We start from the raw sequence: 57,404 nt of genomic DNA, 5'->3' as shown, positions 1-57,404 counted from the left end.
AGCGATTAAAGAGGACGCGTCCTGTAATTACGGAAGAGTGTCTGATCCACGGTGACTGCACGGTCGACAACGTCATGGTGAATGACGGCCAGCTGACCGGTATCATCGACTGGAGCGGAGGCGCATCGGGGGACCCGGATTACGACATCGCGCTGGCCGTCCGACCGAAGCCGGGTATCTTCAGTTGGCCGGGAGACCGAGATCTCTTTTTCGAAATTTACGGAAAAAGCATTTCACCTGAAACGTACCAGTATTATGCAGAAGGGCTATACGAATTCTACTAATGGGGGAAGAGTATGGGGATCACGTTTTGGCTGAAGCTGTTCGGCAGCGCGATGGTCGTTGTCGGCATCATCGCCGGGATTGGAACAGCTGATGCAGGTGCGGGGCCTGAGGGCGGGCTGATGAATCTAATGGTCGCCTTGAGTGTGCTCGTGATTATCGTCTCGATTGGTATTCTGATGCACGGCATTGCTGCGGTACTGGAGCGTTTGGACGAAAAGGGGGCTTCGCATGAACATCCGGCAGGCGACACAGAATGATGCCCGGGTGACCGGGGAGTTGCCCCTGCTTTTTTGGCCGGACCATACGGCAGAAGAACTTGAAGGGGAGTTTTCGGCACTGATCGGGGACCCGGAAGCGGCTGTTTTTCTCGCGTTTGACGAAGAGGAACCGGTCGGATTCTCGCAAGTCCAGCTCCGGCATGATTATGTCGAGGGCACATCGACCAGCCCGATCGGCTATCTGGAAGGGCTGTTTGTTAAAGAGGCCTACAGACAGGAAGGTTTCGCCCGTGAGCTCGTAGTGCGGGCGGAACGGTGGGCGCAAGATCAGGGGTGCAGCGAGTTCGCGAGCGACTGTGAGCTGGATAATGAAATCAGCCTGCAAGTCCATCTCGCCCTCGGCTTTACCGAGGCCAATCGGATCATTTGTTTTACGAAGCCGATCGGAGAAGCCTGATGAAGTAAGTTTTCTATGCATGGCAATGGAGAGGGCACTCCAATATTAATTGCGAAGAAGTGCATATACAGCGGACCTAGCTGGAGGAATGACGAATTTCGGCTTCCTCCTTTTTACTTTTGGAAGAAAATCGCCCGGAAAACGGGTATACTTGGTTAAGTGTTCAAAGCAATTATTTGAGGTGATTCGGTGTATAAATTATTGTCCCACAACGACCTGGACGGCATCGGCTGCGGCATCGTGGCGAAGCTGGCGTTCGGGGACGATGTGAACGTGCGATACAATTCCGTCCAGATGCTGGACCGTGAAGTGGAGCGGTTCCTGGGTGAAGGAAATACCGGCACGGAACTGATCATCACCGACTTGTCGGTGGATGAGGAAAACGAAACCCGGATCGAGGAATTCATCAAAAAAGGCGGCAAAGTGACGCTAATTGATCATCACAAAACGGCGCTCCATCTGAACGAGTATGAATGGGGCAATGTCACAGTCGAGCAGGAAGACGGCAAGCTGACGTCGGCCACGTCGCTCCTTTATGCCTGGCTGATCGACAAGGGCTTTTTGGAGCCCACGCGCGCCGCGGACGAGTTCGTTGAGCTTGTCCGGCAGTACGATACATGGGAATGGGAGAAAAACGGCAACGACAAGGCCCGCCGCCTGAATGCGCTGTTCTTCATGGTATCGTTTGACGAGTTCGAGTCGAAGATGCTCGAGCGTCTGCAGGCTGACGCCCCGTTCCAGTTCGATCCGTTCGAGAAGCAGCTGCTCGACATGGAAGACGACAAGATGTCGCGCTATATCCGTAAGAAACGCCGCGAAATGGTGCAGCTCGAGCATGACGGCCTATTCGCAGGTGTCGTGCATGCCGAGTCGTATCACTCGGAGCTCGGCAACGAACTCGGCAAGGAAAATCCGCATCTCGACTACATCGTCATCCTGAACATGGGCGGCCGAAAAGTCTCGTTCCGGACCGTGCATGACGATGTCGATGTGTCGGAAGTGGCCGGCACGTTCGGAGGCGGCGGACATGCCAAGGCGAGCGGTGCCTCGATGTCGAAAGAAGCGTTTGCTTCCTACGTGGAAGCTGCATTCCAGAAAGAGCCGCTCCGCGAAGATGCGCGCCATACCCGCTACAACCTGAAAGAATCGCCGTTCGGCACGATCTACCGCGCACCGGAAGGCGACCTTTACTTCGTCCATCCGAAAGAAGACGGCCGCTGGGGAGTCGAACGCAACGGCCGCATTCAGGAAGAGACGTATGCATCATTCTCCGACGCTGAGAAGGCCCTGAAGCGCGAGAGGAACGTCTGGCTGCTGAATGACGACCAGTTCGTCAAGTTCCTGATGAACCGGCTTGAGAAGGCGGAGAAGGGCGAATAAGATAGCACGGAAGGCGACAGGTACCCCAAAAAGGACCCGTCGCCTTTTTTGCCGAATACGCATTGAAAAAGGAGGGACCTTGATGCGGGAACTGGTAGGCACATGCGAATCATGCGGCAAGGACGTCTTTTGCCTGGACGGTTTTCTGAACGGTGTGTCGGAAGCGGGACGGCTCGAATGTTTTCAATGTGCGGACGTGGAAGAGGGGTCCGTTCATCCACAGGATCAGGGAAATTCTGAATAAGTCTGTGGACAGGAACGAAATTGAAGAGTTATCAACAAGTGGATAATGCAGAACGTATAGAAACCCGCCGGTAGTGGCGGGTTTTGTGCATAACTATTGGTGGTTTGGGTTGAGGATACCGTATAGCAGAAGGTCCTCGTACCGGCCTTCTTTATAGAAATGCTCTTTCTGCGTGCCTTCATAAGTCATCCCGCATTTTTCCATGACCTTTCCCGAAGCGGGGTTGGACGCGAAGAACCTGGCATAGACCCGGTGAATGTCTTTTTCACGGAAGGCAAAGTCCAGCACGGCTTTGACGGCTTCTGTAGCGTAACCTCGCCCCCAGTACTCTTCACCGATCCAGTAGCCGATTTCGCCGTGCTTATGCGCCTGCTGGTGGGAAAGCCCGACTGCGCCGTAAATGTGGCCGGTCACTCTGTCCGTGATTGCAAACTCATACAGCTGTCCGCCGGCAAAGCTTTCTTCATGTGTGGCGATCCACTCCAGCGCGCTCTCCAGCGGGTAGGGGTGCGGCAGGTTCAGCGTGCTTTTGTACATGTTGTAGTTGTCGCAAAGGCGGCTGACCTCCGGCGCATCGGCTGCGGTAAAGCGGCGGAGCAACAGGCGCTCCGTCGTGATTTGTGGACGTGTGGCAGACTGAATCATCGGATTCCTTCCTTTCCGTGCAGGCAGTTGATTGATACTTATTGGACGTCATCTGCGATTATTCCTGCCGGTACCGCCCGGATATCGGAAAAAGGTGATCAGGGCTCACATCGCCAATAGTATGTTAGGGGGGATCCGGTTGAAAAAGCTCAGAAAGTCATCGAAAGACCGCGCAATTGTTGGGGTATGCGGGGGAATAGCGGAATTCTTCGGGATTTCATCGTTTGTCGTCAGGCTGATTTTTCTCATGACGATCTCGGTCTCCCTTTGGGTGTATCTCGTGCTGTCATGGGCATTGGAAGATTCCTATCTGCTCAGGCAGAAATAAAAAACCCGCCGGTTTGGCGGGTTTTTCTTATGCGAACGGGTCGTCAAAGTCGTCAAGTGCCCCCCAGGCGGGAGCGGGCTCCTTTGGCGGTTCCGGTTCGGGTTCCGGTTCCACTATTGGCATTGCCTTGCGCACAGGCGCCGGCGGGGCGGCCTCCGGGATGAAAAGATCCCGGTCTTCCGCGCCGGCGAGTTCGAAGTTGATTTTTCTCGGCATGACTTCAGCGACATCGACGAAGCCCGTCTTCCGGTACAGCTGCTGGGCAGCGTACAGGAAAAAGTTCGAAAGGTCGGACTGGGTGTTGATCCAGTCGATGAACTCCGGCGTGAGATCGCGGCTCAGGTAAATATTGATCCGTTCCCCCTGCTGATAGGTTTTACTTCGATTCCGCGCCACTTGCGACCACACCTAATTCCTTTTCTTTCTGCTGCTCATAGCGAGGCGAGCAGGTGTAGACGAGGAGGCCGCGCGCATTGACGAACATCGGGTCCTGCAGGAACGTGACGTTGGTCGTGCGCTCCTTCGCGTTGAGGATCTGCTGGAGGTAGTCTTTCAGGATGGCCGCTCCGCCGCCGTAGATGAAGACGTACGGGTCATCCTTCAGGTCGTCGATCTTGTTGATGATCGGACGGCTGATGCGCTGTGCAAGCTGCATAATGCCGGTCTGGGACTCTGCCTTGAGCTCGTTGTGGCGCGGGTGCTCGGGATCAAAGTAGATTTCGTTGAATTCTGCCATGGAATCGATCGACTTGACCGGGTGGTTGCGGTTCCAGCGCTTAAGGATCTCGCTGATCGCCGATTTCACGCCGAAGTTCAGGCCTTCCGACAGTTTCGGGTTGAATCTGACACCTTCTGTCACGACAATCTCCGTCGTGCCGGAACCGATATCAAAGTGGAGAAGCGTCTTGTCGCTGAAGTCGACCTTGAGGATCTTATCGCCTACTTCGACTTTCCGTTCGGACAGCTTTCCTCCCTCATCGAATACGACGCCCCAAGCGGCTGCTGCCCCTTCAGGAAGGCACTTGCAGTATTCGATCTTGATCGTCACGGTCACGTTGCGTCCGGACGGGTGGTGGAAGATCACTTCATGTGTCCCCATGTAGCGGGCAGCATTGTTTTTTGCCGCTTCTTGCGTGATCATGCCGACAGGCAGCGCCACGGACAGATCATAAGTGACAGTAATCTTGTTTTTCTTGTACTCGCGGCGCATCGCATCGATCGCAAGGCCTGCAAGTGTTACAAGAACAGGAATCTCGTCAGCGGACTTGTCCGAACGTTTCTCGAGCTCGATGCCCGGAAGGTTGTCGTTCAGCACTTTCTCACCGATCACATACCGCTGCCCGTTAAAGGAAAGCGCCTTGGAATTGATCGTGACATCGATGTTCTCAAGAAGAGCGTCTTTCGGGATATCTTCCATATCCATCAGTTCTGTCGTCTCGCCCATATACATTGAGTAGACGGTCGGAATCAGAATTGGTTCATGATCTTTCACCCATAATTTCAGTGCATTATTCCCGGCATCGGCACCGGCTTTGAGTACTGCCATTTCCAATCACTCCCTATATGTTTCTAGGAATGATTATACCGCGTCCTCCTCATGATAGAAATAGAGAATATGTAGGATATGCGCACAAAATTCCTACAGAAATCGCCGAAAACCGCCTTTTAGGAGGATAATATATTTCTACTGTGCGCACAATGTATGTATGAAATTGTGAGTATTACGTGAGTACTTTGTGCGCACAATAGAAACATAATGTGTGAGAGTTAATAAAAGTAAATTATGGTACTTGAGCGAATGAAAAACATCTTGTAATACTTCCCCTGCCTCTTATTTTCGACATTAATTACATAAGTATTTTCAATAGCAAATTTTGTCGGTGCCGGGCCGTTTTTTTTCTTCCCTTCCTCACTCTTTCACTACATATATTTGGGCTGCCCTTTTCCCGTCTTTCTGATTTACGTTGAATCCGGCAATCTGTTTCTCCTTCATTCTGTGTAAAAATTAGGGTCACGAACAAATCCACAGAGTCGGCGGAAACTCTGTGGATAAAATACATACAATCGCAATATACATAAATTCTATTTCTAATGTGTGGATAATATGTGTATAAACGATTTTAGGAGAGAAAGTTATGCACATCCGGTCTACTTCAGCATTTCCTTTAATTTCTCCAACACTTCACCAAATGGCTGATTTTCTCTGGCTTTCTCCATCAGTCTGAATGGATCGCCTTTTGAGCGCAGCCGCTCGGTAACCGTGCGGATCGTGAACATTTCAGGGCGAAGGTCCTCAGTCAGTTCGTGCCATTCCAAAGGAGTAGCGACAGGTGCATGGCCAGAGCCGCGTGTGGAGTAAGGGGCGATGATGGTCTTTCCCCTGGCGTGCTGGACGTAATCGACATATAGCCGGCCACCACGTTTCTTCTTCATCCGCTCCGTTGTGAAATGCTCCGGTGCCTGCTCACAAAGGTAATCTGCGGCAAAGGAAGTGAATTGCCGGGTGTCTTCATAGCTGAAAGTTTCGGGAGGGATCGGCAGATATAACTGCATTCCCTTTCCGCCGGAAGTTTTTACAAACGATGTCAGGCCGAATCCGTCGAATACTTTTTTGAGCCTCAGCGCAGCATCCACGGCAAGCCGGAATTTCGTGGCGTCCGGCGGATCCAGATCAAAGACAATTTCATCCGGATACAGAGTCTCTTCTCCCTCCCTTAACCGGCCGAAAGGAACGTGCAGCTCGAGTGCGGCCTGGTTGCCGAGCCAGAGTAGTGTCTCCAAACTGTCGCATAACAGAAGTTCTCCTTCTTCCCCGGCAGCAGTTTGGACAAATGAAGGTAAGGAATCCGGGGCATGCTTCTGATAAAACCGTTCGGCATCATCCGTGCCGTGAGGGTACCGGATGACGGTGAGGGGACGGTTTTCAAGCCAAGGCAGCAGGTGGGGCGCCACATTCTGCAGGTATAGCAGGTAGCTGTCCTTGTCGATTCCGGCTTCAGGAAAAAGTGGCTTGTCCGGATTGGTTACGGTGACCCCGGGCGGAATCGGCTCAAGCGCACGGCGGTAGCGTTGCACGGTGACCGTCTCCGGGTCTTCATCCAAGAGAAACTGTGAAAACCGGGGCTCCCGCAATTTGCCGCCCGACTCGCCGATTGTCAGCACTTCGGCAACGACGGCCGGGGCGAGCGTATAGATACCGGTCGGTCCTTCTGTTCCGTTTGCTTTAAATAATGCAATGAGTGTTTTCGACTCTTCTTCGGAGAATCCGTGACGCAACGTTACAACTTCTCGCCAGTTCCCCTCGTCAAGGATGCGGCCGGAAAAGTTGCTGTTTTCCGCTTCGAAAGCCGTAAGGACAACCGGAACGGTTCGCCAGTTTTTTATTTTGACCCAGTCGGTGGATCGGATGCCTTCCTGCCAGCGGCTGCCGCTCCGCTTGGCGACGAGTCCTTCGCCGTTTCCTGCGATCAGCCGGTTCATGAGCGTCTCCGGATTGGCATGGGCTGCCACTCCCTGAACCGATGAGGGGGCGAGGTAGTGTATGTCCAATGGAAAGTCGAGCGCCCGCAGCAGCTCGCCAAGCGCTTGTTTCCGCTTTTCGACAGTCATGGCCCGAAGGTCTTCACCGCCCTTCTCAAGCAAGTCGAAAGCGGCAAATCGGCAAGGAAACATGCGGCTCTGTTCCTCGATCGCTGATTGTGTGCGGAGCCTGGAACGGCGTGCTACGACGGGAAAATCACTTCTAACGTCGTTTATAAGAAAGACGAGCTCGCCGTCTAAAAGGAGGGGCAAGTAAGGGCGCGCCGCGTCACTCGCCTCCGTGATTGCCGCGATGATTTCAGGAAACCGGTCCGCCAGGTCATTTCCGTTCCGGCTAAGCAGGCGGATTCCTTCCTTCCGCCAGTCCAGAAGGCAACGGAAACCGTCGTATTTAACTTCATACAGCCAGCCGGAGCCCTCCGGCAGCGTTTCCGCAGGTGTGAGCTTCATCGGTTTCATGGTTTGCCTCCTTGGCATGGCGGTACTTTTCGCGAGATGATTGAGTGCCCACCCACAGTAGCCCGCTCTATTCCATTCCAGTGTGCGCCTTGAAGAAAACTTCATACATAGCACGGGCCGGACAGGACATGCTAGGGGAAAAAGCAGGTGATGGAATGCATACGGTTTGGAAGGGCAGCATCAGCTTTGGTCTCGTCAATATCCCGGTGAAGCTTCACGCGGCGACGGAGGATCGTGACGTCAAGCTCCGGCAGCTGCACAAGGAGTGCAATGCGCCGATTTCGTATAAAAAGGTATGTACGTCGTGCAATGCGGAAGTGAAGCCGGAGGATATCGTGAAGGCCTATGAGTACACCAAAGGCAAGTTCGTCGTGCTCGATGAGGAGGACCTGAAAGCACTCAAGAAAGAAAACGAGGACAAGGCGGTCGAGATCGTCGACTTCGTGAAGCTGGAGGAGATTGACCCGATCTACTTTGAACGTACGTATTTCCTTGCGCCGGATAAGGGCGGGGCAAAGGCATATGCGCTCCTCAGGGCGGCGCTCGGAGATTCGGACAAGATCGGTATCGCGAAAATCATTATCCGGCAAAAGGAGCAGCTCGCAGCAGTGCGGGTCTACAAAAATGCGCTCATGCTGGAGACGATCCATTACCCCGACGAGGTCCGGAAAGTCGAAGATGTGCCGAATGTGCCGGAGGCCGAGAACGTGGTGAAAAAGGAGCTGGATGTCGCGCTTATGCTGATCAATCAGCTGACGACGCCGTTTGAACCGGAAAAGTATAAGGACGATTATCGTGAAGCGCTCATGGAGCTGATCGAGGCGAAAAAAGCAGGCAAGGACACCGTCACTGCGACCGAACCTGCCGCACCTGCCGCGACCAATGCGACCGATCTTATGGCTGCGCTTCAGGCATCCCTCGAGAAATCCACGAAGAAAAAGCCGGCTCCGAAAAAACGGGCAGCAACAAAGAAAAAACAGGCATGATAAAGACCCGGGCGGGTTGCCCGGGTCTTTGTGCATTCGGAGCGAATCTATTACATAACCAATTATTTGAATAAAACTTGTATAAAAAACATATTGAATCTTCCGTCCTTCTTTATTAATATAGAACACATGCTTTACTGTGTTAAAGGGGGAAAGTAAGATGGCGAATGCCACTCAAACGAAAAAGCGGGGGATTTTCAACCGGTTCCTCGACTTTATCGAGAAATACGGAAACAAGTTGCCGGACCCGATCATGCTGTTTGTCTATATCACTGCCGCCATTCTGGTCGCTTCCGCGATTTTCGGCTTTATGGGCACAACCGCAACGCATCCGGGAACCGGCGAGAAAATCACGGTCGTCAACCTTCTGAATGCGGGCGGTCTTGTCCGGATCCTGACGGAAATGGTCACAAACTTCACGAGCTTCCCGCCGCTTGGCCTTGTACTCGTCGTTATGCTGGGTGTGGGACTTGCAGAGTCGACAGGATTGATCACTGCCCTCTTGAAGGCATCGATCCTGAAGGCGCCGCAGAAAATCATCCTGCCGGTCATCGTAATTGTTTCCATTTGCGGTAACGCGGCGGCTGATGCTGCGATGGTCGTCCTGCCTCCAATTGTCGCGATGATCTTTATCGCGCTCGGACGCCACCCGATTGCGGGTATGGCAGCTGCCTACGCATCGTGTGCGGGCGGGTTTGCGGCAAACCTGATTTTGTCGTTGTCCGACCCGCTGGTTTACGGCTTCACGGAACCTGCAGCCCATATGATCGACCCGAACTATGTCGGTAACCCGATGATCAACTACTACTTCCTCGTCGTGTCCGCACTTGTCCTCGTCCCAGTGGCGACGTTTGTCACCAACCGGATCGTCGAGCCTCGCCTCGGCAAATATGAAGGGGCTGCCGAAGGCGTCGGGGAGCAAGTCACGGCGGAAGAAAAGAAGGGCCTCCTCTGGGCAGGCGTTTCGCTTCTCATCACCGGAGCGATCATCGCATTGCTGGCACTTCCGGAAAATGCCATTCTGCGGAATCCGGAAGATGGCGGGCTGATCGTGTCGCCGTTCATGGATTCACTGATTCCGATCATGATGATCCTCTTCCTCGTTCCGGCTTTGGCCTACGGAAAAGCCTCCGGCACACTGAAGGACTCCAAGGATCTTGGAGACCAGCTCAGCAAAGCCATGGGCGGCATGGGTACATACATCGTCATCGCCTTTATCGCCGGGCAGATGATCGCATACTTCAACTGGAGCAACCTTGGCCCGGTCATCGCGATCAAAGGCGCGGCCGCACTCGATTCAATCGGTCTTACCGGCCTGCCGCTCTTTATCGGCTTTATGATTGTAGCGACACTGATCAACTTGCTGGTTGCCAGCCAGTCCGCAAAATGGGCGATTCTGGCACCTGTGTTCATTCCGATGTTCATGCTGCTCGGTTATGATCCGGCAGTTACCCAGGTCGCCTATAGGATCGGGGACTCCATCACGAACCCGATCACACCGATGCTCGCCTATTTTGCAATCGTCCTTACGTTCGCGAAAAAGTACGATCCGAAAATGGGGATCGGGACATTCATGTCCTCCCTTCTCCCGTACACGATCGCATTCGCCATCATGTGGACCATCCTTTTCAGCGTGTGGTACCTGCTCGGCCTTCCGCTTGGACCTGGCGGCGGGATCTATCTCGACAAATAAAAATAGGAACCGCCCGTTTGCAGAATTTTGGTGCAAACGGGCGGTATTTATTTGTGGTGAAAATCGATGAGGCTATTGTAATGGTCTGTTCGTACCATAAAATTCAAACAATTCCTTAACATCGGATTAACTCTGTGTAAACATTCTTCCGATAAAGTTGCAAGTGTTCAAGAAACTTAGGTTAGAGGAGTGGGTAGCATGCTGAAGAAAGTCGGAATTGCCGCATTGGGGGCAGGTCTCATTTTATCGGGAATGGGAGGCATTACGGCGGCAGATGCAGCCAAACCAGAATGGGCAGGACAAGGAAAGCCGGAGTGGGCAGGAAAACCCGGTAAAGGAAATGATAAGGGCAAAAGCAAGGTTGAAAATGTCATTTATATGATTCCGGACGGATTCAGCGCTGATTACGCTTCGAACTACCGCATCTATAAAGGCGAAGACGCGGTGTGGGATGCCCACCTGAAAGGGATGTTCACTACTTATTCGGCAAACTCGGCCATCACCGATTCTGCAGCTGCGGGTACGGCCATGGCGACTGGCGTCAAGACGAACAACGGCGTAGTCGGCCTGGATGCAAAAGGAAATGAATTGGAGTCGATTCTCGAGGCATCGGAAAAAGCAGGCAAATCCACAGGCCTGGTCGCCACTTCGACGATCACGCACGCAACACCTGCTTCGTTTGTCGCCAATGTGGACAGCCGGAACAATGAAACGGAAATCGCCCGCCAGATGGCAGACAGCGGTGTCGATGTCATCTTGGGCGGAGGGAAAAACAACTTCCTGCCGGCAACAGAAGGCGGCAACCAGGATGAACGGAACCTGATCCAAGAAGTACAGGAAAAGGGCGCTACATACGTTGAAACACGTGATCAGCTGCTGGACGCCGATGACCTGGACGTTGACAAAGGCGATCGCCTGGTCGGACTTTTTGCCGATGACGCACTTGCTCCTGAGCTCCACCGCGGCGAAACGGAACAGCCGAGCATTGCAGAAATGACAGAAGCCGCAATCGATGCACTTGAAGAGGACAAGGACGGGTTCTTCCTCGTCGTGGAAGGCAGCCAGATCGACTGGGCGGGCCATGACAATGACGCGGCATGGGCGATGTCGGATGTTGCAGCATTTGAAGAAGCAGTCGAAGAAGCAATCGAATTTGCCGAGGAAGACGGGAACACACTCGTCGTTGTTGCCGGGGACCACGATACAGGCGGCATGACGACCGGCTCAAACGGTTCCATGGCACTGAACGCAGGCATTCTGCAAAACGTGACTGCAACAGGGGACCACATGGCGGCACAGCTGAACGAAGACCGTTCGAATGTGGCGGAAGTCGTCAAGGAATACACTGGCTTCGAACTGAAGGAAAACGAAATCCGGGTGATCAGTGAAGCCGGCAACGCCAGCCTGGCCATCAACAAAGTGATCAGCGACCGCGCGAACATCGGATGGACGAGCACCAACCATACCGGCGCAGACATCCCGCTTTATGTGTTCGGACCGGAAGCAGAAAGCTTTGTCGGCTTCCATGACAATACAGACCTTCCGAAACTGATTGCTGAATCACTGAAACTCGGCAAGTAAAGCGAAATCTTATACAAATAAGAAAGGAGATTGGACAGCCAATCTCCTTTTTTATGTAATAAAATCAAGTGAATAAAACTTAATATACTACATAGATAAAATCAGAATGTCAACATTAAATTTGTGTTGTTGTCATAAAAATGTTACAATAGTCGTACAATTGTTTTTGGACTCGTATTCCGAAATTCTGCTGTGCTTTTTCCGCAGAGAGAATGAAGAATGCGTTTTTTTATATTCTTTTTTTACCGATGAAAAAACAGTTGTTTTTATCCTTACAAGGGAGGAAAAGAATAATGAATTTACTCAATAAGAAAGTGACGCATGAACGTTTTGGTACGGGCAAAGTCGTTAATCTCAATGATTCCAGAATAGAAGTGGATTTTGGCACGGAAAGCAAGAAATTTATCTTCCCTGACGTCTTTGGAAAACACCTCGTTCTCCATGATGAGAGCACTGCTCAATCACTCAAAGAAATGATCGAAGAAAAGGAAAGTGAACGCAAGGAGGAAGAACTCCAGAAAGAAGAGGAAAAAGAACTGCACCGGAAAAAGCAGGAACTTCGCATGGAGCATGAAAAGCTGATGAAAAATCATAAGCTGCACCCGCAATCCCAAATGGTTATCTGGCTTGAGCCGGAAGACCAATATCATGCTTTTTCTAAGTGGAAAGTTTTCTCCGGTGAAATAAAAAGCGGAAAAAACAAAGGGAAGCCGAACAAACCCATCCGTCTGCACCAAAACAGTGCAGTCCTGCTGACAGCAAGAGATTCCGACAAGCCTGAAGAAGACCGGCAGATTCTGGGCGTCTATATGGTGGATGAAGAGTTTATCGGCAGGCAGTGCGAAGATGGCATTGTTCCTGCACATTCCGTCTATCGGATCCGGCTGACTGAACAGGAATCGTCCGAGATGCCATTCTGGAAATACTACTCTAACGACAAAAACCCCGACAAGATGACTTGGAACACAGGGATCTACCGTTACTTTGATAATTCATCGGTGGCTCAAATTTTGCGGGATATCATTGCTTTGAAAAGTGACCCGGAAGAACAAGAGCTCGCACAACAATTCTTTGATCATTTTTGTAAAATGAATCAGATCATGGAGCAGGAGCTGCCGCAGCCGGACGGGCCATTAATGCGCAAATAACTTCCGGTACCGGGCGGATTTAGTCATTCGGCCAGCATCTTAATGGCAGAAAGGATAGGGAAATGTCACAGGAAAAAGATGAGATTGTCTTAAGAGGGCTTAAGGAAAACAACCTGAAAAACATTGACCTGAATCTCCCGAAAGAAAAAATCATCGTCTTCACCGGCCTTTCAGGATCGGGAAAGAGTTCAGTTGTTTTTGATACGCTGGCAACCGAGAGCAGAAGGCAGATGACATTGAACTATCCTGCATATGTCAGGTATCAGATGCCGAGGTACGAAAGGCCGCAGGCCGACCTGATGCAAAACTTGAGTCCGGTCATCGTGGTGGAGCAAAGGCCGGCAGGAGGAAATTCCCGCTCTACTGTAGGCACCTATATGGACATCGATCCGCTGATCAGGCTGCTGTTTTCAAGGATCGGGCAGCCCGCGATCGGGACCGCCAATGATTTCTCGAGCCAGAGTTCATTCGGCAGATGTCCGGAATGTGGCGGATTTGGAGAAGTAATCACACCGGACGTAGATAAGCTGGTTGATTTCGACAAGTCACTCAGGGAATATGCCGTACAGTTCAAGCCGCTATCCCCTTCCGGCTGGCAGGGCAATTGGATGATGACCTGCGGACTGTTCGATCCGGATAAACCCATCAGGGACTATTCGGAAGAAGACCGCCGGCTGCTGCTGTATGGTCCCCGGGAAGGTGAACGGGCTTATGCGCCGTTTCACACGAAAAACGGGCCGCAAAATGCAGAGTGGGACGGATTATTGCCCAGATTTACGCGCGTTTATATTAATCGCGACATATCGAAACTCAAGCAAGTTTCCCAGGAGGATGTATTGGCAGTATCGACACATTCCCTGTGTCCGACCTGTCTTGGTTCGGGCCTGAATCCGCAGGTATTGGAGTGCAAAATCAATGGCCTGAATATCGCGGAGTATGATCATTTGGAACTCCCGGAAATCCTGGAAGAACTCGAGAAGGTCAAAGATCCCATGGGAGAATCCATAGCAAGACAGGCGATCCCTTACGTAAAGCAATTAATCGGCATGGGACTGGGCTATTTGAGCCTTTCAAGGAAAATGGGTACCCTTTCCGGCGGAGAAGCCCAAAGGGTGAAAATCGCCCGTCAGCTGGGGAACAGCTTAAATAACCTGACCTACATTTTCGACGAACCCAGTGCGGGGCTCCATCCGGAGGAAGTCACTATGCTGATCCGGATGCTGAAAAGGATCAAAGCCCAGCATAATACCGTCATCGTCATCGAACACAATCTGTCGGTCGTAAAAGCAGCGGATGAAATAATAGAGATGGGGCCTGGCGCGGGTGCAGGCGGCGGACACGTGGTCTACCAAGGTGACTTGGCGGGATTAAAAAAATCACCGACTGCAAATGCTTTGGGGCATCCATTAAAAATAAACAAAAACCCAAGGGACAAAAGGGATTATTTTAAGATAAGAAAAGCCAAAAACAACAACCTGAAAAATGTGGATGCCGATATACCCAAAAATGTTCTGGTCGCTGTGTGCGGGGTATCCGGATCGGGCAAAAGCTCTTTGATCCTCGAGGCGTTCAGGGAAAAGTATCCGGAGTCCATCACAGTGGGGCAGAGCGGGATCGGAATCTACAGCCGCTCGACCATGGCTACATATATGGGGATCATGGATGACATCCGTGCAGCCTTTGCAAAAGAGACAGGCCAGCCGGCGGGCTTGTTCAGTTTCAACTCTCTGGGAGCCTGTCCGGTCTGTAAAGGAAAGGGCGTCCTGACACCGGAAGTGGCATTTGCAGATCCGGTCACCATCCCGTGCGAAGCATGCGGCGGGACAAGATACTCAGGCGAAGCCCTGTCGTACCGGTATCAGGGCAAAAACATCATCGAGATTCTGGAATTGACCATTGATGAGGCTGCTGATTACTTTAAACAGCAAAAGATCCTGAAACGGGTATTTACGCTAAGGGACGTCGGTCTCGGGTATCTGACTTTGGGGCAGACGACCAGTTCGTTGAGCGGCGGGGAAATCCAGCGTCTGAAGCTCGCCAGCCAATTGCAGAAACAAGGCCAGATCTATCTGCTGGACGAGCCGTCCCTCGGATTGCATGCGGAAGACGATGAAAAGCTTCTGGATGTCTTTCAGAGCCTGGTGGACCGGGGGAACTCAGCCATCATCATCGAGCACAACCTGGACTTTATTGCAGCGAGCGACTGGGTGATAGAAATGGGCCCGGGAGGCGGGAAGCAGGGCGGACAGATCCTGTTCGAGGGAACGCCGGAAGACATGCTGAATGCAGAGACTGTGACCGCGGACTGGCTGAGGGACGGGACCAGCAGGATCCTAAATCAATAACATAAGTTCTTTAAGCCGCATTCCCTGTGGGAGTGCGGTATTTTTGCATCTGCTCTGCCCAATCAGACATTTCTGTGAATAAACAGAAAATTCCTTTACAATGAGAGAAAATCGGACACGGAAGGCGGAATGGGAATGGAATACGATGTAATCACGGTCGGGCACGGGCTTGCAGGGCTTGTGGCGGCCTCGGAACTGGCTGATGCAGGGAAGAAGGTTCTTCTCCTCGACCAGGAGCCGGCGTCGAACATCGGGGGCCAGGCATGGTGGTCGTTCGGCGGGCTGTTTCTCGTGGATTCGCCGGAACAGCGCCGGATGGGCATCAAAGACTCCCATGAACTGGCCTGGCAGGATTGGCTCGGGACGGCCGGATTCGACCGGATGAGTGACGAAGATGAGTGGGGTTATCAGTGGGCGAAGGCGTACGTCGAATTTGCCGCGGGCGAGAAGCGCGATTGGCTCAGGTCGCTCGGCGTCCGGTTTTTCCCGGTTGTCGGCTGGGCGGAGCGCGGCGGCAGCCTTGCGGACGGTCACGGCAACTCCGTCCCGCGCTTTCATATCGTCTGGGGAACGGGACCCGGAATCGTCAAGCCGTTTGCTGAAAAGGTTCGGCAGGGCATCACGGACGGTCTGATCCATTATCTGCCGCGGCACCGCGTGACGGATTTCGTTATGGAAAACGGAATGGTGACGGGTGTGCGCGGGGAAAAGCTCGTGCCGGATGACCGTGAACGCGGGGAGAAGACATCCCGCGAAGTGGAGCGGCTGTTTGAAGTGCACGCGGGTGCCGTGCTCATGACGAGCGGCGGCATCGGCGGCAATCATGAACTGGTCCGGAAAAACTGGCCGGAGCGGCTCGGCAGGCCGCCTGCGCGCATGCTGTCAGGCGTCCCCGCCTATGTGGACGGGCACCTGCTCGGAGCGGCTGAAAAGGCCGGAGGGCGGCTCGTCAACCGCGACCGCATGTGGCACTACACTGAAGGCATCAAGAACTATGAGCCGGTCTGGCCCAATCACGGCATCCGAATCCTGCCGGGACCGTCGCCGCTCTGGTTTGATGCGGAAGGACAGCGCTTCGGCGCGCCGAACTTCCCGGGCTTTGACACGCTCTCGACGCTCGGGGCAATCGGGAAAAGCGGCTACGACTATTCCTGGTTCGTCCTGACGAAGAAGATGATCGAGAAGGAGTTCGCTCTGTCCGGGTCCGAGCAGAATCCGGACCTTACCGGCAAAAGCATCCGGATGATTATGTCGCGCGTGCTGCCGGGAGCGCCGGAGCCCGTTGAGAAGTTCATGAAGTGGGGAGAGGATTTTGTCGTTGCACGGACGCTTCCGGAGCTGGTCGACGGCATGAACGATCTGGTCGGCGAGGAACGCATTTTCCTTGAAGAGGTGGAGCGTCAGATCAGGGCGCGGGACCGTGAGATCGACAACAAGTTCGCAAAGGACCTCCAGGTGATGGCGATCCGGAGCGCGCGTGCGTCCATGGGCGACAAGCTCGTCCGGGTCGCGCCGCCGCACCGCATCCTCGATCCCGCGGCTGGTCCGCTGATCGCGGTCCGCCTGAACATCGTCAGCCGGAAGACGCTCGGTGGCCTGCAGACGAACCTTTCGGGACAGGTGATGGGCGCGGATGGCGAACCGGTGCCTGGCCTCTATGCGGCGGGCGAGGCGGCCGGCTTCGGCGGAGGAGGCGTCCACGGCTACCGCTCGCTTGAAGGCACTTTCCTCGGCGGCTGCCTGTTCTCCGGACGGCAGGCAGGCAGGGCGCTTGGGTGGAAATAAGGAAGGAATAAGGAACTTCATGGCCTGATGGGCCGTAGAAACTATATAGGTTGCGGGACGGGAGGGAAGGTTGCGGCCGGATGGTGCGCAGCCGACTGCATGAAGAGATGGATAGTGGGACTTATTGCAGCCAGTGTTCTTGGACTGGGGGCATGCAGCGGGGAAGAAGCTTCTCCCGAACCGGAAAAGGAGGAGCCGGCGGAAACATCCGGGGAAAAAGGCGAAGAAGCCTCTGGAGATGAAAAGAACCCTGCAAGTGCCGATTCCGGTGAGCTCATCGACCCTGCCTTTATGGTGGAAGAGGGAGATGTTGCAGGATGGATGAAAACCGGCCCGGGTCCCTATGGCGGCGACCAATACGACGAGGAAGCAGCCCGGGCGGAGATTGATAAGTGGCCGGAAGGGCTGGAGGCGGAAGAGTATTTCCGGGCAATTGTATCACTGACTTCCAACGACTATCGTCCGTATCAGGAGATATTGGAGACGACTGAAATTGACTACGCTGACCTGACCGGCACGCCGGACGGGGAAACGGGAAGTGAAATACCGGCAGATGCCCCGCCGCTGAACGTCCAGATTTTGCTGGATGCGAGCGGCAGCATGGCCGGGCAGATGGAAGGCCGTTCGAAGATGGACCTCGCCAAGGAATCCATCACCGAATTTGTCGGGAATCTGCCGGAAAATGCAAATGTCTCTCTCAGGATATACGGGCATGCGGGCTCCAATCAGTTGGACGGAAAGGAGCTCTCCTGCTCCACGACTGAAGAAGTGTACGCCATGGGAGGGTATGACGCGGGAGCATTCAAGAAGGCGATAGACGCGGTTTCGCCGACGGGCTACACGCCGATCGGCCTGGCGATGGAAGAGGCGTCTGCCGATCTGAAGGAGCGTGGTGACGGTGCACAGAACGTTGTGTATGTCGTAAGTGACGGCAAGGAAACGTGCGGCGGCGATGCGGTCGCTGCGGCGAAAAGCATGCAGCAGGACGGGATACAAGCTGTCGTCAATATCATCGGTTTTGATATTGCGGAAGAAGAACGGCAATCGCTTGAGGCCATCGCGGAAGCGGGAGGCGGGGAATATCTCCGGGCCGACACCGCGGAAGAGCTGAAAAACACGTTCAGCGAGGAGCGCACGGCGCTGATCAATGATTGGTATGACTGGGTCAACGAGAACTTGAACACCAACTACGATCAGAGCACGAAATACTTGAATGATGCCTACGACTATCAGACAGAAGCTCTGAATCATCTGTATGACGAACAAACCCGCCAGGAACTCCTCGCCTATTATCTCAAGGAGCAAATGGAAGAGGTTGATGATTCCGCCATTCGCAAAATGATAAGAGCCCGCACGAAACCTATGCGGGAACATGTTCGTGAAGGCTTCCAGGCAATCCGTGAAGAAGCCCGGGAGGAAGGCCGTGAAATCCGGGAAGGTGTCAGGGAAAAGGGCAGGGAAGAGCGGGAGAAGCTAAGGGAAAATGATGGTGACTGATCCGCTTTAAAAGAGATTGCAGTTTTTATTTAAATAACTCTAACGGGGGATGAGGGCGATTCAGTTAACAGAGAAAGCCTCTGGGATTGATAGAATCAGTTGGGCAGCCTTAATCATCATGGCCGCTGTCTCCTTTTCTTTTCTGATCGGATGGAAAGTGGCCGGACTGTCAGTGGTGTTAGGGATTGCCTGTTTCGTTTTAAATCAGAATCGTTATGCTGACCGGAGTCTCAGTGTGAGGGAGGCGGGCCGACAGCTGAAAAGTGGCATCATCTGGCTCTGGCTCCTGTTGCCCCTTGTGATGAACGGCTTTTCCATGGCTGCATCTGCTTACGTCATGCCGGCATTCAATGAGCATCTCCACGAACGGATTGCGCTCATGGTGGCCGAAGTGCCGCTGGCTGTCCTGGTTTTGCAGATTGCGCTGATGGCGCTCGGTGAGGAGATTGCCTGGAGAGGATTTTTCCAGAAGCAGCTGGGGCGGGTGATGGCCATCTGGCCTGCCATCGGGATCACATCGATAGTGTTTGCATTCGGTCATGCGGCGTCCGGAGATTTCACGCTGGTTGCCTATGATCTGGTCTTCATCATGATCGACAGCGTGATTTACGGTTTCATTTATCATAAAACCGGCAATCTGTGGCTGAGCACGGCAGCCCATTTCATCGCCAATCTGGCGGTAATTCTCGCGCTGGTACAAATTTAATACTTGAAATCTTCCGACCCTTTGACTGAAGATAGAAGAGGTCTACATAAGGGGAGGAGATAGCTGTGAAGGTACTGACACTGGTCGGCAGCCTGCGGAAGGAATCATTCAACCGTCGGCTTGCAGAGACGATGCAGGAACGTTATCAGGATAAATTCGAGATGGAAATCGCCGATATCGGCGCGCTGCCCCATTTCGATCAGGATGTGGAGCTGGATCCGCCTGCTGTAGTGAAAGAGTTTAAGCAGAAAGTGCTGGATGCAGACGCGATCATCATCGTGACGCCGGAGTATAACTGGTCTGTCCCGGGCGTTTTGAAAAACGCGCTGGACTGGACGTCCAGGGGCGAGAAGGTCATGGTCGGCAAGCCCGTCTTCCCGCTCGGGGCATCGATGGGCATGGCGGGCACGCTTCGCGCGCAGATCCATCTTCGCCAGATCCTGGTCGCGCCCGGCGTCTCCGCCAAGGTGCTGCCTCCGGGCGGCAACGAAGTGCTCGTCAACTTCGCCCAGCAGAAATTCGAAGGCGAGTCAGGCGGACTGATCGACGGGCCTACGCTGGAATTCCTCGATCAGAAAGTGGATGCGTTTATCGGGTTTGTGAAAGAGGGCTGATGTGCAGCCGGAGGCGGACTCCGGCTGTTTTTTCATGGGAATCCGGCGAGTTTGAAGAATGTGGGCGCGAGTTTGAAGAATAAGCTTCTGAGTTTGAAGATTAGGTGCGCGAGTTTGAAGAATACGGCGAGGAGGCTTAACATTAGCTCTCCCGTGAGTGCAAACCGGCACCTTAAATCAGCCTAATATTAACTGGCCCACCTAAAACCGCTGTTTCAACAGTTCATTTCCCGGGAAACTTATGCATCAGGAGGGGATTCCCGATGAAACTGCATGAACCGATGCCGGAGCTGTCCGGCGCAACCGATTGGCTGAACGGCGAGACAACCAAGGCTGAGCTGGTCGGCGATAAACCGACGCTCATCCACTTCTGGGCCGTCAGCTGCAACATCTGCAAGGAAACGATGCCCGAAGTGAACGAACTGCGGGACAAGTACAAAGAAGATCTGAATGTCGTGGCGGTCCACATGCCGCTCACCGGTGCGGACAACGACATGGACAAGATCAGGGAAGCGGCGGACCAGTACGGCCTCACACAGCCGGTGTTCGTCGACAGTGAGTATAAGCTCACCGACGCCTTTGAAAACGAGCTGGCCCCGGCCTATTATGTGTTCGACAAGGAAGGCCAGCTTCGCCACTATCAGGCGGGCAGGACCGGCCTCGACATGGTGGAGGACCGGATCGAGCGTGTGATCGAACAATAAGGAGAGCCCGGCACATCAGGCGCCGGGTTTTCTTGTGCATAGTTGCCGGGCGGCAAGGCATATGTTAATCTGTTCACAACTTAAATCGAAAGGGATGACGAATGGGACGATGGACAAGTGACGGAGCGCTTTAGACGAATCGGATGCTTTTTTTCGAACGTCGGCGGGATCCGTCTGCCCATTTTCCCATCGTCATCCAGATACGCAGCCGCATAAATGCGGCTTGTTTGGCGACGTGTAAATGAGCATTTTTCGGATCCCTCCGGCCATTATGGCCGGGGGGTTTTTCATGCCCTCCGGGAAACAGGGAGGAATATTTATGTTGCTTGGAAGACTGGAGGAACTCTCCGTGATATACGGTGATGTCACGATTTTTGAGAAGGTATCGGCCGATATCCCGGAAGGGGAGGTCATCGCGCTTGTCGGGCCGAACGGAGCGGGCAAGTCAACACTGATGGACAGGATTGGGGGCAGCCGGGATCCATCTTCAGGGATTGTCCGATGGATCGGGAATCGGCCGTCCGTCACGTATTTCCGGCAGGAAGAGGCGTCACCAGACCTCAATATGGCTTCTGGAGAAGTGCAGACCGAACGGAAAAAATGGCGCTTACCAGAAGAGGTTGCATACAATACCGCGAGTGGGGGCGAGCGGATGAAGCTTCGCCTCTCCGCCGCCCTCGCGGAACAAAGCCGACTCGTGCTGCTTGATGAGCCGACCAACCATCTCGACCGTGAAGCGCTGGAGCGGCTGATCGGACAGATTAGGGAAAGCCGGTCGACGTTCATCGTTGTGTCCCACGACCGGCATTTCATCGACCAAGTCGCCGATCGCGTATGGGAGCTGGATCACCGCACCCTCACCGAATATGACGGCAACTACACCGATTACCGGAACAAGAAGGAAGCGGCAAGGGCCGCACAGCAGAAGCATTACGAACAGCAGCAGAAAAAAGTCGCGAGGGTCGAGGAACAGCTTACGCAGCTGTCGGACTGGTCGGACAAGGCGCACCGGGAGTCGACGAAAAAGGGCGGCTACAAGGAATACTACCGGGTCAAGGCCAAGAAAAAGGACCTCCAGATCCGTTCCAAGCGCAAACGGCTTGAAGCCGAGCTGGAAAAGGACGGCGCAGAGAAGCCTGAAGAGGAGGCGTCCGTGACGTTCGACGTGAAAGGCGGACGCCGCAAGGGGACGCGAGTTTTCGAACTCCGTGACGTCTCGAAGTCTTATAGAAACCGTACGCTTTTCAATGATGTGCGATTCACCGTCCTGTCCGGGGAGCGCCTCGCCCTTCTCGGACCTAACGGATCGGGCAAGACGACGCTGTTCCGTATGCTGCTCGGTGAAGAACCGCATGAAGGAGAGATCTGGCGGACGGATGGGATGACGGTCGGCGTGCTCAGCCAGTCGGTGCTCGACCTGCCCCTTGAGAAGACGATGGAGGACTACTTTTCCGCCGCCACTTTCGAACAGCAGGGAAAGCTCCGCACCGATCTTGCGAATCTAGGATTTACTGCAGAGCACTGGACTCTCCCGCTATCCAGCCTGAGCATGGGCGAGCGGCTCAAGGTGAAGCTCATGCGGTTCATCCTGGAAAACACCGACGTGCTGCTCCTTGACGAGCCGACGAACCACCTTGACCTGCCGTCCCGGGAGGAGCTGGAGCGGACGCTCGGCACATTTCGCGGGACGCTCCTATTCGCATCACACGACCGGTACTTCACCGAGAAGCTGGCGGATGGCATCCTCGTCTTCGGGGAAGGCACCGTCCGGAAACTGCCGATCACGCCCTCCGAGTGGGAAGAAAAACGGGGAGAAACCGAAAGAGGCAGCGACGGGAAAGCGCGTGAAGAGGAGCGCTTGCGTCTCGAGACCGAACGCCAGGCCGTACTTGGCAAACTCAGCATGCTATCGCCGGATGACGCGGAATATAAAGACCTGGACCGCCGGTTCCTTGAGCTGACCCGTGATATCAGGGAACTTGGGAAACACTGACCCCATTGATAAGCAGCCGTGATTCTGCTATTCTTTCCTTAATTTAATTTGAATTTTCTTTAAATTAAGGGGGCAGTGAAAATGAATGAAAGAATGATCGGCAATCCGGCACCCCGCTTTGAAATGAAGGCCGTCCTGCCGAACCGGGAATTCGGCACGGTCAGCCTGGAGGAAAACATAAGGAAGGGCAGATGGACGGTCCTGATCTTTTATCCGTTGGACTTTGCGCTTTCAAGCCCGGCCGAACTCACGGCGTTTTCTGACCGTCATGTCGAGTTCGCGGAACTGAATGCCTCAATGATCGGTGTCTCAACGGATACCATCCATACCCATCTTGCCTGGGTAGGGCTATCCCGCAGCAACAACGGTCCCGGCGGCCTGAGCTTCCCGCTCGCCTCGGACCGGAAGCTTTCTGTTTCCCGGGAGTACGGCATGCTCATCGAGGAAGAGGGTATCACGCTCCGCGGCCTCTTCATCATCAGCCCGGATGGCCGGCTCCGCTACCAGGCCGCTTTCCGGGAAGATATCGGCCGCGATGTCGATGAAACGCTCCGTATGCTTCAGGGTCTTCAGGCAGGCGGCCGCCTCGCCGCGAACTGACCGAGGGATGTAGATCTTTCATACAGGAGGAGATCTGATGAAACTGCGCACACCGATGCCAGAACTCGGCGGCGCAACCGAATGGTTGAACGGTGTGAGAACAAAGGCGGACCTTGTCGGCGAACGGCCGACGCTCATCCATTTCTGGTCCGTCAGCTGCGGACTCTGCAAGGACATGATGCCCCATATCGGCGCGATCCGAGACAAGTACGGGGATCGGCTGAATGTCGTCGCTGTCCATATGCCCCGCTCCGGAGATGATGCAGATATGGGGAAGATCAGGCAGGCCGCCGCTGCCCACGGCATCACACAGCCGGTCTTTGTTGACGGGGCGAAGGAACTGACCGGGGCATTTGGCAACCGGTACGTGCCTGCCTATTACGTGTTCGATAAAACCGGCCGCCTCCGCCACTACCAGGCGGGCGAAGGGGGCATGCTGATGCTGGAAAAGCGCATCAGCCGACTGCTGTGATACGTATAAACAGAACCCGGCCAATCCCTGAGGAGGGGTTGGCCGGGTTTTGGGCATGCCGTCATCTTATTGGACTTTATTCGAGGACATGGGATCCGGATGCTTCACTGCCGGTTTCTTTGTGCTCCAGCTTCACCTTCGTCACCGCAAGAGAGGCAATCAGAATAAGCTCAAACAGGTTCGTTGCGGCTTCGCTCGGGATATCCGGATTAAACATGCTTCCGATGGTCATGGCGATTGTGCCGGCGAGCATCCACCATGAACCGGCCTTCCATGCAAGGAATAGCCCGGCGACCAAAAGCGCCGCGAGAACGATCAGGATCATGGCAGGCGGCCCGGATGCTTCTTCGGCAGACGAATAGCTCAGCACGCCATAGCTTTCGTCCTTCTCCAGCTTCAGATCGCTGAGCACGGTGACGAATTCAATGACGACCGCGGCGATGGCGGCCGCCCAGAACAGCAGTGCCGCCCATCCCTTCTGTGCCCATCCGATCCCCGCCTGCCGCATCGCACCAAGCGAGAACAGAATGAGCGTAGGTGTCACAAGGGCGTGCAGCCAGAAGCGGGCAAGGCTGAGCCCTTCCAAAAGTGCACCTTCGCCGATCAGGATTCCGACTGCCAGAATGCCATTGTCATAGACGAGGGCCAGCGCGACGGCGGCAATGACGCTCATCAGAGTCCAGAAACGCTGCTTCTTCAGCACCCAGACCAGCAGCCCGAGGTAAGCAAGGGCAAATGCCCCGAAGATATAGGGATCCATTCCATCACTCCCGCGTCCGGTTTTTCGGACAGTTTCTTTCACTCTTCCCTAAAGTAGGACGCCTAAAAACCTCTTGGTTGTTATATAGCAGAAACGGACAGCACCTCAGTGGGCGCTGTCCGTTTTGGCTTTTCTAGGCCAGATAAAGTACGAGAGCGAGAGGACGACGTCGATGGCGGCCACGAGTGTCCATACTTTCAGGATTTGAAGGAGGGTTTCGGTCTGCTCCGGGTTACCTGCCAGGTGGATCAGCAGGAACAGGTAACCTCCGCCCAGTACCCAGGCGAGCACGTGAAGAAGGCTGCCTGACAGTTCATACCGGGCATGCTCGAACCCATAACGTTTTACCGGCTTCGGCCCCTTTTTCATGATGTGGTAACGGAAGCGCTCATCCGCCCACCGGATCATCCGCTTTCCGAACGTGAGCGAGACGCCAAGATAAATGGCGGCGATGCCATGGGCTGCCGTGGCAGTCGCATCATTGGCGAGGATGTCATAAGTTGTCGCAATGAGCAGCGTCAGGTCTAGCACCGGTGTCATGGCGAGCAGCAGCAATCCGAGACGTTTTCTTCCGAGCAGATAGCGTGTGACCAGGCCGGCAGCGATAAACACCCAGAATCCGATTTCCACGGCAATGATCAGGTAGGCGATGAAGCTCATGTTTTCGCTCCTTTTTAATACATATGTGTTATTTAGATTTTAGCATAGGGTATTTATTTAATACAAGTGTTTTATTTAAAAGCCAATGATATACTAGGGGTATGCCAAAAATCGTGAATCATGAAGAGCGGCGCGAGCAGATTGCGGAAGCCATGTGGCGGGTCATCCTGGAAAAGGGCATGGAAGGAGCGACGGTTCGGAACATTGCCGGAGAAGCGGGGCTGTCAACAGGTGCCCTGCGGCATTATTTCAAAGACCAGGATGAACTGCTGGTGTACGCGATGCGTCTTGTCAATGAGCGGGTTGAAAAACGGGCGATGGTCATTCTGCAGGAGGAGCTTCCGCCCAAAGAGAAAGTGATCCGGGTACTCCTGGAAATTGTGCCAGTCGATGAAGAGCGGCGTGCGGAGATGGATGTATGGTTCACTTTCCAGGCACATATCCGCCACCGGAAAGATCTGGAGGGCGCACCCGGCCATGCGCTGGGTGCTGCCGTCAGCAAGCTGTTCGACTTTCTGGCCTATGAAGGAGAATTGAAGGAAGAATTGGATATCGAACTCGAGGCCGAACGGCTTTATTCGATCGCCGACGGGCTTGCGCTCCATGCATTTCTTGAACCGAATCGGCTCCGGGCGGACACAGTTGAAACGCTCATCCGGGATTCGGTCGGCAGGATCTGCAAGTAAAGAACCTGCTTGCAAAATATTCCGACCGTGATATAGTGATGGTGAAAACCGAACATGAACTGCCACTGGGGGAGCCTTTCGAAAGGCTGAGACGCGCATGGGCTGCGCGGACCCTTGGAACCTGATCCGGATCATACCGGCGTAGGGAAGTGGGGCCGCGCAGCTTTTGCTTTATCCGAATGCTGATTCAGGCCGCCTTCCGCGTTGATCCGGAAGGCGGCTTTTTCATGTTCTCCAATAAGGAAAGGGGACGGAGAAGATGGGATTTTGTGAACGGGTACGGCGGGAGTGCGATGGGATCTGGGAGGCAAGTTTCCGACATCCTTTCGTAGAGGCGCTTGCGGACGGAACGCTCGATGAGGACGTCTTCCGATTTTATGTGTTGCAGGACGCGTATTACCTGTCGCATTTCGCAAAAGTCCAGGCGCTCGGCGCGGTGAAGGCGAAAGACCTGCTGACGACACAAAGCTTTGCCAAGCATGCGGAAGCGACATGCTCAGCGGAACTGGCACTTCATGAGGAATTCTTCACGATGCTCGGTGTGACGCCGGAAGAGCATGCGGCATTCCGGCCGGCGCCGACTGCTTATGCGTACACGTCACATATGTACAGGGCGGCCGTCGAGGGTGATCTTGCAGATGTGCTTGCGGCACTGCTTCCGTGCTATTGGCTGTATTGGGAGATCGGCGAGCGGCTGAAGGGCGCTGAGCCGGGTCACCCGATCTATGATAAGTGGATCGCAACCTATGGCTCCGAATGGTTCGGCGAACTCGTGAACGAGCAGATCGACAGGATGAACCGGCTGGCGGAGGAACTGCCCGAGGAGCGCATCCTGGAACTTGGGGAGAGGTTCCGCAAAAGCAGCATCTATGAGCTGAACTTCTGGGAAATGGCATGGACACGAGAACAGTGGGAAACCCCGGAAATGGAGGGGGTCCGATGAGCAAACTGTTGTCGGAACTCCGTGAAAGGCGGCCGCTTGTCCACTGCATGACGAACATCGTCGTTGCGAACTTCCAGGCAAACGGGCTGCTTGCACTCGGTGCTTCCCCCGTCATGGCGGACGCGCCGGAAGAAGCCGGAGAAATGGCAGCAGCCGCGTCGTGCACGGTGCTGAACATCGGTACGCTCCACCGGGAGTCGCTGGAGGCGATGGAAATGGCGGGCAAGGCGGCGAACGGGGCAGGGAATCCCGTCGTGCTGGATCCGGTCGGTGCCGGCGCGACGCAATTCCGCCGGGACGCCGTCAGCCGGCTGCTCGGGGCGGTGGATGTCACGCTGATCCGGTGCAACGCAGGTGAACTTGCCGCGATTGCGGGCGTGGACTGGCAGGCTTCGGGGGTGGATGCCGGTGATGGTGACATGGACACGGAGACAGTTGCCGCGGAGGTGGCACGGCAGTACGGATGCGTTGTGGCGGTGACTGGGGAAACGGACGCGCTGACGGACGGTCAGCGGATCGTGCGCATCAGCGGTGGACATCCGGTCATGAGCCGGATCACCGGCGCCGGCTGTTTGCTGAGCGCGGTGTGCGGAGCGTTTCTCTCAGTGGGCAAAGACGACCCGTTCCGTTCAGTGGCCGCGGCACTTGCCTTATACAAGGCGGCAGGAGAGCGGGCGGCGGAAACCTCATCTCTTCCGGGAAGCTTCCTTTCTGCGTTTATCGACCGGCTGGCGTTACTGGGAGAGGAAGACTTCGCGGTTCCGGAGCCGGCCGAGGAGGTGCGGGCATGACAAGTGTGGCACTGACAATCGCAGGATCGGATTCGGGCGGCGGCGCGGGCATCCAGGCGGACCTGAAGACCTTCCAGGAGCTGGGCGTGTTCGGCACGTCCGCGCTCACTGCCGTCACCGCTCAGAACACGCTCGGTGTGCACGGCGTCTGGCCGCTCGGCCCGGAGGCGGTCCGCGCACAGATGGATGCGGTGTTTGCGGATTTTGATGTGGCCGCCGTTAAAACCGGCATGCTGTTTTCCGGGGATATTATTGCTGAAGTCGCGGCGGGTCTTGCCGGTGCGGGCCACCCGGTGCTTGTCGTGGACCCCGTCATGATTGCGAAGGGCGGCGCGCATCTGCTGCGGGAAGAGGCCGTGGAGGCGATGCGGGAAAAGATTCTGCCGCTGTCCACGGTCATCACTCCGAACATCCCTGAAGCGGAGGTGCTTGCCGGGATGATGATCCGGAGCTTGGAAGACATGGAGGAAGCCGGGCGCCGGCTGATTGCGTTGGGCACCCAATCCGTTGTCGTCAAGGGCGGCCATCTTGAGGGAGAAGAGCGGGCTTGTGACCTGTTTATGGATGGTCGCGGGGAGCGGATCTGGCTATCGGCGGAGCGGATCCGGACAAAAGACACCCACGGCACCGGATGCACATTCTCCGCGGCACTCACCGCTTTTCTTGTTGCCGGAGAACCGATTGGAAAATCCGTTGTTGGAGCCAAGCGGTTTATCCATGCGGCGATCTCTGACGGTCTCGGCCTCGGTGCGGGCCACGGACCGACCAACCACTGGGCGTACCACCGTGCGGGCAGCGCCCTGAAGGGAGAGGTGCTCATTGATTCGTGAGAAGCTCGGTGTTTATTTCATCATGGGCAGCCGGAATGCCGGCGAGCGCGATCCGCTGGAGGTGCTGGAAGAAGCGCTTAAAGGGGGCATCACCTGCTTCCAGCTGAGGGAAAAGGGCCCCGGTGCGATTGAGGGACGTGAACTGCGTGCATTCGGCGAAGCCTGCCGGGACTTGTGCCGGGCATACGGCGTGCCGTTTATCGTGAACGATGATGTGCGCCTTGCGTTGGAGCTCGGGGCAGACGGTGTCCATATCGGACAGGATGACGGTGACGCCGGAGAAGTGCGCAGGCTAATCGGTGACCGGATCCTCGGCGTCTCGGTGCATAACCTGGATGAAGTCCGGGAAGCCGCTGCTGCAGGTGCGGACTATGTCGGCATCGGCCCGGTTTACCAGACGACATCCAAGCCGGATGCCCGCCCGGTCTGCGGCACGTTGCCGCTCCGGGAAGCGGCTGAGGCATTCCCGGAGCTCCCGTCAGTCGGCATCGGCGGCATCACTGCGGCTAATGCCGGCCCTGTCATCGCGTCCGGCGCATCCGGCGTCTCCGTCATCACGGCGATTTCCCTGGCGGATGATCCGGAGCGGGCGGCACGGGAGATCCGGATGGCGATTGAGGAAACGATTAGGCGGAGAAGGCGTGCGGTCACATGAAATGGAATACAAAGACACTCGTCCTCATGACCATGTTCACCGCGATTGCAGTAGCTGGCTCGGTATTTGTCTCCTTCCCGGCGGGCGTGGCGCGGGCCTACCCTGTCCAGCACGCAGTCAACGTCATCGCAGCCGTCTCGCTCGGGCCTGGTCCTGCAGTCATGATTGCATTTTTGACAGCACTGATCCGGATCCTCACCGGAACCGGTTCACTGCTCGCCTTTCCCGGAGGCATGATCGGTGCGCTTCTTGCAGGCTGGCTATACCGGAAGACGGGCAGGGCCTGGACGGCATCGGCAGGCGAGATGGTCGGCACCGGCGTCATCGCCTCGCTTCTTGCGGCGCCCTATGCCAATCTCCTGATGGGTGCATCCGCAGGTGCTTTGTTCTTCCTGCCGGCATTTCTCGTCTCGAGCATCAGCGGTGCGCTGATCGGCCTGGCCATCGCAATCCGTCTGGAGTCGGCGGGCCGGCTACCCGCAATCGGGGAGCGTTCATAAATCCCGGATGATCGTTCATAGAATCATATGAGCCCTCGAGGCTGGGGGTATGGTTATCATTAGGCCTCACTCACCTTCTGTGAGCGCTAATAGAAGCCGGATGAAATGCGGAGGCAGGTGGCCTCCGCATTGTTTTTGCTCTCGTTTGACCACCCTGGTCAACTTGTCATATACTGGCGTTGACCAGGGTGGTCAATACCATCCGCAGAACGGGGTGTAAACGATGAAAGAATCATTCAGGCGCTTGGAAAGCGACCGTCAGCAAGAGATCCTGAAGGCAGCCATGCAGGAGTTTGCGGAAAACGGATTCGGCAAAGCATCAACAAACCGGATCGTAAAGAATGCCGGCATGAGCAAGGGGATGCTGTATTACTACTTCGAGAACAAGGAAGACCTGTTCCGGGACTGCATCAGTTATGCGCTGGATCATATGGAACAAAACCTGGAGGATTGGATTGGCACGGAGCAGGAGGGATTCATCGAGCGGATGGCCCGCATCGCGGAGTCGAAGCGCATCTATTTCCGTCAGCACCCTGAGATTTCCGCATTTGCCGCGGTGATCTTCCTGTCGCCCGAAGTGCCTCTTTTCTTCAAGGAGCGGCTAAAAACACTTATGGAGGAAGGGACACGGAAGATGTTTGACGGCCTCGATCTGTCACGGTTCCGCGGCGACTTGCCTCCGGAAACACTCATGCGGCTCGTCCAGTGGACATTTGACGGCTATGCGCGGGAGGCGGAAGAGCGGATGAAGTCGGAAGGGGTGGATTTCAAGGACCTGGACCGTTACTGGGATGAATTCGATGTGTATCTGGAAGCGATGAAGACGATCTATTACAAGTGGGACCGGTCATGAGCGTGCTGGAACTAAAGGGAATTACGAAGCGTTTCGGAAAGTTCACCGCAGTGGATGATGTTTCTTTTGAAATCCGGGAAGGGGAAGTGTTCGGGTTCATCGGGCCGAATGGCGCGGGCAAGTCGACCACGATCCGGGCCATTATAGGGGCGATCAGCCCGACATCGGGAGAAGTGCGGATCCACGGTAAGCCGGTGGCCGCTCAGCCGGACTACCGGAAGCATATCGCCTACGTGCCGGGCGATGTCCAGCTATGGCCGAATCTGACCGGCGGCGAAGTGATCCGCTTTTTCATGAAGTTGAGCGGAAATGACGACACAGAAAAGATGGATGCCATGATCCGGGAGTTCCGGCTGGATCCGAAAAAGAAGTGCAAAACTTATTCAAAAGGGAACCGGCAGAAAGTCGCGCTGATCTCTGCGTTCCTGTCGGAGGCGGACCTGCTGATCTTTGACGAGCCGACAACCGGCCTCGACCCGCTCATGGAGCGGACGTTCCACCATCATGTGCTTGCGGCAAAATTTGAGGGCAAAAGCATCCTCCTCAGCAGCCATATTCTCTCGGAAGTCGAAAAGCTGGCCGACCGGATGGCCATCATCCGTGAAGGCAGAATCATCGAAACCGGCCGGTTCAGTGAACTCAAGCACATCACTCGCGTGCACTACAGGGTCCGGACGCCGGATGATCTGTCGGAAGTCGGACGGATGGAGGGGGTGCATGAGTTCCGGCAGGAAGACGGGGAGGCAGAATTCATGGTCGATGCGGACAAGGTAAAAGAGGTGCTGGCTGTGCTGAAGCACTTTGAGCTGGATAACATCGAGACGCTGCCGCCGAAACTCGAAGATATTTTCATGCGCTACTACGACGCCGGGAGCGGTGCGTCATGAGGCATTACTTCCGCCTTTCTGTGCAAGACACCCGGTTCAGGATTTTCTGGTGGATCTTCGGCATTGCTTCTCTCACGCTCATGATGCCCCCGGCATTTCATGAGCTCTATCCGGACCAGGCAGATCGTGACGTACTGAAGGCCACGATGGAAAACCCGGCAGTCATCGCAATGACCGGCCCGATTCAGGAAGGCGATTACACACTCGGCGTCATGTTCTCACATGAGATGGCGGTGTTCATGGCGATAGTCGTCGGCCTCTTCAACATCATGATTGCGAATTCCCTGAGCCGCAGGAAAGAGGACGACGGGCTGCTTGAGGTCGTGCTGTCCAGGAACATCACGCGGAACAGAGTATTCGGGGCGCAGGTTTTGGTCGGTATCCTTATGAACGCGATTCTCGCGCTCGTGCTGTTTGCAGGCCTCCAGTCGTTCGGCTACGAATCGATGGAGACCGCGGGCAACTTCCTGTACGCCGCGCAGACATTCGGCTTCGGGCTGTTTTTCTATGGCCTGACCACTCTCGTGGCCCAGCTGCTGCCGTCCGCGGACTGGACGTTCGGCATCGTACTGGCCGTACTGCTGATTGGCTATGCATACCGGGCGGCAACAGACGTGGCAGCTCCGGATCTTTCCGTCATATCGCCCTACAACTGGATCAGCAGGCTTTCCTTGTACAGCGAAAATGAAGTAATCTGGCTTGTTCCGTTTGTCTTGGGACCGGTCTTTCTGCTTGCGGCATGGCTGCTGTTCAGAAACCGTGACCTCGGGGGTTCCGTCATCCGGCTGCAAGTGAACCGCCGAAGCCGGAACATCGGGAGCCATCTGCGTCTGGCATTCACGCTGAGCCGGACGCTGATCATCAGCTGGTTTGCCGGAATGCTCCTGATCGGCGCAAGTTACGGCTCAATCCTTGGTGATCTGGAATCGTTCATCGGCGATAACGAGATGCTCCGCCAGATGGCCGGTGATGGAGGAAACGGCCTGACCGTCCAGTTTATCGGGACGCTTATGGTGATCGTCACCCTCATCGGGCTCGTTCCGCCGCTCATGGTGATGGGGAAACTGTTGAAAGAAGAGCGGCGCTCGCATCTTGAATATCTCGGCACACTGAACATCAGCCGGATGAAGCTAATGGGAGATTATATTACCCTTGCCCTCGCTGCCGGCTTCCTCTCCCTGTTCCTCGCAAACACCGGCATGTACGCGGCGAGCCTTGGTGTGGAGGACATCGGCCTCACATTCGGTGATTACATGGTGAGCGCCCTGAACTACTTCCCTGCAGTTTTGCTGTTCACCGGGCTGTCCGCGTTTCTGATCGGCCTTCATCACCGGCTTCATGTTCTGGTGTGGCTGTATCTGTTCTACAACTTCTTTGTCAGTTATCTTGGTCAGCTGCTGGGCCTGGATGACAGTTACCGGATCCTGACGCCTTTCCATTATCTTAATGAAACACCAAGTGAAGCGGTTGATTGGGGAGCCTGTCTGGCCGTCGGAGGCGTTGGTTTGCTGCTGATGGCACTCGGGCTGATTTTGTTCAGGAAAAGGGATCTTGCATAAGAACACGGCATTTCCCGGGAAACATTTCATATTGAAAAGCGGAGGCATCCGGCCTCCGCTTTTGGCTCCGATGAGCGGACTGCCGGATGTTGTCGAATGGGTGCTTTCGGGAAAATAAAAAGCCCCGCACAAGGCGGGGCGGACATCATTCTCCCGGATCCTTCGGTTCCTCGGGAAACAGGAACCAGGAGAGGACGCCGCTCAGCAGGGCTGCGCCGATCGTGATGTACACGCGGTGTGTCCCGGGGACGTCCTGGAATTCTTTATTCAGATACCACCAGGCCAGACCGGCGACGATGAGCATGATGGGAATGGCGAATGTTAGTGCACGTTTCAATCGGAGTCATCCTTTGTGTGTTGTTGACCCGATTTTACCACAACGGATCAGTATCGGCCGCGCCGGAAGGGTCCGGGACCACCGAAGCCAGGTCCGCCGAAGCCTGGTCCTCCAAAGCCGGGACCGTAGGAATCCGCGTAGATGTTGCGTCCTGGAACCGTTGTTTCAGACTCGGTGAAGTAGTGGCGCGGTACGTTCACGACGTTCTGCCGGTTGACGTTCACGATCGGGTGGACGAACGGTACCTCACGTTGGGTGAAGGTGTCGTGGAAGCGGTATGTCGGCGGGCAGACAATCGGCTGTGTCCGGCACGTATGGCAGCCGCAGCCATGTCCATGGTGATGGTGTTGCATGTGTCGCCTCATGGTAAGCACCTCCTCTCTTTTCTTATTACATGCGTGACAATTGCGGGCAAATGGACGCGCGTCACGTCCCGGTCCTGTTTTGCCGTGTACCGGAAGGGGAATAGCCGGAGGAGAAAAGAATTAGCCGGAAGGAGGCACCTGACATGAAGAAAGAACGCGTTGTGCTGTTCGACGGAACCTGCAACTTCTGTGACAAAAGCGTCCAGTTCATCATTAAGCGGGATCCCGTCGGGCACTTCAAATATGCTTCTCTGCAAAGTGATGTCGGCCAGGAATTGAGGAAGAAGCACAAAATCCCTGAAGAGGTCGACTCGATGGTGCTGATCGAAGAGGACAAGGCATACACAAAGTCAACCGCAGCGCTCCATATCGCGAAAAAGCTTGATGGACTGTGGCACCTGGCCTTTCTGTTTATCGTTGTGCCGAAGCCGCTCCGCGACCGCGCCTACGACTATATCGCGGAAAACCGCTTTAAGTGGTTCGGCAAGAAAACAGAAGAAGAAGCCTGCAGATTGCCGCCCAAGAACATTAGGGAACGCTTTCTGGCATAATGACCGCGGATTCCCGCGGTTTTTCGTTTTCCGGGAAATTGTCGATTTCCGCGCTTATTTCCCGGGAAATATGTCGGGTTTTGCAATTATTTCCCGAAATGAAGAAGACCGCCTCGCCGGCGGCCTTTTTGTCGTTATTCAAAGTTGGAGGCGACCCAGTGTTGGTAGGCGATCACTTCCGACATATGCGCGAGTCCCTTCGACGCCGCCCGGTGGATGGGAACCCAGCCGTCGCCTTTGTCCAGGTAGACTTCGTGGTGGGGGGCCTGGTCGTGGTAGCCCGTCACGTGAAAAGTGCCGTGGCGGCGCAGGATGGCGTGAACTTCGTAATCGATCGTCGGTGCAGGGGTGATCGGATTGCCGACGGAGTGTTTCAGTTCGAACCCAAATTCCCTGCCGTCGTGTTCGAGCGGCTCGATCGTGAAGTCATCGATCGAAGCGGTTCCTTCCTCACGTTTCCGGCCGGACAGTCCGTAGGCGACCGTCTTGCCGGCTTCTTTCCGGAAGACGAGCGGGTAACCCGGATCTTTGTAGGACAGCGTTACGTCACCGCGCGTACGGAAGGACTCACCCTCCGGATCAAAGTAGCGGCCGTCACCTTTGAACGTCCGGTTCGGGGACAGCACATTCGGGTTGTTGATGAACTTTTCTTCAAGGAAGGTGGTGTATCGCATGCGCCAGCTTCCGACCGGATCGGGCTCGCGCCACTCCTCGGCGGGCAGGAGGAGCTTTGAAGGTTGCCCGATCACTTTTGTGATCCAGAACTCCTCCGTGACATCCTCTTCCGTGCTCGAATCCGGATTGAATTTCCCTGCGATCCGCCCTAGGATCGACTTGCCCGCGCTCATAGGCTCTTCGGCCTTCCGGGCGGGGCGTGTCGTGCGGATCATGTAGAATGTCCGCTCATCCGGAACATCGCGGTCAATGTAAGAACAATCTTTGGTTTCCGTGACAAGGTCGCCGTTTTTAAATACGGAATAGGTCTCGGCTTCAGGTATCCTCTCCCAGGAAAGGGCCACCTGTGATTTGGCGACAATTGTAGTAAAGACAAGGTAGCGGAGCGGGTTGTGGGCGTCTTTTTTCTGATTCAGGCCGGACGTCTGCATCATGATGACGTCCTCGGTCCGGTTGTTGCGGATCCGCTCGACCGAGTAGTGATACATTTTGCCGTCCTTCACGTAATCGTCGGTGAAATCACATACCGGACCTTCCTGGCGAAGTTCGCCTTCCTTATAAACCCGGTATTCATCGCCAGTATCATCCCACTCAAAAGTGATGACACCGGGACGGTGCGTCACCGAGCGGATTTCAAATTTCTCCGGTTCCAATCAGCTCACTCCTTTTCATGCGGTCTGCTGTTCCGAGTATCGGGCGTCTCTCTTTCGTGTATACCCGCAAAAGCGGCCGGGTACCGCATGGAGTTTTAAAGCGGATCGGGTACTATGGAGATGGAGGTGATCGATTGATCATGAAGGACCGGGCGAGGCCCGGAATCGGGAAGTTATGCGATGCCGGATTGCGCAGGCTCAGGCCGGGCCACCCGGTCGCCGGCAAGCTGGAGGAACGTCGGAAGCAGGCCGAAGCCGGATTCGGCGGGGAGGAGCGGGTTGACGCGGTGTTAGCGGAATACCGCCACCGCGATTCCATCCGGATTTTCGCGGATCTCGGCCTCATCTGCGGCTCAAGGTTCCAGCTGGACGCTCTTTTGCTTAGCCGGTCGTGGGCATGCCTTCTTGAAGTGAAAAATATCTCCGGCCGCTCCGTGATCAGGGACATCCCCCCTCAACTGGTCCGGATCACCAAGGACGGCCGCGAAGAAGCGCTCGGCAGCCCGTTTGCCCAGTTGGACAGCCACCTGATGCTGTTCCGGGACTGGCTGCATGAGCGAAACACCCCCATTCCTGTATACGGCGCCGTCGTCTTCGCCTACCCGAGTCAGATGGTCGAGGCGGCTGACGCTTCACACCCCATTCTCTTCCCGAACAATATTCCGTTTTTCTTGCGCAGTCTTCCCGCACAGCCCGTGCTGGAGGTACATGAATTGGACGGGCTTGCCCGCCAAGTACTTGCTGCACATCAACCTTATGTACAGCGGCCTCTTTGCACAATGTACCCTCAAGTGAGCCGGGCGGACATCCGCACCGGCGTCATCTGCCCGGACTGCGGAGGCATCGGCATGCGATGGCGAGACCGCGCGTGGCACTGCGGCTGCGAGTGTGTCTCCCGCTCCGCGCATATTGAAGCGCTCCGTGACTGGTTCTTCATTTTCGGCGGTGGCTTAACCAACGAGGAGTGTCGGAGGTTTCTGGGAGTGGACGACCGGCATGCGGCACGAAGAATGATGAAAAGTGCTGGTCTGATTGAAAGAGGAAAAGGCCGTTGGAAAACATATCATCAATATTGAAGTGTAGAGCACTCTTGGTGGGTGCTCTTTTTGGTAAGCGCGCATAGAAGTGCCGGCAGCGCGCATAGAAGCCGAACAACCGCGCATAGAACACCTGTGAGCGCGCATAGAACTCCGATAACCGCGCATAGGATTCTATGCGCGGTTATCTTAGTCTCTCTTTGCGTTCTGCCGTCCCACAAATCATGGACAGGCCAGCGCTCCAGAAAAAATTGAAACCATCGGCCCCCTTTCACCGTAGAAAGACTATACACTCCAAAAAAAGAGAGGGTTTTCCTCATGCTGAATTTATTGTTGTTTTCCGTGATCGCGGGTCTGGTGCTGGCGCTTCTCGCCGTGCCGTTCCGGGCCACCAAAAATGTGAAAAAGGACGGACACAAGACAGAGGAGCCGGTGAACACGGTGCCGCTCCTGATCGGTTCCGCCGTCACGTTCGCAATCATCACGTTTGCCGTCTACTACTTCATGAACCTTGACCGCAACTGGACGTCGCTATGGCCGGCGGTTGTCATCGCGGCTGTAATTGGTGCCGCATCTGCCGCAAGGGGGATGGAACGCAAGGCGCGCACGATCCTGTCCCTGGCCGCGCTCCTGTTCGCGGCTTACATCCTCGCTGCTCCGCTCTTTAACGCGGATGACAAGTACAAGGCGGTCGAGATGGATGAGCAGGTCGAGATCACAGCGTTCGACGAAACGAAGACGCCTGCGAGCGTGCCGCCAAAGTTTGCGCGCAACAAGATGAAGAAGGCGTTCGGCCAGGTGCCGAATACGAGCTACTACGAACTCGGCCAGCTGCAGATCCAGAAAGTGGAGGGCGAGTTTGTCTACATCGCGCCGGTCGAGTTTGCCGGATTCTTCAAGTGGATCAACGGCGACACGACGCCGGGATACTTCACGATGAGTGCGACCGACTCGGCCGACAATCCGAAGTTTGTGAAGTCCGAGATGGCATACACGCCGTCGTCCTACTTCCACAAAAACGTCGAACGCCATATGCGCATGGCTGAGCCGGGCCTCATCTTCTACGGAGATGCCCAGCTGGAGATCGACGATGAAGGCAAGCCGCACTACATCCGCTCATACGGGAAGTTCATCTCCGCAAGGAACGGCTTCGACGTGAAGGGTATTGTCTCTGTTGACCCGGCGACTGGGAAGACACAGCGCTACGCCATCGGGGATGTGCCGGAGTTTATCGACGGCGCTGTATCGCCCGAGGCCGTCAGCCTGGCAAACAGCTACTTCGGGAAATACGTCCATGGGTTCTGGAACTCGCTGTTCGGCAAGAAAGACGTGAAGCTGCCGTCCGATGAAGGCACGGAGGCTAACGTCAGCCCGGTGTTCGATGAAACCGGACAGATGTATTACTTCACCGATTTCACAAGTCCGAAAGAGGAAGTCGACTCGATGCTAGGCTATGCGCTGACTGATGCGCGGACGGGAGAGGCGACTTATTACACGGGCAACCTCGAGGAATCGTACATGGATTCCCAGGGTGCACTCCAGATCATCGAGAAAAAGTTCATCGAGAAGAAATGGTCCGGCGAGATGCCGGTGCTCTACAACTTCTACGGCGAGGCCAGCTGGCTCACGCCGGTGCTTGACCAGAACGGGTTCCTTCAGAACTACTTTATCGTCTCGGCGGCGAATCCGGAGATTTCGGCATTTGCCGGCACGCCGAACGAAGCTTTGAAGCTGTACAAGACGGCGCTACAGCGAGGCGGTTCAACCGTCGACGGATCGTCGGAGGCAGAAGAGGCGCAGGCGACAATCACCGTCCAACGCGTCTATAAGGAGCGGGCGGGCGACTTCACGCTCGTATCGGTCCTGGCTGAAGACGGGCGGAGCTTCCTCGCTTCCACGGAAACGGTGCCGCTCGCGGTCTATATCCAGGAAGGCGACAGCCTCGATGTCACTTACCTTGAAACCGGGGAGCTGTTCCTGCCGGTAAAAGAAATGACAAACACGACTATCGGACAATAAGCAAAGGCCCTCCGCGCGAGCGGAGGGCCTTCTGTTATGCGGAGACCGTGAACGGCTCCAGGATATCATCTTTCTGGCTGTCTTCCTCATGGAAGTCGAATACTTCGTCGGTGTGTTCGTAGGATTCCCCGTAGAAGTCCTCGTCTTTGTAAGTGTGGATCTCTTCATATGTTTTGCGCATATGATCGTAAATGGCCTGTTCGACCGTATCTTCACCCTCATGGTTCGGAGCCCAGTAGAGGATTTCAAGAGAGGTCTTCTCGCCAGTCGCAAGCGAGCGGCGGCTGTAGCCGATGCGGCGGGCATGGGCAAACCCGCTGCGGGCATAGAACTTAAGCCGCTTTGCCGTGTCGGTGTCTTCATAGTCGACCGGCTCGACTTCCAGGATGATCGGCTTGTTTTTGGACTGCAGCTTTTCGATCAGCTTGCCGCCGAGCCCCTGGCCGCGGGATTCTGACGATACGTACAGATAGTCGACAAAGAGGAACTCTTCGAATTCGGCATACATGAGGACATGGTGGGGCCCCTCATCTTTGCCATAGACGCCAACCTTCTCTTTAAGAAGCGTCTCCATATGGTCCTTGGATTTCATTTCTTCCACGGGAAAATACTCATTGAGCTTGTCGTACCAGTTCAAATAAATCGCCTCCGGTATGTTTTGGTTTCATCCGGGGGTTTTTTGTTTGTGGGGAGATCGGATGAGGAAAAAAACAGATGAGAAAAAAATCCTCCAACGTTCCGGCGGGGCCGGCAATCATGCGGTCGTAAGTTGAAAACGCATTGCACATCCCTTTCTTTACCCGCTCAGAAATCGTATAAACCTCTTTTTAATAATAAATCTTTTTCGTCCCGGAAAAAAGGGCCCATGCCCGCGCAAAATCTTTGCGAATGCATGTATGGCGTCGTATAATTAAGTCAAAGATAGTCAAAGTCAACTGAGATCAATCGCTGTGAAAAGAGGTGAAACCATGCGGAACATCTCCGATATCATTGAAGGATATCTGAAGTCGATTCTCGAACAAGAACAGGACGGGATGGCGGAGATCAAGCGGAGCGAAGTCGCTGAGAAATTCCAGTGCGTCCCTTCGCAGATCAACTACGTCATCAAGACCCGATTTACGACGGAGCGCGGTTACATGGTCGAAAGCAAACGCGGGGGCGGGGGGTATATCCGCATCGTCCGCATCCGGCCCAACAGCCGGATCGAACTGCTCGACCAGGTCGTCAGGGGGCTGGACGGCGGATCAACCCAATCGATGGCAGAGGATGTGATCCGGCGCCTTATCGATGAGGATGTCCTGACGGAGCGCGAGGCAAACCTGATCCACGCCGCCGTACACCGGCAGACGCTCATGTCACAGCTTCCGGAACGCGACCTGCTCCGCTCCAGGATTTTACAGGCGATGCTCAGAACATTGAAATATGAGGCGGCAGGCGGCCCTTCCGATAAACAGGGCGGCTCAGCCAAGGGTGGAAAAGACAACTGATCCCGGCCGGCGCTGTGCCGGCCATGGAAAGAGGTGTGTTCCTTGATTTGTGATAACTGCCATGAACGGCCGGCTTCGGTCGTCGTGACCCAGAGCAAAAATGGAAAAACCGAAGAGCGCCATCTGTGTGATGTCTGCGCAGCACATTTCCAGCCGTTCCAGGGGGACTTCGGAGGAGATCCCCTCGGCATCCAGCAATTCCTGCAGAACTGGTTTGCCGGACCGGGCGTGTTCCAGAATGCACAGCCCCAGGTCGAAAGCGGGCCGGAATGTCAGAACTGCGGACTGACGTTCAGGCGGTTCATCGAGCGCGGGAAGTTCGGCTGCCCGGAATGCTACAGCGCATTCCGCAAGGAGTTGCCCGAAGTGTTCAACAAAGTCCAGGGCGGCCACACGAAGCATGAAGGCAAAGTGCCCGCTTCATACAGCGGACGCATCGCCGCCGAACGCAAGATCAAAGATTTGAGGAGACAGATGAAGGAAGCGATCAACCAGGAGGATTTCGAACATGCGGCACAGCTCAGGGACGAGGTCCGGGAACTGGAGCGCAGCCTGGAGGAAGGAGGCGGACACGATGTCGTCGATTGAAAACTTCCTTAAAAATGCGGTCACTCCATGGATGGGGCCAAAGGGCGAGTACTCGAATATCGTCATGTCGACACGCGTCCGGCTTGCGCGGAACATGAAAGGCTTCCGTTTCCCGCTCGATTTCAGCCGGGAAGAGGCGGAAGAGGTCGAACAAAAAGTCGCTGCGGCACTCGAGGGAATGGATGACTTTTCCTATATCCCGATGGAGAGCGTGCCTGCAATCCAGCGCCAGGCGCTCGTCGAGAAGCATCTGATCAGCCCCCAGCTTGCTGATCCGGAGCGGCCAGGGTCGGTGGCGCTTTCCGGAGATGAATCGGTTTCCATCATGGTGAACGAGGAAGACCATATCCGGATTCAGGTCATCTATCCCGGCCTCCACCTCATGGAAGCATATGACAGGGCGGATGAAATCGACAACCGTCTTGAAGAAGCCCTGCCGTACGCATTCGACGGGGATTTCGGCTACATCACGAGCTGCCCGACCAATACGGGCACTGGGCTTCGCGCATCGGTCATGCTGCACCTGCCGGCACTTTCCATCACGAGTAACATGGCCCGCATCGCCCAGGCGGTCGCCCGCCTCGGCATGACGGTCCGCGGCAGCTACGGCGAGGGGTCCGACGCGCTCGGAAATGTGTACCAGGTGTCCAACCAGATGACGCTCGGGAAGTCGGAACGCGATATCCTGATGGACCTTCGAGACCTGACCGAGCGCCTCATCGAGCAGGAAGAGCGGGCACGCCGCGCGCTCCGGGAGCATTCCCCGATGAAGCTCGAGGACCGGGTCTGGCGGTCGTACGGCATCCTGACTAATGCGCGCGTTCTCGCGACCGACGAAGCGGCCAACCGGCTGTCCGACGTCCGCCTTGGCATCGATATGGGCATCATCCCGGATGTCGATCTGTCTGTCCTGAACGAGCTCATGATCTTTATGCAGCCGGCATTTCTCCAGCAATACGCGGGAGAGACGCTCCAGCCCGGCGAACGCGACGTGTTCCGGGCGAAGCTGATCCGCGAGCGGATCGGCATGGAACGCGGGTCCGGCGGCGCTGAGGACTGAGCCTCCGGATGGAAAACGTTCCGCGAGCATATATTTTGAACAGCGGGGCCTCTCCGGTTTACAATAGTCAAAGAAGGTCAAACAACCTTCCGATCTTAGTTATCCGCAGTTCTCTCTTTTCCGGTTTGATGCCGGACAGTTTAGGGGAACCTTTTATCTATAACCAGAATTTGAGTTCATCAGGATCTGCATAAATCATGATCATTAGAGAAGAGAGGGATTTTGCATGATGTTCAACCGCTTTACGCAACGCTCACAGAAAGTTCTCCAGCTTGCGCAAGAAGAAGCCATCCGGATGCGCCATGATGCCATCGGGACCGAACATATTCTTCTGGGTCTCATCCGTGAAGGCGGCGGCATCGCCGCGAAAGCGCTCGAAGCGATCGGGATAAACTTCGAAACGATCGAAGAAGGCGTCGAAAAGCTTGTCGGCACCGGCGACCGCGAAGTCGGCCCGATCATCCATTACACGCCGCGCGCGAAAAAAGTCATCGAGCTGTCGCTTGATGAATCCCGCAAGCTCGGCCACTCGTATGTCGGCACCGAACACCTCCTCCTCGCGCTGATCCGTGAAGGGGAAGGGGTTGCGGCGCGCGTCCTCGCCAACGCAGGGGTCTCCCTGAACAAGGCACGCCAGCAGGTGCTCCAGCTGCTCGGTTCAAACGAAAACGGACAGGGCGCACAGGCAGGCGGCGGCAATCCGTCCGCCAGCACGCCGACGCTCGACGGCCTGGCGCGCGACCTCACCGAGATCGCCCGCGAAGGCACGCTTGACCCGGTCATCGGCCGCTCCAAGGAAATCACCCGCGTGATCGAAGTGCTGTCACGCCGGACGAAAAACAACCCGGTCCTCATCGGGGAGCCGGGTGTCGGCAAGACGGCGATCGCAGAGGGCCTCGCACAGCAGATCGTCAACAATGAAGTTCCGGAAACGCTCCGCGACAAGCGCGTCATGACGCTCGACATGGGTACGGTCGTTGCCGGCACCAAATACCGCGGTGAGTTCGAGGACCGCCTGAAAAAAGTGATGGAGGAGATCCGCCAGGCAGGCAACATCATCCTCTTCATCGACGAGCTCCATACACTGATCGGTGCGGGTGGCGCAGAAGGCGCGATCGACGCGTCCAACATCCTGAAGCCGGCCCTTGCACGCGGCGAGCTCCAGTGCATCGGCGCTACGACGCTGGATGAGTACCGCAAGTACATTGAGAAGGATGCTGCGCTCGAGCGCCGCTTCCAGCCGATCCAGGTTGACGAGCCGAATGTTGAAGACACGATCAAGATCATTTACGGCCTGCGCGACCGCTACGAGGCGCACCACCGCGTGAAGATCACGGATGAAGCCGTCGAGGCGGCAGCAAAGCTGTCCGACCGCTACATCTCCGACCGCTTCCTCCCGGACAAGGCGATCGACCTGATCGACGAGGCCGGCTCCAAAGTCCGCCTGCGTTCGTTCACGACGCCGCCTGATCTGAAAGAACTCGAACAGCAGCTTGAAAGCGTCCGCTCCGAGAAGAACGCGGCCGTCCAGAGCCAGGAGTTCGAGAAGGCAGCCTCGTTCCGCGACAAAGAGCAGAAACTCAAAGATGAGCTGGAGCGGACGAAGGAAGAGTGGAAAGAAAAGCAGGGCAAGAAAGAATCTGAAGTGACTGTCGAAGACGTCGCGCAGGTTGTCGCCATGTGGACCGGCGTTCCTGTCTCCAAGATTGCCGAAACCGAGACGGCGAAGCTTCTCAATATGGAAGAAGAACTGCACAAGCGCGTCATCGGACAGAACGAAGCGGTCGACGCGATCTCCCGGGCCATCCGCCGCGCGCGTGCCGGCCTGAAAGATCCGAAGCGCCCGATCGGCTCGTTCATCTTCCTCGGACCGACAGGTGTCGGTAAGACGGAACTCGCCCGGGCGCTTGCAGAAGTCATGTTCGGTGACGAAGACGCGATGATCCGCATCGATATGTCGGAGTACATGGAGAAGCACTCCACGTCCCGTCTCGTCGGCTCGCCTCCGGGCTACGTCGGCTTCGATGAAGGCGGCCAGCTTACCGAGAAGGTCCGCCGCAAGCCGTACTCGGTCATCCTTCTGGACGAGATCGAGAAAGCCCACCCGGACGTCTTCAACATCCTCCTGCAGGTACTTGAGGACGGACGCCTCACCGACTCCAAGGGCCGTACGGTCGACTTCCGCAACACGGTTGTCATCATGACGTCGAACGTCGGTGCCGAGACGCTCAAGCAGAACAAGTATGTCGGATTTAATCTGCAGGACGGCAAACGCGACCACAAGGATATGAAGGACACGATGCTCAGCGAGCTGAAAAAAGCTTTCCGTCCGGAATTCCTGAACCGTGTGGACGAAATGATCGTCTTCCACTCGCTCGGCAAAGAAGAGCTCGGCCAGATCGTCAACCTCATGGCCGATCAGCTTACAAAGCGCCTGTCCGAGCAGGACATCGAGCTCCTCATCACGGAAGCTGCGAAGGAACGGATCGCCGCAGATGGGTACGACCCTGAATATGGTGCCCGCCCGCTCCGCCGCGCTCTCCAGAAGAACGTCGAGGACCGGCTGTCCGAAGAGCTTCTCAGAGGCGAAGTGCTCGCCGGCCACAAAGTCGTCTTTGACGTCGATGAAGACGGGAAATACACCGTCCGCGCCGAAGAGCCCGCAACTGCAGGAACGGCGAAAAAATGATATAATCAAAGCATCAAATAAATGGTTCAGACATCCCGCCCGCATCCTGCGGCGGGATGTCTTTTCCGTGCCTGGAGGTACAAATGGCGAAGAAAAAAACGAAGTTCATGTGCCGGGATTGCGGATATGAGTCACCGAAGTGGATGGGCCGATGCCCGGGCTGCGGCGAATGGAATACGATGGACGAGGAAGTCTCAATCGTAGGCAAGGCCGCTCGCGGCGGGGCTTTCCGGACCGAAGCCGGCCCGGCCGGCAAGGCCGCGCCGATCACGTCGGTCGAGACTCAGGAAGAGCCGCGCGTCGAAACGGCGTTCGGTGAACTGAACCGGGTGCTCGGTGGCGGCGTCGTGCCGGGCTCGCTTGTCCTGATCGGCGGCGATCCGGGAATCGGGAAGTCGACGCTCCTTCTCCAAGTGTCATCGCTGCTGGCCGAGAAGGGCCGCCGGGTCCTATACGTCTCGGGCGAGGAATCAGTCCGCCAGACCAAACTCCGCGCGGAGCGGATCGGCGTCACTTCTCCCGAACTTTATATTTATTCCGAGACCGACATGGAGCATATCCGGCTGTCGATTGAGGAACTGAAGCCACAGTTCGTCATCGTCGACTCGATCCAGACGGTGCACCATCCGGACGTCACGTCTGCGCCGGGGAGCGTATCACAGGTGCGCGAGTGCACCGCCGATCTTATGCGGATCGCGAAAACGACAGGGACCGCGATTTTCCTCGTCGGACACGTTACGAAGGAAGGCCAGATCGCCGGGCCCCGCCTCCTCGAGCACATGGTCGACACGGTGCTTTACTTTGAAGGCGAACGACACCATACGTACCGGATTCTCCGGAGCGTGAAGAACCGCTTTGGCTCGACAAATGAGATGGCGATCTTTGAGATGATCCAGGCGGGGCTGAAAGAAGTGCTGAACCCGTCGGAACTTTTTCTGGAGGAGCGTTCCCAGGGCGCGGCGGGCTCCGTTGTCGTCGCTTCGATGGAAGGGACGCGTCCGATCCTCGTCGAAATCCAGGCGCTGGTCACACAATCCAGCTTCAACTATCCGAAGCGGATGGCGACCGGTTTGGACCAGAGCCGTGTGTCCCTTCTCATGGCGGTGCTTGAGAAGCGGATGAACATGTTGCTGCAGACCCATGACGCCTATATCAAGGTGGCGGGAGGCGTGAAACTCGACGAGCCGGCGATCGACCTCGCCGTCCTTACGAGCATCGTCTCGAGCTTCAAGGACACCGCGGTCAGCCCGTATGACGTCTTTGTCGGCGAAGTCGGCCTGACCGGCGAGATCCGTCGCGTGTCCCGCATCGAGCAGCGTGTCCAGGAAGCGAAAAAGCTCGGCTTCAAGCGCGCCATCGTTCCGGCCTCGAACCTTGGCGGATGGGACTACCCGGAAGGCATCCAGGTCGTCGGCGTCAGCACCGTCGCCGAAGCGCTCGGGGAAGCGTTCAAGTAAACGGCTGGATTGATGGGGACATTGACGGTTTATGTTGAACGCTGATGATCTTTGGTGAGACGTTGACGTTTCTCTTAACTGAATGCCGTCACACCGTAAATCCTGCGACATAGATTAAAACAAGGCGGTCCCGTTGCATATACATGCGGCGGGACCGTTTTTGGTTTTAGTCGGAGCGGAATGGGGAAGTTAGTGAGGATCAGGATTGTAAGCATAACGGATCTTCATTCCCGAAAGGAACTTCCTCCCTTTTTCTCCGTCCTAATATTTATGGAAATCATAGGATTTTCAACCCCCTTCGGAAGGAAGTCGGGGGGCCTAACGTGTATACTTTAGTAAAGGAGGTGAAAATCAATGCTGAACTTTTTTGTAAGGGTCGCCTATGCGCTCATCGGAGCCACGCTTGGTGTTATTTTTCTTCCGTCATTATTCGAACTTTTATCCGTTAACCAGCCATGGCTCACCAATGCATATACTTCCGCGCTGATCGGCGCAATCCTGCTTTATCTGCTCAGTCTTGCTTTGGCCGATCCGACCGTGCGATCAATCAAATGGCTCGAGGAAAAACTCATGAAAGCCCCGGTGCTCGACCTGCTGTTCGGGACGGTCGGCATGATCATCGGACTCATCGTTGCCTTTCTCCTGACCTTCGCGATCGGGGCGATCCAGATCCCGGTCATTACGGATATCCTTCCGGTCATCCTCTCCATCCTTCTCGGTTATCTCGGCTTCCAGGTCGGGTTCCAGAAACGGGAAGAGCTGATCCAGACGTTCACGAGAAGCGGTGAAAAGAAAAAGGATGGCGCGCCGTCACCCGCCGAAGCGGTCGCAAGCCAGAAAATCCTCGACACGAGCGTCATCATCGACGGCCGGATCGCGGACATTTCCGAAACCGGGTTTCTCGAGGGCGAACTTGTCATTCCTCAATTTGTCCTGACCGAGCTGCAGCATATCGCAGACTCGTCCGATTCACTTAAGCGGACAAAGGGGCGCAGGGGTCTTGATATCCTCAAGCGCATCCAGGACGACCGGCAGACCGTCATTACCGACGAGGACTTTGACGATGTGAATGAGGTCGACATGAAACTCGTCCGCCTGGCAAAGAAAAACGGCGGGGTCGTCGTGACGAACGACTTCAACCTGAACAAAGTCTGCGATCTGCACAATGTCCGGGTGCTCAACATCAATGATCTTGCGAATGCGGTAAAACCGGTCGTCATCCCGGGCGAGGAAATGCGTGTCACAGTCATCAAGGAAGGCAAGGAATCCAATCAGGGCGTCGCCTATCTGGACGACGGCACGATGATCGTCATCGAGAATGGCAAACATCAGATCGGCAAAACGCTAACCGTCGCGGTGACAAGTGTCCTGCAGACATCCGCGGGGCGGATGATCTTTGCGCGGCCGCGTGACATGAAAGCGAAAAACTGACGGAAGGCAGGGCCCCGTGCCCTGTCCTTTCACTTGATGGAGTGAAATCGGATGGAATATACAGTTATGCTTCCGGCGGCGGGGAGCGGCCGGCGGATGGGAGCCGGGGAAAACAAGCTCTTCCTGCCGCTTGCGGAAAAGCCGATACTGGTCCGGACGCTTTCCGTGTTCCAGCAGGATCCGGACTGCGCGGGCATCATCCTTGCCGTGCGCCCGGACGAACGGGACCGGATCCGCGGCATGCTCGAGTGTCACGGCATCACGAAAATCACGGCGATGCCGGACGGCGGGGGCGAACGGCAGGACAGCGTCCGTGCATGTGTCCGTGCATTCGGAGCGGCCGGCGGAGCGGATGATGCGGTCGTCATGGTACATGATGCCGCGCGGCCGTTTCTTTCGCGCCGGGTGATCAGGGAGCTCGCGGAGACCGCGGCCGGCCACGGCGCCGCAATTGCTGCGGTCCCGTCCAAGGACACTGTGAAGCAGGTAACGGACGGAGTCGTAGAAGCCACCCCGGACCGCAGTACGGTCTGGCTTGTCCAGACTCCGCAGGCGTTCCGCGCGGGCCTGCTGGCGGAGGCGGAGGAAAAGGCATTTGCCGACGGGTTCCTCGGAACCGACGAATCAATGCTTGTCGAGCGGCTCGGACATCCCGTCCGTGTCGTCGAGAGCACTTATGATAATCTGAAGATGACGACCAAAGTGGACCTCGCGATCGGCGAGGCGCTGCTGAAACGGCAGGAGGAGACGGAATGATCAGGATCGGACAAGGATTTGACGTGCATGAATTTGCGGAAGGGCGTCCGCTCATCATCGGCGGCGTGACCATCCCGCACGAGCGCGGCCTCATCGGCCACTCGGATGCGGATGTGCTGCTCCACACGGTGACCGACGCGGCGCTTGGCGCGATCGGCGAAGGGGACATCGGGCGCCACTTCCCGGACACCGACGAAGCGTTCAAGGACGCCGACTCCGCAGTATTGCTGGAGAAGGTCTGGGAGGATGTCGAGGCCCGGGGCTGGAAACTCGGCAATGTCGACTGCACAATCATGGCGCAGCGCCCGAAAATGGCGCCGCATATCGACAAGATCCGCGCCCGCATCGCAGAGCTGCTTCACGCCGACGTATCGCAGGTGAACGTCAAGGCGACCACGACCGAAAAGCTAGGCTTTGTCGGCCGCGAAGAAGGCATTGCCGCACTCGCGGTGATTTTGTTGGAAAAAGCGTAATGACAGGACCGCCCGGGATTGCCGGGCGGTCTTTTGCATGCCGGGAGATGTCCGGGGCGTTCGCGTACGAATCGCGAAAGTTTGCGCACGAAAATCCCTCCGCCCCCAGGGTTCGCGTACGAATCGCGAAAGTTCGCGCACGAAAATCCCTGCGCCCCCCAGGGTTTGCGTATGAATCACGCAAGTTCACGTACGTAAATCCCTCCGGTCCCGGGGTTTGCGTACGAATCGCGAAAGTTTGCGCACGAAAACCCTGCGCCCCCAGAGTTCGCGCACGAATCTCCAAAGTTCACGCACGAAAATGCCCCCGCCCCCAAGATTCGCGCACAAACACCCAAAGTCCGCGCACCAAAACCCTGCGAGCCGATGCCTTCTCCGGAAATCAGGCCGGCGCAGCACCCGGCGCTTTAAAACCTCACGTGCTGTGGTAAAATGGACGGAGCAAACATGTTCGAACGAACAGGAGGAACCATCTATGACACAGGAAGTCCGTGTACGCTATGCACCGAGTCCGACGGGGCACCTGCATATCGGGAACGCCAGGACGGCGCTCTTCAACTATCTCTACGCACGCCATAACGGCGGAAAGTTCATCATCCGCATCGAGGACACCGACGCGAAGCGGAACATCGAGGGCGGCGAGGAATCGCAGCTCCGCTATCTGAAATGGCTCGGCATCGACTGGGATGAGAGCATCGACGTCGGCGGCGAGTACGGCCCGTACCGCCAGTCGGAGCGAAATGACCTCTATAAGCAACTGTATGACGGGCTCCTGGAAAAAGGTCTCGCCTACAAGTGCTACTGCACCGAAGAAGAGCTGGAAGCGGAGCGCGAGGCCCAGCAGGCACGCGGAGAAATGCCGCGCTACAGCGGCAAGTGCCGTCATCTGACAGACGATGACCGCGCGAAGCTCGAGGCGGAAGGCCGCCAGCCAAGCATCCGCATCGCCGTGCCGGAAGGCCGCACGTACAAATTCCAGGACATGGTCAAGGATGAAGTATCGTTTGAATCCGGCGATTTCGGCGACTGGGTCATCGTGAAAAAGGACGGCGTGCCGACCTATAACTTCGCGGTGGCAATCGACGACCACTACATGAAGATCACGCATGTCCTCCGCGGGGATGACCACATCTCCAACACGCCGAAGCAAATGATGATCTACGAGGCGTTCGGCTGGGAGCCGCCGACATTCGGCCACATGACACTCATCGTCAACGAAAGCCGCAAGAAATTGTCGAAGCGTGACGAATCGATCATCCAGTTTATCGAGCAGTACGAGGAGCTCGGCTATCTGCCGGAGGCGCTCTTCAACTTCATCGCCCTTCTCGGCTGGTCGCCGAAGGGTGAGGACGAAATCTTCTCGAAGGACGAGTTCATCGAGATGTTCGAAGCCGACCGCCTGTCGAAGTCGCCTGCGCTCTTCGACAAGCAGAAGCTGACCTGGATGAACAACCAGTATGTGAAGCAGCTTCCTTCCGAGGAAGTCGTGAAGCTGGCGCTGCCGCATCTCCAGAAGGCGGGCCGCCTGTCGGAAGAGCTATCCGCGGAAAAACGCGAATGGGCCGAACGGCTGATCGCGCTTTATCAGGAGCAGATGAGCTTCGGTGCGGAAATTGTCGAATTGTCCGCCCAGTTCTTTAACGAAGACATCGAATACGATGAGGAAGCAAAGGCCGTCCTTTCCGGCGAGCAGGTTCCGGAAGTGATGACGGCATTCAAAGCGAAGCTTGAGGAACTTGAATCGTTCGACCCGGCCTCGATCAAAGGCGCAATCAAGGCTGTGCAGAAAGAAACCGGCCACAAGGGCAAGAATCTCTTCATGCCGATCCGTGTCGTGACGACGGGCCAGACGCATGGTCCGGAGCTCCAGGAATCGATCTCGCTCCTCGGACGCGACAAGGTTATCCGGCGCGTCTCCGCTTACGCAGGCTGAATATTTATTGCCTCTGCCGCGTACGGTTTAATCAATTGACATTCCGCGTTCCCCAAGTACAATAGAGGTCAACAAGGAATCAACATACCGAAAGCGACGAAGAGGAGAAGTACGTTGCGCAAGCTCGACAGAGAGGGCCGCCGCCGGCTGAAAGCGGCCCGGGCCGCTGCGCGCGGAAATGCACCTCGGAGCGCCGAGCCGAAACAAGTAGGCCGGCCGCTTTGCCCACGTTACGGGCACCGAGGGGGGAGGAGCGCTTTTTGTTCCTCCCAAACCAGAGTGGAACCGCGCATACCGGCGTCTCTGTCAACTGACAGGGGCGCTTTTTGTTTTGGCCGCGTGCCGCCGGATAGCTCCCGCCCGCCTTAGTTTTCGGATTTTGGAGGAATGCTCAACCATGTTCAAGAGGATGAAAGAAGATATTGCGACAATTTTCGACCAGGACCCCGCAGCAAGGAGTTCCTTCGAGATTGTGCTGACTTATTCAGGGCTTCACGCGCTCTGGGGCTACCGGGTCGCCCATGCTTTCCACAAAAGGGGCATGCGCTTCCTTGCCCGGTTCGTGTCCCAGTTTGTCCGGTTCCTGACCGGGATCGAGATCCACCCGGGCGCTGTTATCGGACGCCGGTTCTTTATCGACCACGGTTCCGGTGTCGTCATCGGAGAAACTTGTGTGATCGGCAATGACGTCACGCTCTATCAGGGCGTCACGCTCGGCGGGACCGGCAAGGAAAAAGGCAAGCGCCACCCGACACTCGGCAATAATGTGCTCGTGGCATCAGGCGCGAAAGTGCTTGGTTCGATCACGCTCGGCGACAATGTCAAAGTCGGCGCAGGATCCGTCGTGCTCAAAGACGTGCCGCCGAATTCCACAGTCGTCGGGATTCCGGGGACTGTCGTTGTCCAGAATGGTGTTAAAGTGACGAAAAAACTGGACCACCAGGACATCCCGGATCCGGTTGCAGACAAATGCGATATGCTGGAAGAGAAAATCGCCCGGCTCAACAATGAATTGGAAAAGCTACAGGAGCAGCTGAAGGAGGCAAGACGATGACCATCCAGATGTTCAATACACTCAGCAGAAAGAAAGAACCGTTTGTCCCGATCGAAGAGGGGAAAGTGAAGATGTATGTTTGCGGCCCGACCGTCTACAACTACATCCACATCGGCAATGCGCGCCCGGTCATCGTTTATGACACGGTCCGCAATTACCTGGAGTATAAAGGCTATGACGTCCATTTCGTTTCGAACTTCACAGACGTCGATGACAAGATCATCAAAGCGGCAAACGAGATCGGTGAAGAAGTCGGCGAACTGACGGAGCGGTTCATTGCTGCGTATTTCGCAGACATAGAGGCGCTCGGATGCCGCCATGCGGATGACCACCCGCGCGTTACGGACCATATCCGGGACATCATCGATTTTATCGGTGTGCTGGTCGACAAGGGCTACGCTTACGAGTCAGGCGGCGACGTCTACTACCGGACACGCAAATTCGGCGGCTACGGCAAGCTTTCCCAGCAGTCGATCGATGAGCTTAAGGTCGGTGCGCGCATCCAGCCCGGCGAGAAAAAGGAAGACGCACTCGACTTCGCCCTCTGGAAGGGTGTGAAGCCCGGCGAAATCTCTTGGGAAAGCCCCTGGGGTGCAGGCCGTCCGGGCTGGCACATCGAGTGCTCGGTTATGGCGCGCGAAGTGCTCGGCGACACGATCGACATCCACGCGGGCGGCCAGGACCTGACGTTCCCGCACCATGAAAATGAAATCGCCCAGAGCGAGGCGCACAACGACAAGACATTCGCGAATTACTGGATGCATAACGGCTACGTCAACATCGACAACGAGAAAATGTCGAAATCCCTGGGGAACTTCATTACCGTCCACGATATCCGCCAGAAAATCGACCCGCAGGTGCTGCGCTACTTTATGCTGACGGTCCACTACCGGAACCCGATCAACTTCTCTTCTGAAGTGATTACGGATGCGGAAAATGCCCTTGAGCGGCTTCGTACGGCGTACCGCAACCTCATGTTCCGCCTTGAGCAGACGGCGGACAACGGTGACCAGGGGGACATATGGCTCCATAAGATCAAGGAGGTACAGAAGTCGTTTGAAGACGCGATGGATGATGACTTCAACACCGCCAATGCGATTGCGGCACTGTTCGACCTGGCTCGACTTTCGAATACTTACCTGAATGAAAAAAACACCCAGAAAGACGTGCTGCAGGCGTTCATCGGCACGTTCAGCAAGCTTGCAGGCGTACTCGGGATCACTCTGGAGGCGGCGGAAGAACTGCCTGGCGAAGAGGTCGATGCACTGATCGCGGAGCGCGAAGAGGCAAGGAAAAGCCGTGACTTCAAGCGCGCCGACGAAATCAGGGATCATCTGCTGAGCCAGGGCATCGTCCTCGAGGATACCCGGCAGGGCGTCCGCTGGAAGAGGGGCTGATCGGATGGCAGGAATCAGTGACGGCGACATCCGCCAGCTGAACGGGCTGGCGCTCGCCTACATGGGCGACGCAATCTACGAAGTGGCGGTTCGCGAACACCTCATCCGCTCCGGACGGGCGAAGCCCAACACACTCCACCGGCTGGCGACCGGATATGTATCAGCCAAGTCCCAGGCGGCGATCGTCCTCTCCATGGAGGAAAAAGGCTTTCTTGACGAAGGGGAAGCCGCCGTCGTCCGCCGGGGACGGAACGCCAAATCGGGACATGCCCCGAAAAACACGGATATACAGACGTACAACTACAGCACGGCATTCGAAGCACTTGTCGGATATCTGTACCTGCTCGGCAGGAAAGAGCGGCTGGACGAAGTGGTCCGGTACGCGATCGGCTTTGCCGAATCGGAAGGAGGGGAAGTACGGTGACGAACCGGGAAGAAGAAATCATTGCGGGACGCAACCCCGTGCTTGAAGCTTTGCGTTCGGGGCGCCAGCTGAATAAGATCTGGATTGCAGAAGGCATGCAGAAAGCATCCGCCTCGGACATTCGCGCGCTCGCCAAAGAATCCGGCGTGATCGTCCAACAGGTACCCAAGAAAAAGCTGGACCTGCTGACCGATCTGACCCATCAGGGAATTGCGGCATCCGTCGCGGCATACGACTATGCGGAGCTGGACGACCTGTTCCGGCGTGCGGAAGAACGCGGGCAAGACCCGTTTTTCCTGATCCTGGACGAGCTGGAGGATCCGCATAATCTGGGCTCGATCCTCCGTACGGCGGATGCGTCGGGCGTACACGGGATCATCATCCCGAAGCGGCGCTCCGTCGGCCTGACGGGTGTGGTCGCCAAGGCATCCACCGGAGCGATCGAACACGTTCCGGTTGTGCGGGTCGGCAACATGGCGCGTACCGTGGATGATCTGAAGGGCCGCGGTGTCTGGATTGCCGGCACCGATGCCAAAGGCAGTGTCGACTATCGCAATATGGACGCGGGCCTGCCGCTCGCCGTCATCATCGGCAGCGAGGGCCGCGGTATGAGCCGGCTGCTGCGGGACAAGTGCGACTTCCTGTACAGCTTGCCGATGGTCGGGCATGTCAACTCCCTCAACGCCTCCGTCGCGGCGGCGCTCCTCATGTACGAGGTGTTCCGAAAACGCGAGACGGAAGGCGGTCAGTGATGGATGTCCTGATCGTCGACGGCTACAATATCATCGGCGCCTGGCCGGAGCTGAAAAATCTCCGGGATGCCCGGCTTGAAGATGCCCGCGATCTGCTTGTCGAAATGATGGCGGAATACCGGGCATATACGGGCTGGCGGGTGATTGTCGTCTTCGATGCTCAGTATGTGCCGGGCATCCCGAAACCTGAACGGCGCAGGGACGTCGAGGTCGTCTTTACAAGGGAGAACGAGACGGCCGATGAACGCATTGAGCGACTTGCCTCCGAACTCGGCAGCCGGCGCACCCAGGTGCACGTCGCGACATCAGACTATACTGAGCAGCGCATCATTTTCGCCCAGGGCGCCCTCCGCAAGTCCGCAAGGGAGCTCCGGCTGGAGATGGGCGATGTCCGGGATGGCATTTCAAAGCGGGTCCGGGAAATCCGTGATAACCGTCCATTCTCCAAAATCCCGCTCAGTGACGAAGTGGCTGAAATTTTCGAAAAATGGCGTCGGGGACACAAATGAACGGTTGACGACAATATTTTCCTTCCTGTAGACTTGTCTTTAAAACACTCGAGGGGGACCGGAGGTGATCGGAATGATGATTGACAGCCGGAAAGAGGTTTTGGGGGAAACGTTCGAAAACCACAGCGATGAGTCACTGATCGAGCTGGTGCATGCCGGAAGATCGGATGCGCTCGATTACCTGATCCGGAAGTATCATTATTTCGTCCGGATGAAAGCGCGCTCATACTTCCTGGTCGGCGCGGATCGGGAAGATATCATACAAGAGGGAATGATCGGCCTGTACAAGGCGATCCGGGATTTCCGGGCGGACAAGCTCAGTTCTTTCCGGGCGTTCGCGGAGCTTTGCATCACGCGGCAGATCATCACGGCGATCAAGACTGCAACGCGCCAGAAGCACATCCCGCTGAATTCGTCGGTCTCACTCGACAAGCCTGTCTATGAGGACGAGTCCGAGCGGACACTGCTCGACATGCTGACGGGACCTGAGCTGGACGATCCGGCAGATCTCATGGTCCACCGGGAGGATTTCCACCGGCTGGAGGAGGAGGTCAACAATGTCCTGAGCACGCTTGAGCGGCAGGTGCTCGCCCTTTATCTGGAAGGCCGCAGCTATCAGGAGATTTCCGACAAGCTGGACCGGCAGGTGAAGTCGATCGACAATGCCCTGCAGCGGATCAAGCGGAAACTTGAGCAGCACCTTGCTGCGGGAGCGCGCCGGTAGGCATTCCGGGGCGCGTTGACAGCGTGACAGGCAGGTGGTAGGCTGTAAACGGACCGGTCCGCGGATCGGCAGCCAGGCCGGCACTCGCCGGCCGGCGGATAATCGTAATGCGACGCCGGAACTTCCGGTGATTCTGCTTCACTCGACACAGATTCTATAATCCGGAGGTTTAACGATAAAATGGGTAAGATTCGTGAGTTTTTCAGCGGCGTCGTCTCCGAGATGCGGAAAGTAAGCTGGCCGAAGCGCAAAGAACTGACAAAGTATACGGTTGTCGTCCTTTCGACAGTCGTCTTCATGGCTTTGTACTTCGTGGTCATCGATCTTGGCATCTCGGAACTGTTCCGCTGGTTCCTGAGCATCTGACTCAGGCTGTCTGAATACATGGCCACAAATAGCCCGTCTGAGGACCATACGGGCTTTTTCATTTTGCTGAAGTTTCCGGGAAACGGGTTCCGGCCGGCGGATGCGGGTACACTCCAGTATAGAGCCGCGTCCGGGCCGCCGCCCCGGTGCTCAGCCGTTATATGCAAGTGAAAGGGAGGGACGGACGGCCAGTCCGATCGAATGGAGAAAAATTGGTACGTGGTACACACCTATTCCGGATATGAGAACAAGGTGAAGGCTAACCTGGAAAAACGGGTCGAAACGATGGGGATGCTCGATAAGATCTTCCGTGTCATCGTCCCGGAAGAACAGGAAACAGAGCTGAAGGACGGCAAGAAAAAGACCGTCATGCGCAAGACATTCCCCGGATACGTCCTTGTCGAAATGATCATGACGGACGATTCCTGGTATGTCGTCCGCAATACGCCGGGCGTAACCGGATTTATCGGCTCGTCCGGCGGCGGTGCGAAACCGACGCCGCTCATGCCGGATGAGGTGGACTTCATCCTCCGCCAGATGGGCATGAAGGAAGCGAAGTTCGAGATGGACATCGAAGCGGGCGAACTCGTCGAAGTGCTGGAAGGGCCATTCGCGAATTTCCAGGGCACAGTCGAGGAAGTCGATCCGTCCAAGGGCAAGGTCAAGGTCGCGGTCGAGATGTTCGGGCGCGAAACAAAGATGGAACTCGATTTCGTCCAGATCAGGAAAATTTGACATTCCCGCTTGCAAGCGGGCACTTTTGGTGGTATCATTCCATAGGTCAGGCCGAAAATAGGCCTGCCGCGGATCAACCGTATTCTACCGGCATCGCCGGCAGACACATATCGAGTGGGAGGGGCAACCCTATTACCACATCACGGACTTTAAGGAGGTGCGTCTCGTGGCTAAAAAAGTAAGCAAAATCGTCAAACTGCAAATCCCTGCAGGTAAAGCAAACCCGGCACCACCGGTCGGACCGGCACTCGGTCAGGCAGGTGTGAACATCATGGGCTTCTGTAAGGAATTCAACGCACGGACATCTGACCAGGCAGGTCTCATCATTCCGGTTGAGATCACTGTTTTTGAAGACCGCTCGTTCACATTCATTACAAAAACTCCGCCGGCTGCCGTTCTTCTGAAGAAAGCAGCAGGCATCGATAAGGCGTCCGGCGAACCGAACAAAAACAAGGTCGCTGTCGTCAAGCGTGACAAAGTCCGCGAAATCGCGGAAACAAAAATGCCAGACCTCAACGCCGCTTCGGTCGAAGCAGCGATGCAGATGGTCGAAGGCACTGCCCGCAGCATGGGCATCACGATCGAAGACTGATTCTTTCACTTGATGTTGTTCTGTTACAGAGGGTTGCGCCCGTTCCACGCGAACGCCGCAATCCTTTTTCGTGGGAGGGTTAATCCGCTATAACCACAATCAAGGAGGAAACAAACATGGCTAAAAAAGGCAAGAAGCTTGTAGAAGCGGCTAAGAAAGTAAACCGCGAACAACTCTACAGCGCAGAAGAAGCAATCGCGCTCGCTAAAGAAACGAGCACAACGAAATTCGACGCGACAGTCGAAGTCGCTTTCCGTCTCGGAATCGACACACGTAAAAACGACCAGCAGATCCGTGGAGCAGTCGTCCTTCCTAACGGAACGGGCAAGACACAGCGCGTTCTCGTCTTCGCAAAAGGCGAAAAGCTCAAAGAAGCTGAAGCTGCAGGCGCAGACTACGCGGGCGACGCTGAGTTCGTCACTAAGATCCAGCAAGGCTGGTTCGACTTTGACGTAATCGTTGCAACTCCTGACATGATGGGTGAAGTCGGTAAACTCGGCCGCGTCCTCGGACCAAAAGGTCTCATGCCGAACCCT

General features: G+C 56.0%; 60 protein-coding genes and 1 riboswitch (2 of these 61 only partly in view). Of the genes, 50 read left to right on the top strand and 10 right to left on the bottom strand.

What is annotated here, in order from left to right; genetic code table 11:
- From BMX91_RS10130 to BMX91_RS15760, 5 genes are all read left to right on the top strand, one after another.
- A protein-coding gene (locus BMX91_RS10130) for a phosphotransferase family protein (RefSeq protein WP_092053323.1) crosses the window boundary here: on the top strand, positions 1-284 show its 3' end. It extends 499 nt beyond the left edge of the window; 284 of the gene's 783 nt are visible here — the last part of the coding sequence; its start codon lies off the left edge, out of view; the stop codon is at positions 282-284.
- Between the two features lie 12 nt (positions 285-296).
- A complete protein-coding gene (locus tag BMX91_RS10125; RefSeq protein ID WP_092053320.1) occupies positions 297-542 on the top strand; it encodes a hypothetical protein in 246 nt (81 codons plus the stop codon).
- The gene (gene aac(6'), locus BMX91_RS10120; protein WP_092053317.1) at positions 514-960 is read left to right on the top strand and encodes an aminoglycoside 6'-N-acetyltransferase; all 447 of its coding nucleotides are present in this window, start codon (positions 514-516) and stop codon (positions 958-960) included. Before BMX91_RS10125 ends, aac(6') begins: the two co-directional genes overlap by 29 nt.
- Before the next feature lie 189 nt (positions 961-1,149).
- Positions 1,150-2,340: a DHH family phosphoesterase gene (locus tag BMX91_RS10115; RefSeq protein ID WP_092053314.1), complete on the top strand. Its 1,191-nt coding sequence runs from the start codon at positions 1,150-1,152 to the stop codon at positions 2,338-2,340.
- An 82-nt stretch (positions 2,341-2,422) separates the two neighbouring features.
- The gene (locus BMX91_RS15760) at positions 2,423-2,584 is read left to right on the top strand and encodes a hypothetical protein (RefSeq protein WP_177168346.1); all 162 of its coding nucleotides are present in this window, start codon (positions 2,423-2,425) and stop codon (positions 2,582-2,584) included.
- Between the two features lie 93 nt (positions 2,585-2,677).
- Here BMX91_RS15760 and BMX91_RS10110 read toward each other — a convergent pair whose 3' ends face one another.
- Positions 2,678-3,229, bottom strand: a complete 552-nt coding sequence (locus BMX91_RS10110; protein ID WP_092053311.1) for a GNAT family N-acetyltransferase — start codon at positions 3,227-3,229, stop codon at positions 2,678-2,680.
- Between the two features lie 139 nt (positions 3,230-3,368).
- Between BMX91_RS10110 and BMX91_RS10105 the strand changes: the two genes are divergently transcribed.
- Positions 3,369-3,557, top strand: a complete 189-nt coding sequence (locus tag BMX91_RS10105) for a PspC domain-containing protein (protein WP_245744386.1) — start codon at positions 3,369-3,371, stop codon at positions 3,555-3,557.
- A gap of 27 nt (positions 3,558-3,584) precedes the next feature.
- On the opposite strand, the gene BMX91_RS10100 is transcribed toward BMX91_RS10105, so the two are convergent.
- From BMX91_RS10100 to BMX91_RS10090, 3 genes are all read right to left on the bottom strand, one after another.
- Positions 3,585-3,953 (bottom strand): hypothetical protein, encoded by a 369-nt coding sequence (locus BMX91_RS10100; protein ID WP_092053305.1) that lies wholly within the window; start codon positions 3,951-3,953, stop codon positions 3,585-3,587.
- A complete protein-coding gene (locus BMX91_RS10095) occupies positions 3,934-5,103 on the bottom strand; it encodes a ParM/StbA family protein (RefSeq protein WP_143059371.1) in 1,170 nt (389 codons plus the stop codon). The genes BMX91_RS10100 and BMX91_RS10095 overlap by 20 nt, the downstream gene beginning before the upstream one ends.
- 602 nt (positions 5,104-5,705) lie before the next feature.
- Complete coding sequence (locus BMX91_RS10090; protein ID WP_177168345.1) at positions 5,706-7,556, bottom strand: DNA ligase D; 1,851 nt, start codon at positions 7,554-7,556, stop codon at positions 5,706-5,708.
- Positions 7,557-7,711: 155 nt separating this feature from the next.
- Between BMX91_RS10090 and ku the strand changes: the two genes are divergently transcribed.
- The 13 genes from ku (at position 7,712) to BMX91_RS10025 (ending at position 23,680) form a co-directional block, all read left to right on the top strand.
- Complete coding sequence (gene ku, locus BMX91_RS10085; protein WP_092053296.1) at positions 7,712-8,542, top strand: non-homologous end joining protein Ku; 831 nt, start codon at positions 7,712-7,714, stop codon at positions 8,540-8,542.
- Positions 8,543-8,702: 160 nt separating this feature from the next.
- On the top strand, positions 8,703-10,235 hold the full coding sequence (locus BMX91_RS10080) for an AbgT family transporter (RefSeq protein ID WP_092053293.1): 1,533 nt from the start codon (positions 8,703-8,705) through the stop codon (positions 10,233-10,235).
- A gap of 198 nt (positions 10,236-10,433) precedes the next feature.
- Positions 10,434-11,816, top strand: coding sequence for an alkaline phosphatase (locus BMX91_RS10075; protein WP_092053289.1), 1,383 nt, complete (start codon positions 10,434-10,436; stop codon positions 11,814-11,816).
- A gap of 293 nt (positions 11,817-12,109) precedes the next feature.
- Positions 12,110-12,964, top strand: coding sequence for a malate synthase (locus BMX91_RS10070; RefSeq protein WP_092053286.1), 855 nt, complete (start codon positions 12,110-12,112; stop codon positions 12,962-12,964).
- Between the two features lie 62 nt (positions 12,965-13,026).
- Entirely contained in the window at positions 13,027-15,309 is a 2,283-nt protein-coding gene (locus tag BMX91_RS10065) for an ATP-binding cassette domain-containing protein (RefSeq protein ID WP_092053283.1), read from the top strand.
- 135 nt (positions 15,310-15,444) lie between these two features.
- On the top strand, positions 15,445-17,094 hold the full coding sequence (locus BMX91_RS10060) for an FAD-binding dehydrogenase (protein WP_092053280.1): 1,650 nt from the start codon (positions 15,445-15,447) through the stop codon (positions 17,092-17,094).
- A 99-nt stretch (positions 17,095-17,193) separates the two neighbouring features.
- Complete coding sequence (locus BMX91_RS10055; RefSeq protein WP_177168344.1) at positions 17,194-18,591, top strand: vWA domain-containing protein; 1,398 nt, start codon at positions 17,194-17,196, stop codon at positions 18,589-18,591.
- A gap of 235 nt (positions 18,592-18,826) precedes the next feature.
- Entirely contained in the window at positions 18,827-19,297 is a 471-nt protein-coding gene (locus BMX91_RS10050; RefSeq protein ID WP_177168343.1) for a CPBP family intramembrane glutamic endopeptidase, read from the top strand.
- A 65-nt stretch (positions 19,298-19,362) separates the two neighbouring features.
- The gene (locus BMX91_RS10045) at positions 19,363-19,911 is read left to right on the top strand and encodes an NADPH-dependent FMN reductase (protein WP_092053271.1); all 549 of its coding nucleotides are present in this window, start codon (positions 19,363-19,365) and stop codon (positions 19,909-19,911) included.
- Between the two features lie 263 nt (positions 19,912-20,174).
- The gene (locus tag BMX91_RS10040) at positions 20,175-20,615 is read left to right on the top strand and encodes a TlpA family protein disulfide reductase (protein WP_092053268.1); all 441 of its coding nucleotides are present in this window, start codon (positions 20,175-20,177) and stop codon (positions 20,613-20,615) included.
- Between the two features lie 319 nt (positions 20,616-20,934).
- Positions 20,935-22,608: a ribosomal protection-like ABC-F family protein gene (gene abc-f / locus BMX91_RS10035; RefSeq protein WP_092053265.1), complete on the top strand. Its 1,674-nt coding sequence runs from the start codon at positions 20,935-20,937 to the stop codon at positions 22,606-22,608.
- A gap of 81 nt (positions 22,609-22,689) precedes the next feature.
- Positions 22,690-23,208: a peroxiredoxin gene (locus BMX91_RS10030; protein ID WP_092053260.1), complete on the top strand. Its 519-nt coding sequence runs from the start codon at positions 22,690-22,692 to the stop codon at positions 23,206-23,208.
- A gap of 37 nt (positions 23,209-23,245) precedes the next feature.
- Positions 23,246-23,680 (top strand): TlpA family protein disulfide reductase, encoded by a 435-nt coding sequence (locus BMX91_RS10025; protein ID WP_092053256.1) that lies wholly within the window; start codon positions 23,246-23,248, stop codon positions 23,678-23,680.
- 76 nt (positions 23,681-23,756) lie between these two features.
- On the opposite strand, the gene BMX91_RS10020 is transcribed toward BMX91_RS10025, so the two are convergent.
- The gene (locus BMX91_RS10020; RefSeq protein WP_092053251.1) at positions 23,757-24,440 is read right to left on the bottom strand and encodes a phospholipid phosphatase; all 684 of its coding nucleotides are present in this window, start codon (positions 24,438-24,440) and stop codon (positions 23,757-23,759) included.
- Positions 24,441-24,545: 105 nt separating this feature from the next.
- Positions 24,546-25,100 carry a hypothetical protein gene (locus tag BMX91_RS10015; protein ID WP_092053246.1) on the bottom strand — a complete coding sequence of 185 codons (555 nt, stop codon included), beginning with the start codon at positions 25,098-25,100 and terminating at the stop codon, positions 24,546-24,548.
- Between the two features lie 101 nt (positions 25,101-25,201).
- Here BMX91_RS10015 and BMX91_RS10010 point away from each other — a divergent pair, with 101 nt between their 5' ends.
- The 9 genes from BMX91_RS10010 (at position 25,202) to BMX91_RS09970 (ending at position 32,804) form a co-directional block, all read left to right on the top strand.
- The gene (locus BMX91_RS10010) at positions 25,202-25,786 is read left to right on the top strand and encodes a TetR/AcrR family transcriptional regulator (protein ID WP_092053242.1); all 585 of its coding nucleotides are present in this window, start codon (positions 25,202-25,204) and stop codon (positions 25,784-25,786) included.
- A 57-nt stretch (positions 25,787-25,843) separates the two neighbouring features.
- Positions 25,844-25,951, top strand: a riboswitch (TPP riboswitch).
- Positions 25,952-26,045: 94 nt separating this feature from the next.
- Positions 26,046-26,729: a thiaminase II gene (gene tenA / locus BMX91_RS10005; protein WP_092053239.1), complete on the top strand. Its 684-nt coding sequence runs from the start codon at positions 26,046-26,048 to the stop codon at positions 26,727-26,729.
- Positions 26,726-27,520, top strand: coding sequence for a hydroxyethylthiazole kinase (thiM, locus tag BMX91_RS10000; RefSeq protein ID WP_092053236.1), 795 nt, complete (start codon positions 26,726-26,728; stop codon positions 27,518-27,520). Before tenA ends, thiM begins: the two co-directional genes overlap by 4 nt.
- Positions 27,517-28,350 (top strand): bifunctional hydroxymethylpyrimidine kinase/phosphomethylpyrimidine kinase, encoded by an 834-nt coding sequence (gene thiD, locus BMX91_RS09995; RefSeq protein WP_092053232.1) that lies wholly within the window; start codon positions 27,517-27,519, stop codon positions 28,348-28,350. Before thiM ends, thiD begins: the two co-directional genes overlap by 4 nt.
- Positions 28,351-28,372: 22 nt before the next feature.
- Positions 28,373-29,005 carry a thiamine phosphate synthase gene (gene thiE, locus BMX91_RS09990; protein ID WP_218143881.1) on the top strand — a complete coding sequence of 211 codons (633 nt, stop codon included), beginning with the start codon at positions 28,373-28,375 and terminating at the stop codon, positions 29,003-29,005.
- A complete protein-coding gene (gene thiW / locus BMX91_RS09985; RefSeq protein WP_092053224.1) occupies positions 29,002-29,505 on the top strand; it encodes an energy coupling factor transporter S component ThiW in 504 nt (167 codons plus the stop codon). Before thiE ends, thiW begins: the two co-directional genes overlap by 4 nt.
- Before the next feature lie 223 nt (positions 29,506-29,728).
- Positions 29,729-30,358 (top strand): TetR/AcrR family transcriptional regulator, encoded by a 630-nt coding sequence (locus BMX91_RS09980; protein WP_092053221.1) that lies wholly within the window; start codon positions 29,729-29,731, stop codon positions 30,356-30,358.
- Entirely contained in the window at positions 30,355-31,245 is an 891-nt protein-coding gene (locus BMX91_RS09975) for an ABC transporter ATP-binding protein (RefSeq protein ID WP_092053218.1), read from the top strand. Before BMX91_RS09980 ends, BMX91_RS09975 begins: the two co-directional genes overlap by 4 nt.
- Positions 31,242-32,804 (top strand): ABC transporter permease, encoded by a 1,563-nt coding sequence (locus tag BMX91_RS09970; protein WP_092053215.1) that lies wholly within the window; start codon positions 31,242-31,244, stop codon positions 32,802-32,804. Before BMX91_RS09975 ends, BMX91_RS09970 begins: the two co-directional genes overlap by 4 nt.
- 145 nt (positions 32,805-32,949) lie before the next feature.
- Here BMX91_RS09970 and BMX91_RS09965 read toward each other — a convergent pair whose 3' ends face one another.
- Positions 32,950-33,141: a hypothetical protein gene (locus BMX91_RS09965; protein WP_092053212.1), complete on the bottom strand. Its 192-nt coding sequence runs from the start codon at positions 33,139-33,141 to the stop codon at positions 32,950-32,952.
- Between the two features lie 47 nt (positions 33,142-33,188).
- Positions 33,189-33,506 (bottom strand): hypothetical protein, encoded by a 318-nt coding sequence (locus BMX91_RS09960; RefSeq protein WP_092053209.1) that lies wholly within the window; start codon positions 33,504-33,506, stop codon positions 33,189-33,191.
- A gap of 143 nt (positions 33,507-33,649) precedes the next feature.
- Here BMX91_RS09960 and BMX91_RS09955 point away from each other — a divergent pair, with 143 nt between their 5' ends.
- Complete coding sequence (locus BMX91_RS09955; protein ID WP_092053206.1) at positions 33,650-34,057, top strand: thiol-disulfide oxidoreductase DCC family protein; 408 nt, start codon at positions 33,650-33,652, stop codon at positions 34,055-34,057.
- 134 nt (positions 34,058-34,191) lie between these two features.
- Here the strand turns inward: BMX91_RS09955 and BMX91_RS09950 are convergent, their stop codons facing one another.
- Positions 34,192-35,385 (bottom strand): DUF3238 domain-containing protein, encoded by a 1,194-nt coding sequence (locus BMX91_RS09950; protein ID WP_092053203.1) that lies wholly within the window; start codon positions 35,383-35,385, stop codon positions 34,192-34,194.
- 140 nt (positions 35,386-35,525) lie between these two features.
- Between BMX91_RS09950 and BMX91_RS09945 the strand changes: the two genes are divergently transcribed.
- Both BMX91_RS09945 and BMX91_RS09940 read left to right on the top strand, forming a co-directional pair.
- Complete coding sequence (locus tag BMX91_RS09945; RefSeq protein WP_245744400.1) at positions 35,526-36,461, top strand: nuclease-related domain-containing protein; 936 nt, start codon at positions 35,526-35,528, stop codon at positions 36,459-36,461.
- Between the two features lie 279 nt (positions 36,462-36,740).
- A complete protein-coding gene (locus BMX91_RS09940) occupies positions 36,741-38,441 on the top strand; it encodes a hypothetical protein (protein WP_092053198.1) in 1,701 nt (566 codons plus the stop codon).
- A 34-nt stretch (positions 38,442-38,475) separates the two neighbouring features.
- Here BMX91_RS09940 and BMX91_RS09935 read toward each other — a convergent pair whose 3' ends face one another.
- A complete protein-coding gene (locus tag BMX91_RS09935; protein ID WP_092053195.1) occupies positions 38,476-39,078 on the bottom strand; it encodes a GNAT family N-acetyltransferase in 603 nt (200 codons plus the stop codon).
- Between the two features lie 331 nt (positions 39,079-39,409).
- Here BMX91_RS09935 and BMX91_RS09930 point away from each other — a divergent pair, with 331 nt between their 5' ends.
- The 19 genes from BMX91_RS09930 to rplA all read left to right on the top strand — a co-directional run.
- Positions 39,410-39,928 carry a CtsR family transcriptional regulator gene (locus BMX91_RS09930; protein ID WP_092053193.1) on the top strand — a complete coding sequence of 173 codons (519 nt, stop codon included), beginning with the start codon at positions 39,410-39,412 and terminating at the stop codon, positions 39,926-39,928.
- Between the two features lie 42 nt (positions 39,929-39,970).
- The gene (locus BMX91_RS09925) at positions 39,971-40,516 is read left to right on the top strand and encodes a UvrB/UvrC motif-containing protein (RefSeq protein ID WP_092053190.1); all 546 of its coding nucleotides are present in this window, start codon (positions 39,971-39,973) and stop codon (positions 40,514-40,516) included.
- A complete protein-coding gene (locus BMX91_RS09920; RefSeq protein WP_092053187.1) occupies positions 40,503-41,576 on the top strand; it encodes a protein arginine kinase in 1,074 nt (357 codons plus the stop codon). Before BMX91_RS09925 ends, BMX91_RS09920 begins: the two co-directional genes overlap by 14 nt.
- A gap of 226 nt (positions 41,577-41,802) precedes the next feature.
- On the top strand, positions 41,803-44,265 hold the full coding sequence (locus tag BMX91_RS09915; protein WP_092053184.1) for an ATP-dependent Clp protease ATP-binding subunit: 2,463 nt from the start codon (positions 41,803-41,805) through the stop codon (positions 44,263-44,265).
- An 83-nt stretch (positions 44,266-44,348) separates the two neighbouring features.
- The gene (gene radA / locus BMX91_RS09910; protein ID WP_092053181.1) at positions 44,349-45,722 is read left to right on the top strand and encodes a DNA repair protein RadA; all 1,374 of its coding nucleotides are present in this window, start codon (positions 44,349-44,351) and stop codon (positions 45,720-45,722) included.
- Between the two features lie 354 nt (positions 45,723-46,076).
- A complete protein-coding gene (locus BMX91_RS09905) occupies positions 46,077-47,153 on the top strand; it encodes a PIN/TRAM domain-containing protein (RefSeq protein WP_092053177.1) in 1,077 nt (358 codons plus the stop codon).
- Between the two features lie 51 nt (positions 47,154-47,204).
- Complete coding sequence (ispD, locus tag BMX91_RS09900) at positions 47,205-47,909, top strand: 2-C-methyl-D-erythritol 4-phosphate cytidylyltransferase (RefSeq protein ID WP_092053173.1); 705 nt, start codon at positions 47,205-47,207, stop codon at positions 47,907-47,909.
- Complete coding sequence (gene ispF, locus BMX91_RS09895) at positions 47,906-48,382, top strand: 2-C-methyl-D-erythritol 2,4-cyclodiphosphate synthase (protein WP_092053168.1); 477 nt, start codon at positions 47,906-47,908, stop codon at positions 48,380-48,382. The genes ispD and ispF overlap by 4 nt, the downstream gene beginning before the upstream one ends.
- A gap of 475 nt (positions 48,383-48,857) precedes the next feature.
- The gene (gene gltX / locus BMX91_RS09890) at positions 48,858-50,315 is read left to right on the top strand and encodes a glutamate--tRNA ligase (RefSeq protein WP_092053165.1); all 1,458 of its coding nucleotides are present in this window, start codon (positions 48,858-48,860) and stop codon (positions 50,313-50,315) included.
- Between the two features lie 379 nt (positions 50,316-50,694).
- Positions 50,695-51,369, top strand: a complete 675-nt coding sequence (cysE, locus tag BMX91_RS09885) for a serine O-acetyltransferase (protein WP_349773646.1) — start codon at positions 50,695-50,697, stop codon at positions 51,367-51,369.
- Positions 51,366-52,766: a cysteine--tRNA ligase gene (gene cysS, locus BMX91_RS09880; RefSeq protein ID WP_092053156.1), complete on the top strand. Its 1,401-nt coding sequence runs from the start codon at positions 51,366-51,368 to the stop codon at positions 52,764-52,766. Before cysE ends, cysS begins: the two co-directional genes overlap by 4 nt.
- A gap of 4 nt (positions 52,767-52,770) precedes the next feature.
- Positions 52,771-53,190 (top strand): Mini-ribonuclease 3, encoded by a 420-nt coding sequence (locus BMX91_RS09875; protein ID WP_092053153.1) that lies wholly within the window; start codon positions 52,771-52,773, stop codon positions 53,188-53,190.
- Positions 53,187-53,942 (top strand): 23S rRNA (guanosine(2251)-2'-O)-methyltransferase RlmB, encoded by a 756-nt coding sequence (rlmB, locus tag BMX91_RS09870; protein ID WP_092053150.1) that lies wholly within the window; start codon positions 53,187-53,189, stop codon positions 53,940-53,942. The genes BMX91_RS09875 and rlmB overlap by 4 nt, the downstream gene beginning before the upstream one ends.
- Positions 53,942-54,451 (top strand): NYN domain-containing protein, encoded by a 510-nt coding sequence (locus BMX91_RS09865; RefSeq protein ID WP_092053147.1) that lies wholly within the window; start codon positions 53,942-53,944, stop codon positions 54,449-54,451. The genes rlmB and BMX91_RS09865 overlap by 1 nt, the downstream gene beginning before the upstream one ends.
- A 73-nt stretch (positions 54,452-54,524) precedes the next feature.
- Entirely contained in the window at positions 54,525-55,175 is a 651-nt protein-coding gene (gene sigH / locus BMX91_RS09860; protein WP_177168360.1) for an RNA polymerase sporulation sigma factor SigH, read from the top strand.
- Between the two features lie 180 nt (positions 55,176-55,355).
- Positions 55,356-55,541, top strand: a complete 186-nt coding sequence (secE, locus tag BMX91_RS09855) for a preprotein translocase subunit SecE (protein ID WP_092053143.1) — start codon at positions 55,356-55,358, stop codon at positions 55,539-55,541.
- 201 nt (positions 55,542-55,742) lie between these two features.
- The gene (gene nusG, locus BMX91_RS09850) at positions 55,743-56,276 is read left to right on the top strand and encodes a transcription termination/antitermination protein NusG (protein WP_092053139.1); all 534 of its coding nucleotides are present in this window, start codon (positions 55,743-55,745) and stop codon (positions 56,274-56,276) included.
- A gap of 166 nt (positions 56,277-56,442) precedes the next feature.
- The gene (rplK, locus tag BMX91_RS09845) at positions 56,443-56,868 is read left to right on the top strand and encodes a 50S ribosomal protein L11 (RefSeq protein WP_143020570.1); all 426 of its coding nucleotides are present in this window, start codon (positions 56,443-56,445) and stop codon (positions 56,866-56,868) included.
- Between the two features lie 116 nt (positions 56,869-56,984).
- Positions 56,985-57,404: the 5' portion of a 50S ribosomal protein L1 gene (gene rplA, locus BMX91_RS09840; protein ID WP_092053129.1), read on the top strand. Its footprint extends 282 nt past the window's final position; the window shows 420 of its 702 coding nt (coding positions 1-420); the start codon lies at positions 56,985-56,987; the stop codon falls past the right edge of the window.

Source organism: Bhargavaea ginsengi (assembly GCF_900109165.1).
Lineage (GTDB): Bacteria > Bacillota > Bacilli > Bacillales_A > Planococcaceae > Bhargavaea > Bhargavaea ginsengi.
Note: the sequence above shows the minus strand (reverse complement) of the source record. Positions and strands in the feature narration are given on the sequence as shown.

Bases quoted from the DNA above. Each gene is read 5' to 3' on its own strand.
- thiW (WP_092053224.1), top strand. From the start codon at position 29,002: ATGAAATGGAATACAAAGACACTCGTCCTCATGACCATGTTCACCGCG.
- BMX91_RS09955 (WP_092053206.1), top strand. From the start codon at position 33,650: ATGAAGAAAGAACGCGTTGTGCTGTTCGACGGAACCTGCAACTTCTGT.
- BMX91_RS10065 (WP_092053283.1), top strand. From the start codon at position 13,027: ATGTCACAGGAAAAAGATGAGATTGTCTTAAGAGGGCTTAAGGAAAAC.
- BMX91_RS09975 (WP_092053218.1), top strand. From the start codon at position 30,355: ATGAGCGTGCTGGAACTAAAGGGAATTACGAAGCGTTTCGGAAAGTTC.
- nusG (WP_092053139.1), top strand. From the start codon at position 55,743: ATGGAGAAAAATTGGTACGTGGTACACACCTATTCCGGATATGAGAAC.
- BMX91_RS09930 (WP_092053193.1), top strand. From the start codon at position 39,410: ATGCGGAACATCTCCGATATCATTGAAGGATATCTGAAGTCGATTCTC.
- BMX91_RS10040 (WP_092053268.1), top strand. From the start codon at position 20,175: ATGAAACTGCATGAACCGATGCCGGAGCTGTCCGGCGCAACCGATTGG.
- BMX91_RS09980 (WP_092053221.1), top strand. From the start codon at position 29,729: ATGAAAGAATCATTCAGGCGCTTGGAAAGCGACCGTCAGCAAGAGATC.
- BMX91_RS09905 (WP_092053177.1), top strand. From the start codon at position 46,077: ATGCTGAACTTTTTTGTAAGGGTCGCCTATGCGCTCATCGGAGCCACG.
- radA (WP_092053181.1), top strand. From the start codon at position 44,349: ATGGCGAAGAAAAAAACGAAGTTCATGTGCCGGGATTGCGGATATGAG.
- BMX91_RS10015 (WP_092053246.1), bottom strand. From the start codon at position 25,100: ATGAGCTTCATCGCCTACCTGATCATTGCCGTGGAAATCGGATTCTGG.
- BMX91_RS10070 (WP_092053286.1), top strand. From the start codon at position 12,110: ATGAATTTACTCAATAAGAAAGTGACGCATGAACGTTTTGGTACGGGC.
- thiM (WP_092053236.1), top strand. From the start codon at position 26,726: ATGAGCAAACTGTTGTCGGAACTCCGTGAAAGGCGGCCGCTTGTCCAC.
- BMX91_RS15760 (WP_177168346.1), top strand. From the start codon at position 2,423: ATGCGGGAACTGGTAGGCACATGCGAATCATGCGGCAAGGACGTCTTT.
- BMX91_RS10125 (WP_092053320.1), top strand. From the start codon at position 297: ATGGGGATCACGTTTTGGCTGAAGCTGTTCGGCAGCGCGATGGTCGTT.
- BMX91_RS09875 (WP_092053153.1), top strand. From the start codon at position 52,771: ATGGCAGGAATCAGTGACGGCGACATCCGCCAGCTGAACGGGCTGGCG.
- ispD (WP_092053173.1), top strand. From the start codon at position 47,205: ATGGAATATACAGTTATGCTTCCGGCGGCGGGGAGCGGCCGGCGGATG.
- BMX91_RS10095 (WP_143059371.1), bottom strand. From the start codon at position 5,103: ATGGCAGTACTCAAAGCCGGTGCCGATGCCGGGAATAATGCACTGAAA.
- ku (WP_092053296.1), top strand. From the start codon at position 7,712: ATGCATACGGTTTGGAAGGGCAGCATCAGCTTTGGTCTCGTCAATATC.
- tenA (WP_092053239.1), top strand. From the start codon at position 26,046: ATGGGATTTTGTGAACGGGTACGGCGGGAGTGCGATGGGATCTGGGAG.
- BMX91_RS09920 (WP_092053187.1), top strand. From the start codon at position 40,503: ATGTCGTCGATTGAAAACTTCCTTAAAAATGCGGTCACTCCATGGATG.
- thiD (WP_092053232.1), top strand. From the start codon at position 27,517: ATGACAAGTGTGGCACTGACAATCGCAGGATCGGATTCGGGCGGCGGC.
- BMX91_RS10075 (WP_092053289.1), top strand. From the start codon at position 10,434: ATGCTGAAGAAAGTCGGAATTGCCGCATTGGGGGCAGGTCTCATTTTA.
- BMX91_RS10010 (WP_092053242.1), top strand. From the start codon at position 25,202: ATGCCAAAAATCGTGAATCATGAAGAGCGGCGCGAGCAGATTGCGGAA.
- abc-f (WP_092053265.1), top strand. From the start codon at position 20,935: ATGTTGCTTGGAAGACTGGAGGAACTCTCCGTGATATACGGTGATGTC.
- thiE (WP_218143881.1), top strand. From the start codon at position 28,373: ATGGGCAGCCGGAATGCCGGCGAGCGCGATCCGCTGGAGGTGCTGGAA.
- ispF (WP_092053168.1), top strand. From the start codon at position 47,906: ATGATCAGGATCGGACAAGGATTTGACGTGCATGAATTTGCGGAAGGG.
- BMX91_RS10110 (WP_092053311.1), bottom strand. From the start codon at position 3,229: ATGATTCAGTCTGCCACACGTCCACAAATCACGACGGAGCGCCTGTTG.
- sigH (WP_177168360.1), top strand. From the start codon at position 54,525: ATGATGATTGACAGCCGGAAAGAGGTTTTGGGGGAAACGTTCGAAAAC.
- BMX91_RS10055 (WP_177168344.1), top strand. From the start codon at position 17,194: ATGAAGAGATGGATAGTGGGACTTATTGCAGCCAGTGTTCTTGGACTG.
- gltX (WP_092053165.1), top strand. From the start codon at position 48,858: ATGACACAGGAAGTCCGTGTACGCTATGCACCGAGTCCGACGGGGCAC.
- BMX91_RS09940 (WP_092053198.1), top strand. From the start codon at position 36,741: ATGCTGAATTTATTGTTGTTTTCCGTGATCGCGGGTCTGGTGCTGGCG.
- BMX91_RS10025 (WP_092053256.1), top strand. From the start codon at position 23,246: ATGAAACTGCGCACACCGATGCCAGAACTCGGCGGCGCAACCGAATGG.
- cysS (WP_092053156.1), top strand. From the start codon at position 51,366: ATGACCATCCAGATGTTCAATACACTCAGCAGAAAGAAAGAACCGTTT.
- BMX91_RS09960 (WP_092053209.1), bottom strand. From the start codon at position 33,506: ATGAGGCGACACATGCAACACCATCACCATGGACATGGCTGCGGCTGC.
- BMX91_RS09865 (WP_092053147.1), top strand. From the start codon at position 53,942: ATGGATGTCCTGATCGTCGACGGCTACAATATCATCGGCGCCTGGCCG.
- BMX91_RS09970 (WP_092053215.1), top strand. From the start codon at position 31,242: ATGAGGCATTACTTCCGCCTTTCTGTGCAAGACACCCGGTTCAGGATT.
- BMX91_RS10080 (WP_092053293.1), top strand. From the start codon at position 8,703: ATGGCGAATGCCACTCAAACGAAAAAGCGGGGGATTTTCAACCGGTTC.
- BMX91_RS10060 (WP_092053280.1), top strand. From the start codon at position 15,445: ATGGAATACGATGTAATCACGGTCGGGCACGGGCTTGCAGGGCTTGTG.
- secE (WP_092053143.1), top strand. From the start codon at position 55,356: ATGGGTAAGATTCGTGAGTTTTTCAGCGGCGTCGTCTCCGAGATGCGG.
- BMX91_RS10030 (WP_092053260.1), top strand. From the start codon at position 22,690: ATGAATGAAAGAATGATCGGCAATCCGGCACCCCGCTTTGAAATGAAG.
- BMX91_RS09915 (WP_092053184.1), top strand. From the start codon at position 41,803: ATGATGTTCAACCGCTTTACGCAACGCTCACAGAAAGTTCTCCAGCTT.
- BMX91_RS10020 (WP_092053251.1), bottom strand. From the start codon at position 24,440: ATGGATCCCTATATCTTCGGGGCATTTGCCCTTGCTTACCTCGGGCTG.
- BMX91_RS09945 (WP_245744400.1), top strand. From the start codon at position 35,526: ATGAAGGACCGGGCGAGGCCCGGAATCGGGAAGTTATGCGATGCCGGA.
- BMX91_RS10090 (WP_177168345.1), bottom strand. From the start codon at position 7,556: ATGAAACCGATGAAGCTCACACCTGCGGAAACGCTGCCGGAGGGCTCC.